Here is a 57,671-nt window from a genome sequence, read left to right as displayed (position 1 = left end):
TGTCGAGCGAGATTTGGCGCAGCCGCATGCCGCCCGGTCCCGGGTCCTTGATCATGATGTACTGCTTGACGCCTTCGTCCGGCTGCAGCCGGATCACCAACTGGTTGGCGAAGATCGGCCCAGCGCTCTCGCCGAAGATCGAATAGGGTATCGGCTTGAACTCAATGACGATTTCCGAGACGCGGGTGGCGAGCCGCTTGCCAGTCCTCAGGTAGAACGGAACTCCGGCCCAGCGCCAGTTGCCGATCTCGGCCTTGATGGCTACGAAGGTCTCGGTGTTGCTGTCCTTGCCGAGTTCCTCGACATAGCCCTTGACCGGACCGCCCGCCGAGGCGCCGGCGCGATACTGGCCGCGCACCGTGTGCTTGGGCGCTTCGTTGCCGTTGATGCGCTTCAGTGCCCTGAGCACCTTCAGCTTCTCGTCGCGGACGGCGTCGGCATCCATCGACGACGGCGTCTCCATGGCGACCAGGCAGAGCAACTGAAGCATATGGTTCTGCACCATGTCGCGCAGCGCACCTGCCTTGTCGTAGTAGGTGACGCGATCTTCGAGCCCCACTGTTTCGGCGACCGTGATCTGGACATGGTCGATCTGGGCCGAGTTCCATAACGGCTCGTAAAGCGCGTTGGCAAAGCGCAGCGCCATCAGGTTCTGCACCGTTTCCTTGCCGAGATAGTGATCGATGCGGAAGATCTGGCTTTCGTGGAAATCGTCACCCACCGCGTCATTGAGCGCCCGCGCCGAGGTGAGGTCGCGGCCGATCGGCTTCTCCAGCACGATGCGCGAGCTCGGCGTGATCAGCTTGTGCTCCTTGAGCTGGTGCGAAATGTCGCCGAACAGCGCCGGCGCCACCGCGAGGTAGAAGGCGCGGATGCGGTCGCTGTCGCCGATTGCCTTCTTGAGTTTATCGAAGCCCGTGCCGGTAGTCGCGTCCGCCGAGACATAGGAAAGCCTGGCCAGGAAGCTCTCCAACTCCTTGGCGTCGATATCGGCCGGCTTCACATGCTGCGATATCGCCTTCTTGGCGAAGGCTTGGAATTCGGCATCGGTCATTTTGGCGCGCGAGGTGCCGATGATGCGCGTCGGCTCGGAGAACTGATGGCCGCACTGGCGATAGTAGAGCGATGGCAGGAGCTTGCGTTCCGACAGGTCGCCGGTGCCGCCGAAGATGATGAAGTCGAAGGGATCGACAGGGATGATCTGGCTGGTCATGGTCAGTCCGATTTGATGCCGAGCGCCGGCAGCGTGGTTGGTATATTCTAATCGATTTAAATTTTCCAGTGCCATGGTGTCACATGCGAGGACCAATCGCTTGCACTTGCATCGGTCCACATGTTTCCCGACACTCGCGCCGCCGGCAGGCCCGTTGGGCAAGCCATGGCTTCCGGAAGCGTTCGCGGCTGCAGCATAGAACGCGAATGTGACGAAAGCTAAGGGAGATGTAGCCTGGCTCGCGGTGGGCCGGGCGGCAGGTGGACAAGTCACGTCGAGCTGCGGAATCCAATGAGCGGGAAAACCATGCGTCTGGAAAACAAGGTCGCCGTCATCACCGGTGCCGCGTCGGGCTTCGGCGAAGGCATGGCCAGGCGCTTTGCCGAAGAGGGCGCGCGCGTGGTCGTCGCCGACCTCAACGCCAGGGGCGCCCAGCGGGTGGCCGAAGAGATCGGCGAGAGCGCCATATGGACCCAGACCGACGTTTCCCTGCGCTCCGAATTCGACGAGATGATCTATGCCGCCAAGAGCGCCTTCGGTCGCATCGACATCATGGTCAACAATGCGGGCTTCACCCATCGCAACGGCGACATGCTCGGCATCGATGAGGAAACCTTCGACCTGATCACCGCGGTCAACATGAAGGCGATCTACCACGCGGCGCTTGCCGTCGTGCCGATCATGGACCGGCAGGGAGGCGGCGTCATCCTGACCACGGCCTCGACGGCCGGGCTTCGGCCGAGGCCAGGCCTGACCTGGTATAACGCCTCCAAGGGCTGGGCGATCACCGCCACCAAGTCGATGGCGGTCGAACTGGCGCCGAAGAACATCCGCGTCAACTGCCTCTGCCCGGTCGCCGGCGAGACCGGCATGCTGGAGAAGTTCATGGGCGCCGACACGCCGGAGATCCGGGAAAAATTCCGCGCCTCGATCCCTCTCGGCCGGCTTTCGACGCCGCTCGATATCGCCAACGCGGCGCTGTGGCTGGCCTCGGATGAAGCCGCCTTCATCACCGGCGTGGCGCTGGAGGTCGACGGCGGCCGCTGCATCTGAGCCGCTTCAGGTGGCGCATGGCAGCTTTATGCGCGGTCAAGCCGAGTCCCATTTGACTTCATGGTCCGTCAAAACGATAACGGATCGGCGTAGGGGAATTGGCGCGTGGTTAAGGTCAGGCTGCGTGAAATTCGCAATGATCTGGGCTGGCGATTGCGTCGCTATCGGGCAAACCGTGCGCGTGCCCAAAGCAAGGCTGTCTTCATCGGGATAACCGGCAGTTCCGGCAAATCGACGGCAACCAGCTTGCTTGGGCATATCCTGGCCGGTCACGGCACGGTCCATACGCAAGTTCTGGCCAACACGCTCAACGCACTGGTCCGCACGCTCTACAAGCGCATGAAACGCGCGGGCGAAGTCGACTACGTCGTCTTCGAAGCCGGCGCGTATGAGCCCGGTTCGATCCGAGGCATGGCGCAAATGCTGAAGCCGGACGTCGCGCTCGTGACGATGATCCGCCTGGAGCATGTCGGCAAGTTCAGGACGCTGGAAGCTGTTGCGCGGGAAAAACGGGCGCTGGTCGATGCGTTGGAGCCCGGCGGACTCGCGATCTTGAACGCCGACGACCCGCATGTGCTTGACATGGCTTCGGGCGCAAGGTGCCGCGTCGCGACTTTCGGTCAGTCCGAGGCCGCGGACTATCGTGTAACAGACATCCATGCCGCCTATCCGGACCTGCTCAGATTTTCGCTTCGACGGCACGGTGGCGACATACACATGCAGACACCATTCCCCGGCGAGCACTTCTGGCTGCCGACAGCCGCCGCCGTCGTCACGGCGCTGGAACTTGGTGTTCCACCGGAGAAAATCGCCGCAAGGACCGCATCCTTCGAACCTCTGGCCAACCGTTGTACGGTGCTGGTGACCGATCGGGGTCCACAGTTCATCGTCGATGCTGTCAAAGCGCCCTGGCATTCGCTGAACATTGCGTTCGAGATGATGGCCAAAGCGAAGGCCGTTCGTAAACGGATCGTCGTCGGACAGATTTCCGACTACACCGGTTCGTCGAGAAAGTATGGCACGGCTTATGGTATCGCCCGCGACATCGCCGACGAGGTCATCTTCACCGGCGACAATGCCCATCGCTCGCGCGCCAGCCAAGCCGACCGCGACAGCGGCCGTTTCGTCGAACTTCGCACCCCGAAGGAAGTCTCGGACCAAATCAAGCGGACGGCCGTTCCCGGAGAACTGATCCTGCTGAAGAGCTCATCCAATCTCCATCTGGAAAGGATCGCGCTGGCCTGGACGCATGACGTCAGATGCTGGATTCCGGCATGCGGCAAGAAAGAGAGTTGTCAGGCTTGCGGCCTCTACGAAGTGCCGTTCAAGGAACACAGATCCTTCCTCGCCAATCGCCGGCTTCAGCGCAGACGGCGTCGCTTTGAATGGCTGCTTGGTGGGTCAAGCCTTATGCGCCGGTCTTGATGTAGCTTTTGTAGATCCAGCCGTGCTTGCCGTTATAGACGATCTCGCACCATTGCTTGCAATTCATCACCTGCACCGATGCCTTGGCCGGCACCGTGGCGATTGCGGCGGCACCTTTCTTCGGGCCTGAGCGCATGGTCACAGCTCTCAAGACGCGCCCGTTTGCGGCCGCGTTGGCTCTTTGAGCTTTCGGCTCAGGCTGTGCCGAGCTGTCCGTCGCTGCCGGCTGCGGATCTGGAACCTGCGGCTTGGCTTCAGGAATAGCGGCGGTTTGGGCGCCGTCCATCGTGTCGCCCGGCTTCTTCGCGGCCGCTGCTGTCTCGCTGGCGGAACCGGCGACCTGCGACAGCGCGTTCGCGGCGTCGTTCTCGGCATCGGCCTCGGCAAAGGCCGTATCGGTCGATTGCGCGGGGGCCGTGTCGGCGGCCTGCTTGAATGGAGCTGGCTGGTTCTCGGCCGGGGCAGGTGGCGTCTTGGCATCGGAAGCCGTCCAGCGAGGGTTGTTTGATGCCAAGGCCGGAATGTTGGCTTCGCGGGCCGCCGTCGTGGGCGTCACCGCATCCCCCTTGCGCGCGGCCTGCGGCGCCGTCGCCACAGTGACCGCCGCTGCCGCCGGAGCGACTTTCGTGGTCTTCACCGGAATTGTCGGAACGATCTGCGCGGCATTTGCCGCAGTCACTTGCCGGTCACTGCCCGGAACGCACAGCCACAGCGCCACCGCGGCCACGCCGAGCAGCGCGGCGGTGCCGACCGCTGCAATGACCAGATGCGCGTTCGACTGTACCTTCTGCCAGAAGGATGGCCGTACGTTATAGCCGAACTGCATTGTAAAGCGCTGCCGTTCCGGCGCGCCGAAACTGAAGGGCTCGTTCACTCAAACCACCTCCAACAAGCGGGCCGACGTTCTTTCGATCATTGCCGTAAGGATCGGCATCGGTCCCTAAATCACTGCGGACAAGGTCCGCGAAGTCCCCGGATTTTCGCCCATAATTGCATCTTTTACTGCTGATTATGGCATGAGTGAGCCAATTTGCGAAATTCTGCGCGCCTGTTAAGGCTTCCACAACCTGCCGCGTGGAAGTCGCCGGCTCGAATCGGCGGCTTCGGCTGGGCCTGCGGCTTCAAATCCTGTCGCGCAGCGCGAACCAGTTGAGGGCAAGAAACAAGAGCGGCGCGCGAAATCGGCGACCGCCGGGGAAGGCGGGGATTTTCAAATCCTCGATCAGTTTCAGCCGGTCGCGATTGCCGGCAACGGTCTCGGCATAGAGCTTGCCGAAGAAGTTCGACAGCATGACGCCGTGGCCGGAATAGCCGCCTATCGAGATCACCTTCGGCATCACCTCGCGCACGAACGGCTTTCTCGGCACCGTGATGCCGACATAGCCGCCCCAGCCATGCGTGATCTCGACATCCTTCAGGTCCGGGTAGAGCTCGGCGATCTGCCTGCGGATGTGGATATGGATGTCCTTCGGGTCGTTGACGGCATAGACCTCGCGGCCGCCGAACAGGAGCCGTCCGTCTTTCGACTTGCGGAAATAGCGCACCACGAAGCGGGAATCGTCGACCGACTCGCCACCCGGCAGCACTTTGGAGGCCGCGCCGAGCGGCACGGTCGCGCCGATGAAGGAACCGATTGGCATGATGTGCGCCGCGCTCACCGGCTCCAGATTGCCGCCATAGGCGTTGACAGCGATCATGCATCTGTCGGTGGTAATCCTGCTCTTGGGCGTCGTGACCGTCACCTTGCCGCCGTTGGAAAAAATGCCGGTGGACGGTGTCTGCTCGAAGAGATGCGCGCCGGCCGCCGCGGCCACTTTCGCTGTGCCGATCACCAGCTTCAGCGGGTGGATGTGGCCCGTGCCGGTGTCGCGTGTGCCGCCGAAATAGCGCGCCGAGCCCAGCCGCTGCGCTGTCTCCGCCGCGTCCATGAAGCTGACATGCGGATAGCCGAAGCGGTTCGCCATGATCTCGGCATGGCGCTTGTAGTCGTCGACATAGCGCCGCTTGTGCGCCACCGACAATTGGCCCGGCATATAGTCGATCTCGATGGCATTGGCGGCGGCGAAGTCGAACAGATGCGCCTTGGCTTCTTCAGCCATGTCGAACAGCGCCCTGGCGCGGGAGAGGCCGTACTCGGCCTCCAGTTCCTCGGCCCAGGCGCGCTGCCCGGTGCCGAGCTGGCCGCCATTGCGCCCCGACGCGCCGTCGCCGAAACGATAGGCTTCGATCAGGACGACATTCGCGCCGGCTTTGGCGAGATGAGCCGCAGCCGAGAGGCCAGTGAAGCCGCCGCCAATAATGACGACGTCACATTGGCGATCACCATCTAGCGAAGGGTATTCGGGCCGAGGCCCGGCCGTATCCTCGTACCACGAGCGGCCCGGGGAAATGGGAGACTGATAGGGCATGATCAGTGCCCTATACGTTCAACAAGAGATACTCCCGCTCCCACGGGCTGATCACTTCCATGAAGGTCTCGAACTCGGCGCGCTTGATCGCGGTGTAGGTGGCGGCGAACGATTTGCCGAGGATGGCGCCGAGCTCCTTATCGTCCTCGAACAGGCCGACGGCCTCCAGAAGACCACGCGGCAGGTCGATTTCATCCGCATTGGCGGTCGTCAGCACCGGCGGTTCCGCCTTGATCTTGTTGCTCATGCCGACTAGCCCGCATGCAAGCGAGGCCGCCAGCGCCAGATAGGGGTTGGCGTCGGAGGACGGGATGCGGTTTTCAACGCGTCGCGCCGCCGGATCCGAGCGCGGCACGCGGAAGGCGGTGGTGCGGTTGTCATAGCCCCATTTGTTGTTGACCGGAGCCGAAGCCTGCTGCGTCAGCCGGCGGTAGGAATTGACGTAGGGCGCGAACATCACCAGCGCGTTCGGCACATGCTTCTGCATGCCGCCGATGAAGTGGAAGAACGCATCGGTCTCCGAGCCGTCCTCGGCCGAGAAGATGTTCCTGCCGGTCTTCTTGTCGACGACCGACTGGTGGATATGCATGGCCGAGCCAGGCTGCCCCTGGATTGGCTTTGCCATGAAGGTGGCGTAGATCTCGTGCTTCAGCGCCGCCTCGCGGATGGTGCGCTTGAACATGAAGACCTGGTCGGCGAGCTCGATCGGATTGCCGTGGCGCAGATTGATCTCGAGCTGGCCGGCGCCTTCCTCATGGATCAGCGTGTCGATCTCCAGGCCTTGCCGTTCCGAGAAATGGTAGATGTCGTCGATCAGTTCGTCGAATTCGTTGACGCCGGCGATCGAATAGCCGGCGCCGCCGCCGATCGGCCGTCCCGAACGCCCGACCGGCGGCGTCAGCGGATAGTCCGGATCGGGGTTCTTGCGCACCAGGTAGAATTCGATCTCGGGCGCCACCACCGGTCTCAACCCGCGCTCGTCATAGGCGGCCAGCACGCGCTTCAGCACGTTGCGGGGCGTGAATTCGACCGAGCGGCCGTCCTGGTGAACGAGATCGCAGATGACCGCTGCCGTCGGGTCCTCTTCCCAGGGCACGACGGTCAGCGTCGAAAGATCGGGCAGCAGCTTCAGGTCGCCGTCGTCCTCGGGGTAATGGAAGCCGTTGCCGTCCTCGGGATAGCCGCCGGAGATCGTCGTCATGAACACGGCCGAAGGCAGCGCCAGCGAGGTGTTGGAAGTGAATTTCTTCGACGGCATCATCTTGCCGCGGGCGACGCCCGCCTGATCGGGCGTGATGCACTCGATGTCCTCGATGCCGCGCCATTCGAGCCAGGCGCTGGCTTCCTTCCAGTTCTTCACACCGCGCTGGTTTTTCAGGAATGCAGGCGTGCGGGCGCGCCCCCCCCGGCTTGACGGACGGACTTCCTTTTTTTCAGGCGGCATCATTCACCAGATTGTGTTGCGGATTTCGAAGTATAGCCGGGCGCCATGGGGGAAGGGAAGGGGAGGCGGTTTACGCGACAGCGCTTCGCAATTGTCGAACGTCACCCGAACCGGCTTCCGGCTGCGTTTCTTCGAGCCTCCGCCGCAACGCCGACGCATAAAGTCTTCGCCAGCCTTTTTGCGGCGCGCTGAGAAACCACGATTGCCGCAAATCCCAACTGTGACGAGACAGATCACGCAGTTCTACGTTTGTTATTCCCTTTCCGGAGAGCGGGTAGACGGCGAACTCGGAGAAAAAGATCTCGCCGTTTAGCGCGTAGAGATCACATCGCATCCGATCGAACGGCGCGGAGAGCTTCTCCGCAATTTCGCACATGCGTGAAAATGTCTTCGGCAGTGGTGCCTCGACCCAGGCGGCACCGCTGTCCGACGATGGAGAGATATAGCGCCCGTCTCTCTGGTAATGCCCCTTGCGCTCCTCGCCCTGATTGTTACGGCTGGCTGCGTAAACATATTCCGTGACCTCGCCCGAGACATGAAACTTGTATTCCGTGCCAATGGGCTCGCCGCGATCCATCAGCATCTCCTCCACCAGAATGCAGCGAACGGTATCCTTGTATGCCCATTCTCCGAAGCGCTTGCCAAAGCGGCGGCGTACCCAGCGGGATGTACGCCTATGCAGTCTGGCCTTATCGACTTCTCCGTTGCGGACCATGATGTTCCATCGGCAGCCGTGATTGGCCTTGACCACGACATTACCGAGAAGGACATCGGGAGGAATGAGAGCGGCATCGCTGCCCGACCACAGCACCTTGGCCGTCTTCAATTCGGGGCAAACGGACAATGCATAGGCCTTCGAGGCGAGCTTATCGCAGGCGAGGGTGAACAGTGGATTGCGGTCGAACAGCTTTCGCCACAAGAACTTGTCGACATAGGTGACCGGCATGGCGGGATCCGGCAGAACGCGGCTATCTTTGTAGGTGTGCCAGCAAACAAAAGGATGGCGCGCAAAACACCACATCCGCGTCAGGTCTATTACCAGGCGGTCGACAGTCCGGCTTGAAACTGCCTTGCTAATCAAGATTCTCGCCCGCTGCTTTTGACCTTCGTCGCTTGAGAATGATGTCCCTGGTCATGGTTTGCGAAACGGAGGTGCGGCCGGTGACCTGGAGCCGCGGATCCAAGGCATCTTCGGCCCTGTCGGCCCAGAGCCGGCCGAGCGAACAGGGATCCCAGACGATGATCGTCACGTCTTCAGGCGCGGTATCGGCAACCCGTGCCACGACGGCGGCCTTCGGCGATACCATGTTGGCGATGTAGACCACTTGCGCATTGGCGTAGTCGTAATCGAGGCCGTTGCAAAGTTCGGCGCGGATTCGTGGGTAGCCCAGCTTTGCCGCAAGTACATTGGCCGTTTCCACGGCTTCGGGGACGATATCCAGCCCAATGATTTGCCGGATCGTGGTTTGGTCGTGGAAACGAAACATGGTGAAAGGCCGTCCGCCGCAGCCGACCATCACCACCTGCTGGCAGCCGCGAAAATCGAGGCGGTTGAAAACTTCATTCAGCCGGTTGTAAGCGTAGTTCGAGGACATGAGGCCGATATTGGTGCTTTTCGGCGCCACGGTTTGAAAGGAAACCGGTCCATCGGCATCCTGCTGCAAGAGCAAGGCGATCTCGGCGACGTCTTGCGCGTGGACCATTTTTCGGAATGCCTCGGTGAGCGCCGGCTTGTGGGCAAAGAATTCCGGATGGCTTGCGAGCAACGCATCGCCAGTCTCGTGACCCATGCCGAGCCCGAGTTCTCGAAGCGCCATGACGAGCTCGATCGGATCGCTGTCCTGGGAGCTTTCCAGGATACGCTCCAACTCGCCTTTCCATGAATTCAGCATGCACCCCCGCGCTCTACCGATCTCCAGCTAGAGCTAGCAGTACCCGGCAAACGCGTCTACACCACGCGTTCGTGAGGAGGATGACGTGACAATGTCCGCTCTTACCACAATCGGTTTCGATGCCGACGACACGCTGTGGCAGAACGAACAGTTCTTCCGCATGACCGAACAACGCTTCCTCGCCATGCTTGCCGAGCATGGCGATGCAAGCCGGATTTCGGCGAACCTGCTTGAGGCGGCAAAACGCAACCTCGGCCTCTACGGCTTCGGCATAAAGAGCTTCACGCTGTCGATGATCGAGACGGCGATCGAGGTTACCGAAGGCCGTGTTCCGGCCTCGACCATCGCGGAAATCCTGGCTGCCGGACGCGACATGCTCAGCCACCCGATCGAGCCGCTGCCCCATGCGCGCGAGACGGTCGAGAAGCTCGCCGGCAACTATCGCCTGGTGCTGATCACCAAGGGCGACCTCATGGACCAGGAGCGCAAGCTTGCACAATCGGGACTGGGCGAGTTCTTCGACGCCGTCGAGATCGTCAGCGACAAGAGCGCCGCCACCTATGCCCGTATCTTCAGCCGCCATGGCGACGGACCGCAGAGGAGCATGATAGTCGGCAACTCGCTCAGGTCGGACGTGGTCCCGGCCATCGAAGCCGGCGGCTGGGGTATTTATGTCCCGCATGAATTGACCTGGGCGGCCGAGCATGCCGAGGCGCCGGTCGCGGCGCCGCGTTTCCGCGAGATCGCCGACCTGAGCGAGTTGCCCGCGCTGATCGAAAGCATCGCCGCTGCAGGCTGACCAGATTAGGGGGCCTTAGCCGCGCCCGACCAGGCGATCGACCACCGGTTGCAGCCTCTCGGGCGTGATCGGCTTGGCAACCACCGCATCGACCACGCTCGACAGGCCGAGGCTTTCCGGCGTGCCACTCCTGGTTGAAAGCAGGATCACCGCGGGCAACGGTTTGCCCGAGGCGCGCCGCAGCGCGTCGATCGCCGACATCAGCCGGTCGCAATCCTTGTTGTCCGGGCCGCCGTCCAGGATGACGGCGCCGGGCAGTTGGCCGTTCAGCGTCTTCTCGGCGGCCTCGGGCGGTTCCGAGATCGGCTTCAGTCCCGATTTCTCGACGATTTTCGACACCACGACGCGGTTGATCGACGATTTTCCGACGACGAGCACTTTGGAAAAATCCGCCGCGGTCGCGCCAGTTCGGGCTGTCAGTTTCGGGTGTTTTTCGGAGTGGTCGTCATGGTCGGCGGGACACATCGGCGGGCTGGCACTCTGGTTCAATGCAGGGTTGAAACCTGAGGCACAATTGGGTGAGATCGCGGCCGGTGTCAAGCTGAAACGGTCGAGGTCGAAAATATAGCAAGAAATTCCGAGATTCAGAGAAAGTCGTACCCTTGACGGTGAAGGCAAACCGAAAAAAGACGATAGTCTCCCGAACGTATAGCGCGCGGGAGACTATCGCCAAGACTGTTGACGTTACGTCAAGTGTGGCTCTGCTGGGTAACGATCACCGGGATCAAAAGATCTCCCCAGTTGCCGTCGCCGCCATGGTGCCTGGCCGAGCGCACCAGTTCCACCGAGACGCCGGCCTCGACCGCCTTCATGACGGACTGGTTGAGTCGGTGCAGATCGTTGGCGAGCATGCGGATCGTCGCCTGCTGGTCGACGCTCATCGCGCTCGATTGTTCTTCTGCCCTTTCCTTGACACGGCTTATCGATGCCATTGCTCTTCTCCTCTATGTAGATGCCCTGCGGGCGTTTCCTCTGGTTGTTATCCGTTACTCGGCCGCCGGCCTGAACTGGGCGTGCTCGGTCGATTCATGCATGGCGGTGGTCGAAGACTGGCCGCCGGTGATCGCCATCGACACGGCGTCGAAATAGCCGGTGCCGACCTCGCGCTGGTGCTTGGTCGCGGTATAGCCGTTGGCCTCCGCCGCGAACTCGGCCTCCTGCAGTTCCGAATAAGCGGCCATCTGCCGGTCCTTGTAGCCGCGCGCCAGCTCGAACATACCGAAGTTCAACTGGTGGAAGCCGGCCAGCGTGATGAACTGGAACTTGTAGCCCATCGCCCCGAGCTCCCTCTGGAACTTCGCGATCGTCGCGTCGTCGAGGTTCTTCTTCCAGTTGAAGGACGGCGAACAATTGTAGGCGAGCAGCTTGCCCGGATGGTGCTTGTGCACACCCTCGGCGAATTTCCTGGCCTGCGCCAGATCAGGCTTCGACGTCTCGCACCAGATCAGGTCGGCATGCGGCGCATAGGCCACGGCGCGCGCGATGCAAGGCTCGATGCCGTTCCGCACATTGTAGAAGCCCTCGACCGTGCGGCCGGCGTCGTAGTCGACGAAGGGCCGGTCGCGCTCGTCGATATCGGAGGTCAAAAGCTTCGCCGCCTCGGCGTCCGTGCGCGCCACGACCAGCGTCGGCGTGCCCATGACGTCGGCCGCAAGGCGTGCCGCGTTGAGGTTGCGGATATGCGCCGCCGTCGGGATCAGCACCTTGCCGCCGAGATGGCCGCATTTCTTTTCCGACGCCAACTGGTCCTCATAGTGGACGCCTGCGGCGCCGGCTTCGATGAAGGCCTTCATGATCTCGAAGGCGTTGAGCGGCCCGCCGAAGCCGGCTTCGGCATCGGCCACGATCGGCGCGAACCAGGTCTCGACCGATAGCCCGCTGCCTTCGGACGTCTCGATCTGGTCGGCGCGCTGCAAGGTGCGATTGATGCGCTTGACGAGTTCCGGCGCCGCATTGGCCGGGTAAAGCGACTGGTCCGGATACATCGCCGAGGCGGTGTTGGCGTCGGCGGCCACCTGCCAGCCCGAGAGATAGATCGCCTTCAGCCCGGCCCGAACCTGCTGCATGGCCTGGTTGCCCGACATGGCGCCCAGCGCGTTGACGAAGTCCTCCTCGTGGATGAGCTTCCAGAGCCGGTTCGCGCCCATCTCGGCCAACGTCTGGCGAACCTGCACGGAGCCGCGCAACCGCTTCGCATCCTCTGGCGAATAGGGACGCTCGATGCCGTCGAACCGGCCTTCCGGCGCGGAGGGGACGAGGTTGTAAAAATCGGTCATTGGTCACTCCGGATCGTTTGGAAACTGCTTCAGCGCTACATCGCAAGCATGTAGCCTTGCGAGGTCTGCGTGTGACATCATTTACATTGCAGCGCGAAAACGCCCAGAAAAACCACCTTTCGGCCCTGAAAATAAAGGAAAAGCTGTGTTGTCATTGACAAGCTATCTCTGTAAATTTGTCACGATTGTAAAAATGGCGTAGTGGACGCCGGACTCGATATCCATGTAAATTCTTGTCAAGGATGGCACGGATGGCCGACCAGAAGATCTTCGCCGGTCCGCGGCTGCGCCGGCTGCGCAACGCCAGAGGCCTGACCCAGACGGCGATGGCCGAGGGGCTTGGCATCTCGCCCTCCTACCTCAACCTGATCGAGCGCAACCAGCGCCCGCTGACGGTGCAGCTCATTCTCAAGCTGGCCTCCGTCTACAAGGTCGATCCGCATGAATTGCAAGGAGAGACGAAAGGCTCGATCGCGGCACTGCGCGAGGCGTTCAGCGATCCGCTTCTTGCCGGCGAACTCCCTGGCGATCAGGAACTGGTCGATCTCGCCGAGACCGCGCCGAACGCCTCGGCGGCGATGGTGAAACTGTTTCGCGCCTACCGCGAACAGGCTGAGCGCCTGTCGGACCTCAACCAGCTTCTGGCCAGGGAGGGCAGGGCAACCGCGCTGACCGGCACGCGCCTGCCTGCCGATGAAGTCCACGAAGTGTTCGAGCGCCGCCCGAACCACTTCGCTTCGCTGGAGGAGGAGGCGGATGCTTTCACATCGGTGCTCGAACCCGGCGACGACCTGTCCGGCGCGCTCAAGGCCTGGCTGAGGCGCGAGCACGGCATCGTCGTCAAGGTGCTGCCGGTCGCCACCATGCCCAACTGGCGCCGCCGTTACGACCGCCATTCGCAGCGCCTGTTCCTCTCCGAGCGGCTGTCGCCTTTCGACCAACTGCGCGAAGTCGCCATGGAGGCGAGCCTGATGCGGATGTCGGTGGCCATCGCGGGCGAGCTCCAGGCGCTGAAGCTCGGCACCGACGAGGCCCGGCGGCTCGCCCGCTTCGAGCTCGGCCGCTATGCCGCGCATGCGCTGATGATGCCCTATCAGGCTTTCCATGCGGCGGCCGTTCGCGCCCGCTACGACATCGACGTCTTGCGTTCCCGCTTCGGCGTCTCTTTCGAACAGGCGGCCAATCGACTGACCATGCTGCAGCGGCAGGGCGCATCGGGTGTGCCGTTCTTCATGCTGGAAGTCGACAATGCCGGGAACCGCTTCCGCAAGGCCGGCAGCCAGGGCTACCCGCAGAGCCGCTTCGGCGGCGGCTGCCCTAAGCTTCCGGTCCATGCGGCCTTCTCGCAACCGGGCCAGATCCTGGTCGAGGCGCTGGAAATGCCCGATGGCGCCGAGTTCCTGTGCATCACCCGCACGCTGGAAGGTCCGCAAGGCGCCTTCTCCGAACGGCCGCGGCGCACCGCGCTCTTGCTCGGCTGCGATATCGGCTTCCGCGACGAGATCGTCTATGGCGCGGCGCTGCCGGCCGGAGCCGCCAGCAAGTCCGGGCAAGGCTTCGCCACGCCGGTAGGCCCCGCCTGCCGGCTTTGCGAGCGCGTAGGCTGCCTTGCGCGCGCCGAGCCGCCGGTGACGCGCCCGCTCGGCCTCGACGAGATGGTGACGGGCCTCAGCGCCTTCGATTTTCAGGGATGATACGTCGCCCGAGCCTGCGCATCGGTTCTGGGGACTGACTGTATCAAAGTAAACCGCGGAGAGGTTGTCCTACATTTGAGCGAATGCTGGATCACGCATGGCTTTCCACTTTGCGCTACGCGATTGAGACAAAGTCCCGTCGTTTGAGACACAGCATCCCTGTTGTCCTTGGTGCATCGTGTCGAACGCAACTCGCTGACAAGTCATGTCCATGACCGATACCGCCCCGTCGCCTGTCGCCCCGTCGCCTGTCGCTTTGCCAGCCGTCTCGCCGCGCGAGGAGCGGATCGGCATGCTCCTGGTCTTCCTTTCGGCGCTTATGTGGAGCTTCGGCGGCACCATCGCCCGTTTCATCCATGTCGGCGACAGCTGGACGGTTGTGTTCTGGCGTTCGCTGTGGGCCGTGGCCTTTCTCATCGCCTTCATGCTGTGGCGCGACGGTTGGCGCGGTACCCTGAAACTCTTCCGGCATATGGGCCTGCCCGGCCTCGGCGTCGCCTTCTGCTTCGCCACCGCCTCGACCAGCTTCGTGGTGGCGCTTGCCTACACGACCGTCGCCAACATCCTCTTGATGCAGGCCGGCGTGCCGCTGCTGGCGGCGCTTCTTGCCTGGCTCCTGTTTCGCGAACGGGTCAGCCCGGCGACCTGGATCGCGATTGCCGCCGTCATCGCCGGCGTCGCCATCATGGTCTCGGAATCCCTGGGCGGCGCCGTCTCGCCGATCGGCGACGGCCTGGCGCTGCTGATCGCGGTCATGTTCTCGGTGGCAACCGTGATCACCCGGCGCTTTGCCCATGTGCGCATGGTGCCGGCCAATTGTCTCGCGGCGCTGCTCGCGGGCGCTTTCGCCGCTTCCCAGGCATCGGAGTTCGCGGTCTCCGGGCGCGACATGGGCTTCCTCTTCGCCTTCGGCGTCATCAATCTCGGCATCGGCCTCGCCTTTTTTGCCATGGGCGCGCGGCTGGTGCCGGCGGCGATTGCGGCGCTGCTCGGCACCTTCGAGCCGATCCTTGGGCCGATCTGGGTCTGGCTCGTCCATTCCGAAGTGCCGTCGGTGCGCACCATCATCGGCGGCGCGGTCGTGGTCACGGCGCTGCTCGTCCATATCGGCCTGGAGTTCAAGCGCCAGACGCGGCCGGCGCGTCCCGGCGTCACCGGCCTGCCGTCGCCCAATTGACGATAGGCAGCCTTCCCCATTGACAACCCAGTTGCCGGGCGGGCAGGCTGCGATTACGGCAACAACAAGACAGGCGTATCTTGCCAAGTGTCTCCGCCGGCCTGCTCGGGACCGGACAGCATCGTCATAGCTCTGCATACGCCGCGGTGAATGCCGTTGACGCCGCCCGGGTGCCTCGCCGGGAAGGCTGGAATGTCTCGAACCCTGATGCCGTGATCGAGCCTGGCGTGGACAGTTCACGCTTGTCGCTCTCAGGAAAGCTCAATAGTCTTAAACCAACGCCGCCCCGCCATATCGCGACGAGCCGGCGAGGGAACACTCACCAAAGGAGAACACCATGATCCGCAAAGCGCTCTGGCTTTCGGCGACGTCGGCATTTCTGACGCTTTTCACCTTAAGCGGCCATGCAGAAGACCGCGTCGTCAATGTCTATAACTGGTCGGACTATATCGACAGCTCGATCATCGAAGACTTCACCAAGAAGACCGGCATCAAGGTCGTCTACGACACCTTCGATTCCAATGAGATCCTGGAGACGAAACTGCTTGCCGGCGGCAGCGGTTATGACGTCGTCGTGCCGAGCGCCAACTTCCTGGCGCGCCAGATCCAGGCGGGCGTGTTCCAGAAGCTCGACAAGTCGAAACTGCCCAACATTTCCAACATGTGGGACGTCATTTCCGAGCGCACCGCCAAATACGATCCGGGCAACGAATATTCCGTCAACTACATGTGGGGCACGGTCGGCCTCGGCTATAACGTCAAGAAGGTGCAGACCGCGCTCGGCACCGACAAGATCGACAGCTGGGACGTCTTCTTCAATCCGGACAAGCTGGCCAAGCTGAAGGATTGCGGCGTGTACGTGCTGGACTCTCCGGCCGACATCATTCCCGCGGCGCTGAAATATCTCGGCCTCGATCCCAACAGCACCTCGCAGGACGATATTTCCAAGGCCGAGGAAGCGTTGCTGAAGGTCCGGCCCTATATCCGCAAGTTCCACTCGTCCGAATACATCAACGCTTTGGCCAATGGCGATATCTGCATGGCGATCGGCTGGTCGGGCGACGTCTTCCAGGCGCGCAACCGCGCCGAGGAAGCCAAACAGGGCGTCGAGATCGGCTATTCGGTGCCGAAGGAGGGCGCCCAGATGTGGTTCGACCAGATGGCGATCCCCGCTGACGCGCCGCATGTCGCCGAAGCGCTCGAGTTCATCAACTACATGATGACGCCCGAAGTCATCGCCAAGTCGTCGAACTACGTGCTCTACGCCAACGGCAACAAGGCCTCGCAGCAATTCATCGACAAGGCGATCCTGGAAGATCCTTCGGTCTATCCGGACGAAGAGACGACGAAGAAGCTGTACACGGTTGCGCCGTACGATCCCAAGACACAGCGCGTCATCACGCGCAGCTGGACCAAGATCGTCACAGGCCAGTAAGCATTGAGACACGACCCCGGCAGCCAACTGCCGGGGTCGCTTTCCTTTGGGGAATTTTTAAGAAAGTAACGGAGTGGGGACCATGAAATCGCTTGGCAGCATCCGCAGGGATTTCGCGCCATGGAACGACCCGAACGCCAAGCCGTATATCCAGTTCGATAAGGTCACCAAGAAGTTCGGCGACTTCACCGCCGTCAACAATCTGTCGCTGACCATCTTCGAGCGCGAATTCTTCGCCCTTCTGGGCGCTTCCGGCTGCGGCAAGTCGACCCTGCTCAGGATGCTCGCCGGCTTCGAGGAACCGTCGGCTGGCCGCATCCTGCTCGACGGCCAGGACCTGCGCGGCATCCCGCCCTACAAGCGGCCGGTCAACATGATGTTCCAGTCCTACGCGCTGTTCCCGCATATGACGGTGGAAAAGAACATCGCCTTCGGCCTCCAGCAGGAAGGCATGCCCGGAGCCGATGTCGAAAAGCGCGTCGCCGAGATGCTGAAGCTCGTCAAGCTCGAGCAGTTCGCCAAGCGCAAGCCGCACCAGCTCTCGGGCGGCCAGCGCCAGCGCGTGGCGCTTGCCCGCTCGGTCGCCAAGCGCCCGAAGGTTCTGCTGCTCGACGAGCCGCTCGGCGCGCTCGACAAGAAGCTTCGCGAGGAAACGCAGTTCGAGCTGATGGACCTGCAGCAGGAGCTCGGCCTCACCTTCGTCGTCGTCACGCATGACCAGGAAGAGGCTATGACCATGGCCGACCGCATCGCCATCATGGACAAGGGCGAGGTGATGCAGGTCGCGACGCCCGCCGAGATCTACGAGGCGCCGGCCTCGCGCTTCGTGGCGCATTTCGTCGGCAATGTGAACATGTTCGAAGGCAAGGTTGCCGAACGCACGGCAAGCACCACGCGCATCACCGGCGCGACCGGCGCTGAGATCGTCGTCGACAATGGCAGCAACGCCGCTGCCGGCTCCGACATCGTCTTCGCAATCCGGCCGGAGAAGATCAGGGTTTCCTCCAAAAAGCCGGCCGATGCCGTCAACGCGCTCGAAGGCGAGGTCTACGACGTCGCCTATCTCGGCGACATGACCGTCTACCACATCAGGCTGGACGACGGTCAGATCGTGCGGGCAAGCGCGTTGAACGCCTCGCGCGTCACCGAGGATCCGCTCACTTGGAACGACCGTGCCTGGGTCTCCTTCCGGCCCGATGCCGGCGTCGTGCTGGCCAGGTAGGAGGCTGAGATGACGGATATCGCAGCGACTGCCGCTCCATCGACTGAAACCGCAACACTGCCGGCGAGGCTGGCGAAAGGCTTCGTCAACCGCCTCGTCATCATCATCCCCTATCTCTGGCTGCTGTTCTTCTTCCTCGTTCCCTTCATCATCGTCTTCAAGATTTCGCTGTCGCAGACGGCGATCTCGATGCCTCCCTATACGCCGGTGCTCGGCTTCAAGGACGGCGTTTCGGGATTTTTCGCCGGCGTCCGCGAGCTCAACTTCGACAACTACACCTGGCTCACCCAGGACGCGCTCTATTTCAACGCCTATGTGACGAGCCTGATCATTGCGGGTATCTCGACGGTACTCACCCTGATCGTCGGCTATCCGATCGCCTACGGCATGGCGCGGGCGCCGGCCACGATCCGCCCGACCCTGCTGATGCTGGTGATCCTGCCCTTCTGGACGTCGTTCCTGATCCGCGTCTATGCCTGGATCGGTATCCTGAAGCCCGAGGGCCTGCTCAACCAGGTCCTGCTGGCCACGGGCCTGATCAGCCAGCCGCTGGTGATCCTCAACACCTACACGGCGATCTTCATCGGCATCGTCTATTCCTACCTGCCTTTCATGGTGCTGCCGCTCTATTCCTCGCTGGAGAAGATGGATTATTCGCTGATCGAGGCCGCGCAGGACCTTGGCTGTCCTCCGACCGGCGCCTTCTGGAAGATCACCTTCCCGCTGTCGCTGCCCGGCGTCGTCGCCGGCTGCCTGCTGGTGTTCATCCCGGCGGTCGGCGAGTTCGTCATTCCCGACCTCCTCGGCGGCTCGCAGACGCTGATGATCGGTAAGACGCTGTGGAATGAATTCTTCTCCAACCGCGACTGGCCGGTCTCATCGGCGGTGGCCGTCATCCTGCTTCTGGTGCTGACCATCCCGATCATGTTCTTCCAGCAGGCGCAGGCCAAGGCACAGGAGCAGGGCAGATGAACTCGACCTGGAGCCGTTTCAACATCACCTCGATCGTGCTGGGCTTTGCCTTCCTCTATCTGCCGATCGTGCTTTTGATCGTCTTTTCCTTCAACGAATCGAAGCTCGTCACCGTCTGGGGTGGCTTCTCGACCAAATGGTACGTGTCGCTGTTCCACAACCAGGGCCTGATGGACGCCACCTGGGTGACGGCGCGCGTCGGCGTCATCTCGGCAACGGTGGCGACCGTGCTCGGCACACTGGCCGCGCTGACCTTGACGCGCTTCACGCGCTTCCGCGGCAGGGTGTTGTTTTCCGGCATGGTGTTTGCGCCGCTGGTCATGCCGGAAGTCATCACCGGGCTGTCGCTCCTGCTGCTCTTCGTCGCTGTCGGCCTTGACCGTGGCTTCCTCACCGTCACGCTCGCCCACATCACGCTCACAATGTGCTTCGTCGCCGTCGTCGTGCAGTCGCGGCTGGTCTCCTTCGACCGCTCGCTGGAGGAGGCGGCGATGGATCTCGGCGCGCCGCCGGTGAAGACCTTCTTCCAGATCACCTTGCCGGTCATCCTGCCGGCGATCATCTCCGGCTGGATGCTGGCGTTCACGCTCTCGCTGGACGATCTGGTCATCGCGAGCTTCACCTCGGGTCCCGGCGCCACCACGCTGCCGATGAAGATCTACAGCCAGGTGCGCCTCGGCGTGACGCCGGAAATCAACGCCGCCTGCACCATCCTGATCGCGGTGGTGGCGGTAGGCGTCATCATCGCCTCGATCGCCAACAAGCGCCGCGAGATCCAGCGCCAGCTCGACGAGCAGGCCGCGCAACGCGGTTGAGTGATAGGAGCAAGGGCGCTTTGCGCCCCCGCATCTACTGGCCCGAAACGCCGGGAGCGATCGGCGATATGAACGGCGCGCTCCAGTTGCCGCCGACGAAGAACAGCGACTGGCTCGGCGGCGCGGGAGCCGGACTGGTCGCTTGGCCGTTGGCCTGGGGCTGCTGTACCGGCTGCCCGTTGGGCACCACTCCGCCCGACAGCGCCAGCCCGCGTCCGACATAGGAGGCGATGCCGGATAGCCAGATCTTGTATTTTTGCGAATTGATCTCGGCCTTGTCGAGACGCGCCACTCCCTTAGAAATGCTCGCCTTGATCTCGGCGCCGTCGATCGGCAGCGAGCCATTGGCGACGTCGTCGAGCGCGAAGAAGCCGCCTTGCTGGTTGCGCTTGAGGAAGGCCGGCAGGTCGAGCCCGTTGAGCGTGCCCGGTCCAAAAGTCGCCGAAAACGATCCGTCGGCATTCTCGAAGATGGAGTTCCAGGCCTTGCCCGGTCCCTTGAGGATGATCGACACCGTCCCGGTGCCAGCCGGCATCAGTCGCGTCATTCCTGCCGCCGTGGCAAAGGCTCCCGTATCCACATCCGATGCCAGGAGCCGCATCTCGACCTGCGTGCCTTCCGGCTTGCGGTCGAAGCGCAGGCTGCTCTGGATGTTGCCGTTGAAGGCCGACGCGTCGGATATGTCGAAGACGGCAAGGCCGTTCTTGACCTGCGCGGTGGCCGCGACGTCGGCAAGCTGGACTGGTCCCACCGTGGCATGCGCCGCCGAAAGCCTGAGGTCGAGGTTGATGCGGTCGGCGAAGCTGGTGTCGATGTCGCCGGGGCCGTCCTCGCCGGTGGGCGCGACAGGCGTGAAAGCCGACAGGAAGGATCTCAGGTCCAGCGTGTCGAAGGCGAGCGTGCCGGCTATCACCGGACTGCCCTCGGCGAAGGAGAAATCCAGCGCTCCCATGCCCGGATTGTTGTTGAGCGTGACGGTGGTGTTCTCGAATTTCCCGCGCCCCGCCGAGGCGTTCACCTTGCTGGCGATCGAGACCGCGCCGATCGCAGCACTGGGCGCGATGCCTGCCTGCGACCACTCCAGCACGCGCCGCAGCGACGGCGCGGCAAATTTCGCCTGGCCGTCCAGATAGCCATTGTCCGACATCGAGGCCGTTCCGTCGAAGGAGAACGTCGCAGGTGCCGCCTTGAAGGAAAGAGTGACGGGCGCGGCTCCCCCGGCAAAAAGCACCAGCGGTTTCGTCGAGGAGAAATCGAGCTGCACGCTTTCGCCGCGCCAGATACCGGTCGCGGTCATCGATGCTTCGCTGTTCATCGCTTCCCAGTTCACCTGGCCGTTCAGGCTGCTCAGGATTTCGGCGTCCTTGCCGTCAACCGAAGTCACCACGCGACCATCGCGGAACTCGACGGTGCCGAACGGATCGGACGGCAATTTGCCGAGATCCGGCTTCTGCGGGTTGGCGGTGACCACGCCGCGCGCGGTGTCGATCGAACGCGTGATGCGCCCCCCGGTCGGAAGCGGCGGCAGATAGAAGCCGCTCGCCATGCGCTGGACCCTGATCGTCGGGCGCACCAGCCTCGCGGTCGAGAAAGCGACGTTGCCCCGCAAGGCTGCCATGGCGGAGAGATCGACCTCCACGCGATCGGCCTCGACGACCGAGGGCGCGTCGGTCTCGGTCCATTGCGACAGCGTCACGTCGCTGAGGATGGCGCGGAACTTCGGCCACACCTCGATGCGCGGCGAGCCGTCGATCGTCACCCTGAAGCCGCTCCAGGCGCTCAATTCCCAGGCGATGCGGTCGCGCACGATGCGGGTCGAGGCAATCAGCGGCAGCGCCGCGACCGCGAGCGCGATGATGAGCACGGCAACGCCGATCCCCCACACCCCGCGCCGGATCAGAGATGATGGCATTTTGCCCCGTATGCTTTCATTGCCGACAAATCGCCCGACGGGTGTAACCGAGCGCCGACGCTTTTCAAGTCTTTATGGCCTTGCGATGGCATTTGCGCAGCCGCAGCCATGAGTCCCCCGAACAAAATCTTGCTCCGCTGCGCTGCAATATGCATAAGCGGTCCGCACGATCCCGATCCGCAAGCGCGCCGTTTCCGGGACGATGGCATAGGCGGCGTTGGGCTTGACGGGCTCGAACGCGACGCGCTTTGGGAGGAGTGATCATGGCCGCCGACACACCTTTGTGGACCCCGACGCAGGAACTGATCGACGCAGCGCCCTTAACCGCGTTCATGAAGGCCGCGGAGGCGAAGGCCGGGTTGTCGTTCTCCGGCTATGCCGAACTCCATCGCTGGTCGATCGACGACCGCGAAGCGTTCTGGAGCCTAGTCTGGGATTTCTGCGGGCTTGTCGGCGACAAGGGCGAGCGGCGCCTCGTCGACGGCGAGAAGATGCCCGGCGCCAGCTTCTTTCCCGACGCCAGGCTCAATTTCGCCGAGAACCTTTTGCAGAACACCGGCGCCGGCCCGGCCATCGTCTTCCGCGGCGAGGATCAGGTCGAGCGCAGGCTTTCCTGGAACGAGCTCCACGCGCTGACCTCGCGCCTGCAGCAGCTCTTCCTGTCGCTCGGCGTCAAGGCCGGCGACCGCATCGCCGCGATGATGCCGAACATGCCCGAGGCCATTGCGGCGATGCTGGCGGCAAGCTCGATCGGCGCGGTGTGGTCGTCATGCTCTCCCGATTTCGGCGAGCAGGGCGTTCTCGACCGCTTCGGCCAGATCGAGCCGGTCGTCTTTCTCGCGCCGGACGGCTATTGGTACAACGGCAAGGCGATCGAGGTGGCCGACAAGGTGCGCGCCGTGACCATGAAACTTGCGAGCGTTCGCAAGGTGCTCATCGTCGACTATCTCGGTACCTCGAGCGATGTGGCCGCCACCGTCGACAAGGCAGCCGCGCTCGAAGACGCGCTCTCGCCCTTTGCCGCCAGGACTGTCAGCTTCGAGCGGCTGCCCTTTGCGCATCCGCTCTACATCCTGTTCTCCTCGGGCACGACCGGCATCCCGAAATGCATCGTGCATTCGGCCGGCGGCACGCTGATCCAGCACGTCAAGGAGCACCGGCTGCATGCCGGCCTGCTCGACGGCGACCGGCTGTTCTATTTCACCACTTGCGGCTGGATGATGTGGAACTGGCTGGTCTCGGGGCTGGCCTCGGGTGCTACGCTTTTGCTCTATGACGGCTCGCCCTTCTACCCCGACGGCAATGTGCTGTTCGATTTCGCCGATGCCGAGAAGATGACCTATTTCGGCACCTCGGCCAAATTCATCGATTCGGTCCGCAAGGCCGGTCTGAAGCCGATCGCCAGCCACGATCTGTCAAGCGTGCGCACCATCTCCTCCACCGGGTCGCCGCTGTCGCCGGAGGACTTCCGCTTTGTCTATGACGGCATCAAGAAGGACGTGCATCTGGCCTCGATCTCGGGCGGCACCGACATCGTGTCCTGCTTCGTGCTCGGCGTGCCCACCGAGCCCGTCTGGACCGGCGAGATCCAGGGTCCAGGCCTTGGCCTGGCGGTCGACGTGTGGGACGACGACGGCAAGCCGATCCGGCAGGAGAAGGGCGAGCTCGTCTGCACCAAGACCTTCCCGTCGATGCCGATCGGTTTCTGGAACGACCCCGAAGGCAAGAAGTATCACGCGGCCTATTTCGAGCGTTTCGACAATGTCTGGTGCCATGGCGACTTCGCCGAATGGACGGCTCATGGCGGCATGATCATCCACGGCCGGTCCGACGCCACGCTCAATCCGGGCGGGGTCAGGATCGGTACGGCCGAGATCTACAACCAGGTCGAGCAGATGCCGGAAATCCTCGAGGCGCTCTGCATCGGCCAGGATTTCGACAACGACGTGCGCGTCGTGCTGTTTGTGCGGCTGGCCGCCGGCGTGACCCTCAACGAGGATCTGGAAAAGCGCATTCGCGCCAGGATCCGCACCGGCGCCAGCCCGCGTCACGTACCGGCCAGGATCGTCGCCGTCACAGACATCCCGCGCACCAAGTCGGGCAAGATCACCGAACTCGCGGTGCGCGACGTGGTCCACGGCCGCACCGTGAAGAACAAGGAAGCGCTCGCCAATCCGGAAGCGCTGGAACTGTTCCGCGACCTGCCGCAGCTTGCGAGCTGATGGCATGTCGTGGTTAACGAAATCTGTCCGGCGAATTTACCTAGATTTCACGGGTGGTACACATTCGTAAATTTTTTTGGCACCCGGTAAGGACTTGTTAAGGGACGACCCCGATAGTCGCGTGTAACTTGAGGGAGAAATCCCGATCCTCGTCCCTGAGGTTCAGCTCAAGCCCCCGTTGTGACAGCATCCCATTTCTCAAGGCGTCCTCCAGGACGCCTTTTTCTTTGGCGCGGCTCGTCGGCAGGTTACTCCGCGAGCACGCGGGTCGATGGGAAGGCGACCTCGACCAGGGTTCCTTCGCCAGGCGTCGAGGTGATGGCGAAACGGGCGCGGTTCGCCTCCACCATGGCCTTGGTGAGGGGCAGGCCGAGCCCGGTGCCGTCGCCGCGTCCGCGCTTCAACGCATTGATCTGCTTGAACGGTTTCAGCGCCTGCTCGATCTCGGCCTGGGTCATGCCGATACCGGTGTCGCGCACGCGCATGACGACATCGCCCGAGGCTTCGTAAGCGGTCGAGACGATCACTTGGCCGCCGGCCTGGGTGTAGCGGATGGCGTTGGACAGGACGTTCAGGGCGATCTGGCGCACGCTTCTCAGGTCCGCCACCACTTCCGGCAGTCGCGAGGCGAAGCTGGAGCGGATGATGACGCGTTCGCGATTGGCCTGCGGCTGCATCATCGCCACCGTCTCGGCCAGCGTGTCGTTGAGCGACACCGCCTCGTAATCCATCTCCTGCTGACCGGCCTCGATCTTCGAGATGTCGAGCAGGTCATTGACGAGGTCGAGCACATGGTTGCCCGAGCGGTTGATGTCGCGCAGGTAGTCGCGATAGCGGTCGTTGGTGATCGGGCCGAATTTCTCGTCCACCATCAGCTCGGAAAAGCCAATGATGGCGTTGAGCGGGGTACGGATCTCATGGCTGATGCGGGCCAGGAAATCCGTCTTCTGCGAGGAGGCGCGCTCGGCCACGGCGCGCGCTTGCGTCAGGTCTTCCTCGGCACGCTTCCATTGCGTGATGTCGCGCACCACGGCGCAGAAGCCGCTGTCGTTGGGCAGCCGGCCGATGGTCATGAACAGCGGAATGAAACGTCCCTGCGCCTCGCGGCCGATGACCTCGCGACCGTCATTCAAGACGCTCGCCACCCCCGGCTCCGAAAGGCCGGCGAGATAGTCGCGCGCCGCGCGCTGGCTCTCGATGGCGAACAGCGAGGCAAAGGGCTTGCCGGCGACCTCGTCGCTGTCGAAACCGAACAGCGCCTCCGCCGGCCGGCTGATCGAGCGGATGTCGCCGTCGCGGCCGATCAGCACGACGCCGTCCGTGGCGGTGTCGATGATGGTGCGCATTTCGGCGATGCGCGACTTCAGTTCCGGCACGTCCGGCTGCAGCGCCGGTTCGTCATTGGCGGCGGTGAAATGCGCCGCGTCGTCCTCGCCGGAACGCCGCACCACCAGCATCAGCGCCTTGCCGCCGCGCCACGGGACTGAGCGCAGCAGCGCATCGATCGGAAATTCCTGGCCGTTGCGGGTCTTGAGCTTCAGCGAGTGGTCGCTTTCGTCCGCCGCGGTGTCCTCGGCATATGGATCGGCGAAGAGCGCGCCCAGGCCGCCCGCATCCGCGAGGTCGTCCAGCGCATCGTAGCCGGTGAGTTCGAGGAAGGCTTCGTTGGCATAATGCAGCACGTCGCCCGAATGGATGAGCAGCGGCACCGGCAGCCTGGCGAGGATGGATGCACCGGGCGCCTTGGCTTCTTCTCCGGTCGAAAAAGCGGACGGCACGAAACCCGACAGTTTGAGCGGCGGCACGTCGAGGCGCGGCCGCGCCGGCGCTGCCCCTTCTTCCGGCTGTTCTTCCGCCGCGGCGGCGGCATCCGCGTCGGAGCCTGCCCAATCCTCATTGTCCTGCGCATCGCGGAAATCGTCGGCGGTCATGCTGTCGTCGTTGGCCGTCGCATCAGGGCCGGACTGCCCGGCCGCGACAGGCTTTGCCGCAGGCTGTTCGATCGGCTGCCGCGGTTCCGTGGAAGCAGATTCGTCGGCCTGACGGGCGCCCTCGGCCTGCTCGGGCCGGGAAACCGGCGCACCCCCAATTTCCTCGGCGGATTTCTCCTCATCGGCAAAGTTGAGCAGCGAGCCGGAAACCGCCGAGGTCTCGGCCTGGCCGGTGTCGTCTGCCTCGGCGGCGCCATCGATGCCATCGAGCCGCGCCAGATCTTCCTGGTCTTCCGCTTCGGTCTCCGCTTCCGCGGTCTCCGCATCGGCTTTCGCGTCGTCAGCTTCCGGGGTTTGCGCTGCGGATGCTAAGCTCGCTTCCCGCTCGGAACCGTCGTGCTCCGCTGTGTCGGGCGCAAGCGGCTGGTTTGCGTCGGTCTTCGTTTCGTTGGCCGGTTCCTTCACCGTCGCCGCGCCCTCGCCGCCCGCATCGGGCTGCTTGTCGGCTTCGGCGGCGCGTTCCTCGACAGGCGCGGAACTGTCCTTGCGCAGCCGCTCGCCGATCTCGCGGAAGGCGCTGCGCTCTAGGATCGACAGGCTCCTCTGATTTGCCGGCGTGTCGCTTCCCGGCTGCTTGTCGTTGGCCGGCTGACGATGCTCGGCCAGCCTTATCACCTTGTCGGCAAAGCGCCGCTCCGGCTTCGGCACGATGGTCAATGCCGGCACTTCGCCCTGGAAGGGGTCTTCAGGCTTCGACTGTTCGGTCTGTTTCGTGCCTGGCTGCTCGGCCGGCGGCTCGGCTCCGGCTGGTGCGGCATTCGGCACCAGGGCCATGCCAAGCGCTTCCGGATCGGCCACGGCGTCGGCGCCGCGCGCGACGCCGAAGCCGCGAAAACCCTCGAAGGCGCGGCTGCGGCCATAGACGGGCAGTGCTGCCAGATCGACCGGGATCTTCAGGCCGGTTCCGGCCACCGGCCACAGCACCGAGCGGCCGGACCAGGTATCGCGCCGGTCGAGCAGGCCGGCGATCTCGCCCGAGGCGTCGAGGCCGAAAGTTGCCGCAACATCCTTGAAGCGGCGGCCGATCACATCGGCGGCAGGCTGGCCGACGATGTCGGCGAATTCGGGCGACAGCGCGCTGAACCTGCCTTCGGCGTCAGTGCGCCAGACGAAGCGCAATGGTGGCGCGGAGCGGTCGATGTAGCGGGGCGGGGTCGGCTGGGCCAATGTGGCGGCTTCGCCGCCATCCCGCCCTTGACCTTCGGCCGTTGCGGCCCCCTCCGGTGCGTTCTTCGCCGGCGCTGTCGGCTGAGCATGCCCAGCGTCCTCGTTGCCGGCATTGAAGTACCAATGATCGTGCTGGCCGGCGCCGGCATCGGCGGCCTGCCGGCCGGGGTCGGCGGCGGCCTGATGGTCGGTCCGGGTAGACCGCTGGCCCGCCAGGGTCCGGCTCTCCGCGTCCGGCCGTGCGTCGCCGTCGGGAGCCTCCGGGGCTGGCTCGGTCTCTTCGCCAGCCGCCACGGTAGGCACTCGGTTGTCCTGGAAGGGCTGAGGCTCGGGCTCGATTGCCGGGCTTTCACCTGGCGGCGGGGCGCTAACCGCCTCGGGCGCCGCAACTTGTTGATCGCCCTGGTCGGCGACCGGCTGATCGTCTTGGTCACCATCGGAGTCGTCGAGTTGGTCCTCGTCGATCACCACCAGCAGATGGCGCGTATCGGTAAGCCGCGCAAACCCGGCCGGATAGGAGGTGTTGGTGCCCGGCACGAGGCGTTTGACGACGCGGTCGCCGCTGCTTGCCACATCCGCAACCAGCGCAGCCAGCGTCCGCGGCTCGATGCCGAGCGCCGCAAAGCCGTCCGAGGCTGCTTCGACATCGCCTTGCGCGTCGACGAAGGCAATGAAATGCCCGGCCTCGGTAAAGCCGCCGATTGCACGGCTGGCGATTTCGCCGGCGCTGCGCGAACTGACCTGCGCCGCCGGCACCGCCAGCATGATTGCCGTCTCGCCGTCCGGCATCGCCACTGCGCTGGCCAGGAAGCCTGCGGCGCGACTTACCATGCCGGTGGCCAGCCTTACCGTGATGGCGCGATCGCTGCCGATGTTGGGAAAGCCGCTGGTCGCCATGATCTGCCGGCGCGCGACCAGCGGCAGCCGCGCCGAGGCGCCGATGATGGCCTCGATATCCGGATAACCGAACACCGACGCCCCCGGACCGTTCGCCCAGATCACCTGTTCGAGGTCGACCGACAAAATGGCCAAGGCATCGCCCGCGGCAAAGCGCTGGCGCACCGCGTCGAGCACGGCAACGTCGAGGAAGGAGTAGTTTTCAGGCGGCATGCGCTGGCCAACCCTCCGGAGCGGGCATTTTTTCAGTTAACGCTTTGTTAATAAAAGCCCGCGGCCCGGAGGTCCACAAGCCTGGGCTTGTATCGGTCGAAATCTCTGGGCTCTTGGTTAACGGCTCTTATGGCTAACGTAGGGGAAGATTTTATGGTGCGGTGCAACAAACATGTTGCAATGCACAAAAAATCCTTTATATTGCCATCATACATGAACGAGACGGCTTTCTGTCAAAGCCGCTGCCCCGAAAGGTTGGAAAATGTCCAAGACCACCGCCAAGACCGCAGAGACCATCGAGAACGTTGAATTCCCGAGCTTCGATGCTTCCAAAGCCACCGACCAGATCCGCGCTTTCGCCGAGAAGGGCGTCGAGCAGTCGAAGGAAGCCTATGCCAAGCTGAAGACCGGCGCCGAGGAGACCCAGAAGGTTCTGGAGTCGACCTACGAGACCGCCAAGACCATTTCCAGCGACGTTTCGCTGAAGGCCATCGCCGCGATGCGCGCCAATGCCGAGGCCAGCTTCTCGCACTTCGAAGCCTTGGTCGGTGCCAAGACCCTTTCGGAAGTCGTCGAGCTGCAGACCTCCTTCCTGCGCAAGCGCGTCGAAATGGCTGTCGAGCAGGCCAAGGAGTTCCAGGCCGTTACCACCAAGGCGGTCGAGGACGTCTCCAAGCCGGTAAAGAGCGCCTTCGAGAAGGCGATGAAGGACGCCAAGGCTGCCTGATTTTCGCGCACAACCCTGCGATGCATCAAAACGTCGCATTTCGTCAGACAAATAGTCGTGCGATAGGGTTGAACAACCAGATACCCGGAAATGGAACCTCCTCCCTCCGTTTCCGGGGTGACCAGCCAGCACCTCCTCCCGCTGGCTCGTAACAGGAAAAGGCCGGCACCTCCTCCCGCCGGCCTTTTCTTTTGCCTTGACGAAGGCGGATGAGGAAACCCGTCCTTTACCTTATCAAGGCCCTTGAATTAGAATCCGATAGCCCGTATTTGACGCATCGCCGAACGACAGAGCGGATCGCGGGGAAAGAAGCTTCCTCGATCCGGCTCAGGCAGGCGTGCCGTTGTAGCTCAGCTGGTTAGAGCGCCGGATTGTGGATCCGGAGGTCGCTGGTTCGATCCCAGCCAACGGTACCATCGGGCTTTTCGCTAAATATCGGGAATACTGCCGAATTCGCGATTCGGACCGTCGCGGTCGCGCCGAGCCTATGCGGCGCGTTGCGGCACGAGCTTCAAGGTCAGCACCGCCGCGACTTCGGCGGCCTTGTCGGTATGGACGAGCGGCACGTAATCGCCCGCGGCCCATAGCGGCGCCATGTCGCCGCAATGCTGCGACCGCGGATAGCTCAACTGGCCCGTAGTGTTGATGCAGACGCTGTTGTCCCAGTCGCCGACATCGACGACGATCCGGAACGAGGCGCCGATGGTGAGCCGGAAGTCGGTGGCTCGGTAGGAGCCATTCATCGGTGTGCTGTCGCTGCCACTGAAAGCGAAGGAGCCGACATTCCATTGACCCTTGGCATCGGCGACCGCTCCAGCCGGGTGCTCGAAAGGCGCCTCGTGCAGGCGGCCCCATGCCCATTCATCCGTATCGGGGCCGAGCATCTGCAGGCACGTGTCGTAGGCTTTCGCCAGACTGCCAAGCGCCAGCGCGGCGAACTCTCCCGGAGCCTCGGCCGCCATGGCTTCGAGCCGATCGAGATGCCGGCGGTGTAGGGCACCGTGCCGGGATCGGTCCAGACGGTTCGGATCGCCACCGCCAGACGCCGGTTGGGATATTCGGCGATCACAGGCCCGTGCCGAGTGAAACGCAGGGCGAGCGCTGCCTCGCCGCAACCCTTGACCGCGGTGGTCTCGCCGATGTCGCGGAAGGGCTCCTAGCCGTCTCCGTAACGGTAGAGCCGGGATCCTCCGGATGCGTCTCGTTACCCCTGATATTTTGCTTTGTTGGATTGCGGGTCGGTCGGTTCAGGCGCCGCCGCACGTGTCGATGATGGCCGCGGCGATGACCTTCGTGGTCTCGATCAGGCTTTCGATCTCCACGCATTCATTGTCGCCGTGGAAGCCGTCGCCGGCCGGTCCGTAGATCACCGGCACCACGCCGGCGCCGGCGTAATGCGCCGCATCGGTGACGGCTTCGAAACCCTTGATCGCGGGCGCCTTGGCCTGCACCTCCGTGGCGCGTTGATTGAGCGATTGCACGAGCGGTGCGTCGACCGGGGTGTTCATCGGCGGAAAGTTGAGGCCGAAGAGATCCCATTCTATCGATGGCGGATGATCCCGCATCCAGGCGTCGGAGGCGGCGAAGTGGTGGACGAAGTTTTCGAACTCCGCCTTCACGTCCTCGAACTTCTCCTGCGGCATGAATTTGTAATCGAGGTCGATGGTGACGATATCGGGGATGATGGCCGCGTTGGTCATGATCGCCGGCGTGCCGTCGGGACCCATGCCCGCGCCGCCGCGGATGACGCCCGGATTGATCGTGGCGAGGCCCGCGGGCACGAGCGGGTGCCAATTGTCCCGGCAGCGCGAGGTCTCGAAATCGCGCAGCGCCATCAGGAAGCGCGTGGCGAGTTCGATCGCATTGACGCCGGGTGTGAGACGGCCCTCGACATGCGGCTGCGGCCAGATCGAGTTGAAGCGCCAGCCGGCATGCGCCTGCTTGCCGAAAATCGTCACGCGCACCCAGGTGAGCCCACCTTCGGCCGGCACGATGTTGCCCCAGGTCGGCTCGGCGATAATAGCGCTTTTCGCCAGGCGCGAACGCTTGACGAGATCCATCGCGCCAAAGCCGCCGGCCTCCTCGTCGACCACGGTGTGGATGGCGAGCCGGCCGTCGAGCTTGACGCCCGCCTTGCGGACCGCGCGGGCCGCCGCCACGCAGGCGGCGACGCCAGCCTTCATGTCGATCGCGCCCCGGCCCCAGATGCGGCCGTCCTTGATGTCGCCGCCGAACGGATCGCAGCTCCATTTCGACTGATCGCCGACCGGCACGACGTCGACATGGCCGCAAAGAATAAGGCTTTTCTCGTCGCTGCCTGCCCACTCGCCCGTGAGGTTCGGCCGGTCCGGAAACACGTCCCAGCGGTCGATGCCGAAGCCGAGCGCCTCCAGTTCGCCTGCGAGATGGGTCTGTACGTCGGCCTCGCGGTTGATGGCGGGGTCGGTCTGAAATTTCGGATTGACCGATGGTATCCGCACGATGTCCCGGGTCAGTCCGACGACATAGTCCCGGTCCTCTTCGACGGCCTTCCAGACGGCGGAAATCATGTCGCTCATTTCGCTGGCCCCTGCAATTCGTCGAGAAGCTGGTCGGTGGTCACCTGGCGGCAATAGCCCTTGATGGTGCGGAGCGAATTGTCGTGGCGTTCCTGCGAATAGGTCGCGCAGGCATCGGTCACCTGCGTGACGAGATATCCAAGGTCGCAGGCGTCGCGGACCGCGCTTTCCACGCACTGGTCGGTCAGGAGCCCGGATATCACGAGCTGGCGCACGCCGAGATTGCGCAGGATGTAGTCGATATGCGTGGAGACGAAGACCGAGGAGGACGTCTTGGGAAGGCAGATCTCGTCGTCCGCGGGCGCCAGTTCGTCGATGACCTTGCCGTCCCAGGATCCCTTCGGCACATGGAAGCCGGTGATCTTGTAATCCAGGCTGCGATCGCGGCCATCCTTGGTCAGGCTTTCGATCGTCGTGTGCATGACCTCGATCCCTTCGGCTCGGAAGGCATCCAGCAGGCGCTTCATGTTCGGGATGGTTTCGCCCTTGATGCGCTTGAAGAACCAGCCGTACTTTTCCTCGAATTCGGCTTTGCCGAGGTCCTTGAACTCGCCGCCGTCCGGATGCGCCGAGAAATTCTGCACATCGATGAACAGGATGCAGGACTGTTCCGGCATCAGCGGAACGTTGCGTGTCAGTTCCATTCCTTAGTCGCCTCTCTTCATGAAATCGCCGATCGCGCCCGCAAGAAGGTCCGCGAAACGCGCCACGCCTTCAGGGTGCGAAATGTGGTCGTTTCGTACCTCGATCAGGCTGTGGGCAATGCCGTTGCGCTCGCCATGCACAGGTACGAACCAATCGGATTGATCGCTGATCGCGTAAGGCTCCTGCATGCCGATCGAAAGATCCGGCGCGACTGCTAGGAGATATTGTTTGAGCGCCGGGGAGGTCCGCTCGTCCTTCCTGTAGAGGAAGCCGATGTCCCACGGCCTCGACACGCCCCGCAGCACCGGATTGAAGCTGTGGATCGCGAAGATGGCCTTCGGCCGGCGATCCCGGATCGCCTGCGCCAGCGCGCGGTCGAACGGCTCGAAAATCTCCGTGGCACGCTGCGCCCGTTCCCGTTCCTCCAGGTTCCTGTTGGCCGGGATTTCCGTTCCATCGCTGACCGGCGGTATGGAGTCGTCGGCATCCGTCGGCCTGTTGCAATCGATGACCAGCCGGCTGTATCGCTGCGCGATGAGGCGCGCATCGAGGCGCTCGGAGAGTGTTAAGGCAAGATCGCGCGCGCCGATGTCGTAGGCGATGTGCCTATCCATCTCGCTCGCCGCGATGCCGAGATCTCCCAGGGAGGATGGGATATCGCGGCCGGCATGTTCGCAGACAAGGAGCACATCGCCGTTGCCGGCGGGATTGACGATCTCCACGGGGAGGGGATCGGCGTCGCCGAGAAGCTTCGGTGGTTGATCGGAAATATTCATGATGCTTTCTCTCTCCGGGCAAGGATGATGAAAGTTTTTCATCAATGTCAAATCTAAAATGACAATTGACTAAATTTTTTCTGCGTGGGAGGAAGGCGGGAATGGAACTCAGGGCACAGATCGAAGAGCTTGAGAGCGCATTGACGCCGGCCGAGCGCAAGCTGGCCTCGACGCTGCTGGCGGACTATCCGTTTGCCGGGCTGCAGACGATCCAGACGCTCGCCGACAAGACCGGCGTGTCGGCGCCTTCGATCACGCGCTTCGTCGCCAAGCTGGGCTGCCAGGGCTACCAGGATTTCCAGCACAAGCTGATCGGCGAGCTCAAGGAGTGGCATCGCTCGCCGGTGGAGCTGCACAGCAAAAGCTCGCACGGCGCGAATTTCCTCGAAGCCTATGTCGAACGCGCGAGCCAGATTGTGCGCGCGGTTCCCGCCGCGCTGACGCAAGTGCAGTTCGAGCGTATCTGCGGCATGGTGGCGGACGAAAGGCGGGCGATCTATCTGATCGGCGGCCGCATCAGCGATCCCATCGCGCAGCATTTCTCGCGCCATCTGCGCCAGATCCGGCGCGACGTCTTCCACATCCCGCCCGATCCGGAAGTCTGGCCGGAATATATCTTGCGGATGAAGGCACGCGACGTCTTCGTGGTGTTCGATTTTCGTCGCTATCAGCCGCGCCTCGAGCAACTCGTGCGCACCGCCAAGCAGGCGAGCGGCATCGAAGTCCTGATCTTCACCGACAAATGGATGTCGCCGGTCTCCAGCGAGGCGACCGAGGTCATCGCGCTCTCGATCGACAACGGAACGGCATGGGACACCTACATCGCCGCCATGGTCACGGTTGACGCGATGATCACCCACATTTCCGAACGGGACTGGAATTCCACAAGCAGCCGCATCCGCGCCTGGGACGCCCTGCGGCTGGACAAGGAAAGGAAGTCGACAAAATGATAAGGGAACCCCTGCTCTTCGTCGCCACATGCGATGTTTCGGGGCGTGTTCGGGGCAAGGCATTTCCTCTCGATCTCCTCGAAAAAAGGGCAGGGCGCGGCGTGGGATGGACGCCCACCAACGTGCAGATCACCTGCTTCGACGCGATTGCCGAAAGCCCGTATGGTTCGCTTGGCGACCTCTTGCTGGTGCCCGACCGGGACAGCCGCGTGACGGTGGATTTCGAGGATGGCGGCCCGGCCGAGGACTTCATGCTCGGCGACATCCTGACCCTCGACGGCACTCCCTGGGAGTGCTGCACGCGCTCCATCCTGAAATCGGCGCTGAAAAAGCTGGAGGACGTCGCGGGTGTCCGGTTGGTCGGTGCCTTCGAACACGAGTTCCACCTCAAGGCCGGCGATGGCGGCGGCGCCTATTCGATGGAGGGCTACCGCAACCGGGCGGCATTCGCCGAAACGCTGATGGCGGCGATCAAGGCGGCCGGCCTGAAGCCGGACACGGTGATGAAAGAATACGGCGTCGGTCAATACGAGGTGACGATCAGCCCGGAGCGCGGCGTGCGCGTGGCCGATGCCGGTCTTGTCCTGCGCGAGATGGTCCGCGCCACGGCCCGGCGCTTCGACGACGAGGCAAGCTTCACCCCGATCCGCCATCCCGACGGCGTCGGCAACGGGGTCCATATCCATCTCAGCTTCGAGGATTCCAGCGGCCGTCCCGCGACCTATGACGAGAATGGTCCGCACGGCATGTCCGCGATCACGCAAGCGTTCGTCGCGGGAGTGCTGAAATATCTCGACGGCATCGTCGCCTTCACGGCGCCGTCGTCGGTTTCCTATCTCAGGCTGACGCCACATCGCTGGAGCGCGGCCTTCAACAATCTCGGTGTCCGCGACCGGGAGGCGTCGGTGCGGATATGCCCGACCACAGAGCGCGATCCGGAGGGCGTGGCCAGGCAGTACAACATCGAATTCCGCGCGGCCGACGCCGCGGCATCGCCGCATCTGGCGCTCGCGGCTATCGTTCATGCCGGGGTGCAGGGCATCATGGAAAAGCTCGAGGCGCCACGGGCGACGCAGGAAGATCTTTCGCTGCTCGATCCGGCGACGCTGGCCGCCCGCGGCTTCACCCGGCTGCCGCAATCGCTCGGCGAGGCAATCGAGCGGATGATGGCCAACGAGACCGTGCGCGGCTGGTTCCCCGCCGGCTTCTGCGAAGTCTACCGCGACCACAAGCTCGGCGAGCTGAAGTTCCTCGGCGATCGCAGCATGCTCGATCAATGCAAAGCCTATGAGGCAGTCTATTAGACTATGCCGCCGAATGGAAATCGGAGAACTCGCTCGAGAAGTGAAATCGGAAACCCTGATGCGCACCGGCGTCAATAGCTTTTCATCGCTCCTGACAAGCGCACGAGCGACCCGATCGGTGGCTACGGCAACAAAACGAGCGCACCGCTGGTCCTGCGGGCTTCCAGGTCCTGGTGGGCGTCCGCGGCTTTGGCCAGGCCGTAAGCCACGGGCTGCGCGATCCTGACGGCGCGTTGGCGAAATGCCGTAAAGAAGCGGTCGACATGCGGCGCGAGCTTTTCGGGCGTGTCGGTGTAGTGAGCATAATTGGGCCGCGAAACGGTGATCGACTTCGAGGCCAGGCGGTCGATGTCCCAGGCGCCGACCGGCCCCGATGCCTGGCCGAAGCTGACGAGATGACCGCGCACAGCAAGGGCCGCGAGCGAGCCGGCGAAAGTATCGACACCGACGGCATCGTAAATGACGTTGGCGCCTGCGCCGGCGGTCAGCCGCATCACCGCCTCGCTGAAATCCTCCCGGGAGTAGACGATGACATGGTGCGCGCCGAGACGCTCGACGATGCGCGCCTTGTCATCGCTCGACACGGTTGCGATCACGATGGCGCCGAGATGGCGTGCCCATTGCACCAGCAATTGGCCGATGCCGCCTGCACCGGCGTGGATGAGCACGACCTCGCCTGGCCGAACGGCATGGATGTCATGCAACAGGAAGCTGGCCGTCACGCCCTTGAGCAGGCTGGCGGCGGCGGCTTCGTCCGATATGTCGTCGGACAGCCGCACCAACAGGTCGGCCGTCATGTTGCGGCGCTCGGCATAGGCGCCGACCGGCGGGCAGGCATAGGCCACCCGATCGCCGACCGAAAGGCCGGATATTGCCGCGCCGACAGCCTCGATGACACCTGCCGCTTCCATGCCGGGAACGCCAGGCAGCCGCAAGAGATCGAAGAAGCCGGTGCGGCAATAGACGTCGATGAAGTTGACGCCGATCGCCGTGTGGCGGATCCGCACCTCGTCGGGCGCCAGCGGCGGCAATGCGATTTCCTTCAGCTGCAGAACCTCCGGTCCGCCATAGCGCTCGACAAGGATCGCGCGCGTCGTTTCTTGTGTGTCCCAGGGCGGTGCTGGGACCGACGGCGCGGGGATCGAACGGGATGCCACGCCTGTTGGCCTCGACGGCATGATTGCCGGCGACGGCCTTGCCTCGGCCGGCATGGCGGCGTTGCGGCGCCCGAGGAGATTGCGGATCGCGGCAAAGCCGGCACGATAGATATCTTCGGCGACCAGCTTCACCAGTTCGTCACGGCGATGCGCCGGCGGGTGGAATTCGGAGCGCCATTCCCAGAAGGTGGCGTTGCCGTCGGTGACCGGCTTCAGCCGTATCGACGCGACATAGCCCATCAACGGCAGCGGTGCCTCGAGCAGGCAGTAGCTCAGCCGGCGCTCCTTGTCGGACAGCGCCAGAAGCTGCTCGCGCAGTTCGCCGCCGTCGGCCAGACGGAAATGGCGCACGGCGCCGACCGCGTCGGCCGGCTCGCCGCCATCGATCTCGCTCGACGCGATGGCCGGGTGCCAGCGGTCGTGGCCGTTGAAATCGCGCAGGATGGCCCAGACCTCCTCGATCGGGGCATCGATGATCGTGCTCTGGCGGACCTGGACCATTCGCGGCGGGTCAGCGTCCGAAGCGCTGCTTCAGCGCGGTGAGCGCGGCCTGGAACACGCCGCTGCCTATCTGCTGCGTCAGCGCCGCCTCGCGCCCGGGGGCGCAATCGAACTCGGCCTGCCATTCGGCCAACGTCAAATTGCCGTCGGTTATCGGCGTCAGCGACAAGGTGGCGACATAGTTCTCCACCTGCATCGGGCTCTCCAGGATAGCGTAACTGCAGGAGAGGTCGTAGTCCGACAGCGCCAGCAGTCGCTCGCGGATCCGTCCGCCGTCCCTGAGCGTGAAACTGCGGATGCAGCCGATCCGGTCGGCATGCGCGTTCTGCTCGATGCGGCTCTCGGCCACGAAAGGCGCCCAGTCCGGCAAGCCGTTGAAGTCGCGCACGACCTTCCAGACGTCCGCGGCCGGGGCCGGGATGACCGAGGAGACATAGACCTTGGTCATGCTTGAGAGCCGGCTGTGGGCATGGCGGTCCGAGCATCTATTGTCTCGCGCCGCGCCGGGTCGACCTCCACTCCGTCGAGCTTCGCTCGACACCTCTCCCCCGATCGACGGGGGAGAGGAAAGGCGCGAGGCGATTCCAACTGGCTCCTTTCCTCTCCCTCCGGAGGGGGGAAAGGTGGCGCTGCGAAGCAGCGACGGAGTGGGGGAACCACTTGGCAAGGAAACACCGCCCTCACCTCAATGGTCGCGGTCGTCATCGTCGTCCTTGGCGGTCTTACCCTTGCCCTTGCCTTGCCCTTCTTGTCGCTTGTCGCGGGCGAGGTTCGAAATGTCCTTGGCATCGCGCAGCACGTCGGTCATCCGTCCGAGCGAGCCGCCTTCGATGCCGATCTCCTTCATCAGATTGTCGATCATCGGCGCCTGCACCCGGTAACGCAGCGCCGAATCGATCACCTCGTCGGTGACGTTGCGGTTGCCGCCCGACCCGCCGTTGATGCCGTCGACATGCAGGATCTTGATGCCGTCGATCTTCTCCATCGGCTTGACGCTCTCGCGGATGATGCCTTCCATGTGATCCAGCAATTTGCCGCGCAGGCGCCCGGCGCGCGCCTCGCTGGAGAGAAGGTTTTCCGCTTCGTTGATCTGCCGATGGCCGGTCGCGTCGACCTCGTAGCGCTGGGCGGCGGCAAGGGCGTGGATCTTTTCCGATTCCGCGGCGGCGACGGCCGCGATCTTCCGTGCCTCCGCCAGGCTCTTCGCGGCCTTCATCTCGGCGTCGGCGGCGGCGGTGACGCGAAGGGCCTCGCGCTCGGCCTCGCGTTGGGCGGCGATCAGGTCGGTCAGCTTGCGGCGCTCGGCGATCTCGCGCTCGCGGGCGGTCAGGGCCTGTTCCTCGGCCTGGATGGCTTTGGCGCGAACGGCTTCCGACGCGGCGATCGCCGAGGAACGTTCCTGCGTCTTCTTGGCGATGTCGATAGCCTTCTGGATCTCGGCGATCTCGATCTTCTGGTCGCGGTCGACGCTGAGCTGACGAAGATCGCGCTCCTTGATAAGGCGCGCCTCCTCGATGCCGCGCTCGGTGGTGATGCGGGCTCGCTCGACCTCTTCTCCAGCCGAGATCTCGGCTTCCTCGAAGGCCTGGCGCTTGGCGATCTGCAGGGCTTCGAGATGGCGCTCCCTGGCGATCCGCACCTCGTCGACGGCACGCTCCTGCACGATGCGCGCAGTCTCGGTCGCCTGGCTCTCGACGATCTCCGCGCGACGCTTCTCCGCCTCCGCCCTGGTCACTTCGAGCGCCTTTTCCGCCAGCGCGATCTGGCGTTCGAGCTCGGCTATTTCGAGCGCCTTCTTGCGTTCGATCTCGAGCCCGCTCTGCGCGCCTTCGCGCTCGATGCGAGCCTTCTCCAACGCCAGGCCGAGAGCGATCTGCTCGCGCTCGGTCAATTCGCGCATCTTCATCTCGGCCTCGTCGAGCGCGCGGCGGCGCGCGATCTCGCGGCGCTGCGTGTCCTCCTCGCTGCGGATGCGTTCCTCGGTGATGCTGCGCTCCTGGGCGAGGCGCGATTTCTCCACCGCCTCGCGCGCGGAAAGTTGCGCCTGTTCGGCTTCCTGGTCGCGCACGGCCCGTTCCCTGGCGAGCTCGGAGCGCTGCGCCGCGCGCCTTATCTCCACTTCGCGCTCCTGTTCGAGGCGGGCATATTCGGTGTCGCGCTCGATCTCCAGCACCTTGCGCTGCGTGTCGAGATTCTGGTTGCGGATGTCGACCAAGGTGCGCTGTTCGATCTCGTTGCGCATGCGGCGCCTGGTCTCGATGGACTCCGTCAGCTGCGTCAGGCCTTCGGCATCGAAGGCGTTGGACGGGTCGAAATATTCGAGGCTGGTCTGGTCGAGATCGACGATGGCGACGCTCTCCAGCTCGAGCCCGTTGGCGGCCAGCGACTCCTCGGCCAGCCTGCGCACCTTGGCGGCATAGTCGCCGCGCAGTTCGTGCATCTCCTCCAGCGTCATCTGGGCGGCGACGGTGCGCATGGCGCCGGCGAACTTGCCCTCCAGCAATTCGCGCAGGCTCTCGGGCTGCAGCGTGCGGCGGCCAAGCGTCTGCGCCGCGGCGGTCACGAATTCGCGGCTCGCGCCGACGCGAACGAAGAACTCCGCGATCAGGTCGACGCGCATGCGGTTCCTGGTGATCAGCGCCAGCGCGTCCTCGCGGCGAACCTCGATGCGCAGCACCCCCATGTTGACCGGGGTGATCTCGTGCAGCACCGGAATAACGAAGGCGCCGCCATTGACCACCACCTTCTCGCCCAGGAAGCCGGTCCGCACGAACGCCGTCTCCTTCGTCGAGCGGCGATAGAGCCATCGCAAGATGTAGACGACGATCACCACGACGACCGCGGCAACGATCAGCCACAACAGGAAAGCGCCAAAGCTCTGCGCGTCCATCACCTATCCTCCCAGCACGATCCGGTCGGCGCGAGGCGACCGGCACCAATTTCAAACATCCACCTGCGGTGGCGCGAAGTCCATTGCTTCATGCCCGCCTCTGCAGCTTCGGGGTGATCGCGTGGAACGCGTTGATCACCGCATCGACAAAGGGGGCGTCGTTGATGTTCGCGCGCACGCGCTCGACATGGCGTTGCGGCGTCCGGCGAACGGTCTTTTCCATCGCTTCGAACAGAGCGTTGTCGGCTTCCGGATCGTGAAAGGGCTGGCCGGGCGCATCGAGCAGCGACACGCCGCCCTCGGGCAGCAGGAAGCGCACCGGTCCGTCCATGGCGTTGAGCCGCCCGCCGATCCATTCGCCGAAGGCCCGGTTCTCGTCGCGGGTCGTGCGCATCAGCGTGACGTTCGGATTGTGGATGACGAATTTGCGGCCGCGGAACTTCTCCGGCACGGTCTCGCGCGGCCCGAAATTGACCATGTCGAGCGCGCCGGCCGAGCCGACATAGGGCAGCCTTGTGCGGATCGCCGCCCCGAAACGATCCTCGGTCGCCGGGAAGACGCCGCCGACGATCATGTCGGCCACTTCGGTCGTGGTGAGATCGAGGAAAGCCGACAGCAGGCGGGAGTCGGCGAGATTCTCCATGGCGCGCCCGCCGATGCCGGTGGCGTGGAAGACCAGGCAGTCATAGTCGGCTTCGAGCCGTTTCGTCACCGCCTGCACCGCCGGCGTGGTGACGCCGAACATGGTGATGCCGAGGGCAGGGCGCGCCAGCTTGCGCCTGGCGTCCCACGCTTCTGCATTGGGCAGTTGCGCGACCATGCCGGCCATGGCGTGGGCGGCGTTGGACAGCACCTGCTCGGTGATGGAGTTCAACCCCTGAACATCGGCGACCGAATGGAACATCATGATGTCGGCGCCGCCGACATATTTGGCGACGTCGCCGGCAGCGACCGTCGAGACCATCAGCTTGGGGATGCCGACCGGCAAGACCCGCATGCCGGACGTCGCCAGCGTGGTGCCGCCGGAGCCGCCCGCCGAGATGACGCCGCCGATGCGCGGTTCCCGCTCGATCCAGCGCGCGAAAGCCTCCGTCATGGCGCTGACCGAGCCGCCGCGATCGTCGGTGAAGACGGTCGAGGATCCGCGCGGGTGCATGCCGGCCACCTGCATGGCGGGCACGTCCGCGCTCGACGGCTTTCCCGACGTCGACAGGTCGACGGTGCGCACAGGCAGTCCGAGCGACTTCAGCCTGTCGGCGACGAAGCGCAATTCCTTGCCCTTGGTGTCGAAGGTGCCGACGACCAGCACGGTTTTGCCGATGCGCTCGGCAAAGGGGATGGCGAAGACCTTCCTCGGGTCGTCCCGCGGCGCCGCCTTGTCGACGGCCGCCTGCCTCAGTTCGGCGACCGGCACGTTCCAGCGGTTGGGCAATTGGGTGACGGGCCGATAGCCGCCGTCGCCCCCCGCCGGCTCGACCGATCCGGCGGCCGCGCGGTCGACACGATAGACGGCCGCCAGCTGCTCCTTTGCCTGCGCCGCTTCCGTCGGCGTGACAGGCGCTTCCTCGGCGTGGCGTCCGACGCCGAGCAGCCGCTGCTGCAGGCCGCGGTCGACGGCGAGCGCGGCCGCGTCCATCAGCCGGTTGATCCGGCCATTGACCATGATCGCGACCTGGCTGGAGACGGCGGTGGCGACGCCGATGTTCTGCTCGATCACGAGCACCGCCATCTCGCCTTCGGCGGCAAGATCGACCAGCATCTTTTCGACCTGGTCGACGATGATCGGCGCCAGCCCCTCGGTCGGCTCGTCCATCACCAGAAGCTTCGGGTCGCCGAGGAGCGCGCGCGAGATGGCGAGCATCTGCTGCTCTCCCCCCGACAGCTGCGATCCGCCATTGTGGCGGCGCTCCGCCAGGCGCGGAAAGGTCTGGTAGACGCGCTCGACCGTCCAGTTCGCGTCGCGCCGGTTGCCGCCGGCAAGGCGCAGATGCTCGTCGACCGTCAGGCTCGGCCAGACGCGCCGCCCTTGCGGCACGTAGCCGACGCCGAGGCGGTGGATCTCGTGCGGTTCGAGCGCGGTGATCTCACGGCCGTCGAAGCGGATCGAGCCGGAGCGCGCGCGCTTCAATCCGACGATGGTATTGCACAGCGTCGATTTGCCCATTCCGTTGCGGCCGACGACGGAAAGCACGCCGCTCTCCAACGTCAACGAGATCCCCTGCAAGGCATGGCTCTCGCCGTAGAAGACCTGCAGGTCTTCTATCTTCAGCACCGCCCTGGGGCTTTTGCCGGCAGAGCGTTCAGCCATGCTTGCCTCCTAGATAGATCTGCTGAACCTCCGGATCGGCCTCGATTTCCTGCGGCGTGCCTTGCTTGAACAGGTGCCCATTGTGCATCATCGACACGTAGTCCGCCACGCGCAGCGCGACGTCGAGATCGTGCTCGATGATGATGAAACCGATATGCTTGGGCAGCGCGTTGAGGATGGCGACGAGGTCGCGCCGCTCGGTCGGCGAAAGACCCGCCGCCGGTTCGTCGAACAGGATGAAGCGTGGCGCGCCGGCGAGCGCCAGCGCGATTTCCAACTGGCGTTGCTGGCCGTGGCTGAGCGTCGCCACCAGTGCGTCGCGATGGGCTTCGAGATGAACCGCCTCGAGGATCGATCGCGCCTGCACCATGTTGACGTCGTCGGCGGCGGGCCTCAGCAGCGAAAACCGCCGGCGCGAGACGCCTCGGCAAGCGAGAAAGATGGAATCGAGAACCGACAGCCCCTTGAACAGCTGCGAGATCTGATAGGTGCGGCGCAGGCCGCGGCGGATGCGCTCGTGCGGCGGCAGGTCGGTGATGTCCTCGCCGAAGAAGCGGATGCGTCCGGCCGTCGGCAGGAAGTCGCCGGTCACGGCGTTGAAGAGGGTGGTCTTGCCGGCGCCGTTGGAACCGAGGACCGCGCGCCGCTCGCCGGCCGCGATCCTCATGTCGATGCCCGAGAGCGCCACCAGCGCTCCGAAATGCCGCGCCACGCCATCGAGCTCCAGCGCGTAGGCACTGGTGCTCTGCAGACGGTTCGCGGCCAGGTTTTCGGTCACTGACGATGCTCTTGGCGCGTGCCGTTACGGGCAGCTCGGATTGTCGCGGTTGACCGCCCCAAGCTTCATGAACTCGTCCTCAGGAATGCCGAGCGTCTGGTTGACCTGCGGCACGACCTTGACCAGCTTGTTCAGGAGATTGCCATTCGAACCTTCGGTGACCTCGGTCAGGAAGATGTCGGCGATGGCGTTGCGGTTCTTGTCGAGCGACACCTTGCCGGTCGGCGTGTCGAAGGACAGCTTCGACAACGCCTCGCGCAAGTTCTTGCCTCCATCGGAAACGTCGCCGCCGACCTGGTCCAGCGCCAGCAGCGTCGCCTTCATGTTCACATAGTAGCCATGGGCGAAGAGCGAGGGCGAGGGGAAGGCGCCCGGCTGCTTCTTGTAGGCGTCGACGAACGCCTTCCAGGCCGGCGCGTCATTGGTGTCGGCGGTCGGGCCGGCAGACGGCGTGCCCTTCAGCACATCCTTCAGCTTGCCCTTCGAGGTCAGCACCGTCTGGTCGACGGTGATCGAGCCGCCGATGAGCGGAGCCGAGCCGCCGGCCTGCTGGTACTGGGTCAGGAAGTTGACGGCGTCGGCGCCGCCGAGCGCCACATAGATCGCGTCGACATCCTCGGGGATCGCCGCGATGACGGAGGAGAAATCCTTGTTGCCGATCGGCACCCAGGACTTCGACGGCACATGACCGCCGGCCTTGCAGAACTCGGCCATGAAGCCGAACACCTGCGTGTAGGGGAAGGAGTAATCCTCGGCGACGGTGGCGACCTTCTTGTAGCCCTTGTCGTTGAAGGCATAGGTGCCGAGGCCGGCCATCCACTGCGCCCCGTCGGTGGAAAAGCGGAAGAAGTTCTCGGCCGGATTGCGCAGCGTCGTGTCCTGCGCTGCCGAGGTGCCGTTGATGAACGTCACGTCCGGCTTGGTCTTGGCATAGTCCTTGACGGCGAGGCCTTCATCGCCCGAAAGCGGGCCGACCAGCACCTTCACGCCGTCCTGCTCGACAAGCTTGCGCGCGGCGCGCACGGCGCTGTCGGGCGAGGCGTCGGACGAGCCCTTGACGATCTCGATCTTCTTTCCGGCGACGGTGCCGTTGGTCTCGGCGACCGCCGTCATGGCACCGCGTTCGCCGTCCTCGCCGAGCACCGTGAACGGCCCCTCGAAAGTGGCGAGCAGGCCGATCTTGATCGTGTCGTCGGCGGCGAGCGCCATCGAAGGCGCGGTCAGCCCGGTGAACAGCGCCAGGGCCAGCAGTGTACGTCTGTGCATTTTCGGTTCCTCCCGTTTGATTGGTCAGCAGTGCTTCATCCGCGCCGGCCGCTAGGGGCCGGCGCGCAAGGATCCCTGGGCAAGATGTGGCTTGATCCTCCCCCACAACCCAAGAATTCCATCCGGCGAGACGAAGACGATCGCCAGGAACACCAGGCCGATCAGCGTGTTGAAACGCTCAGCACCGACGATGTCGATGGCGAAGGTCTGCATCAGTATGACGACGATCGCGCCGACGAACGGCCCGATCGGGTGGCGCAGGCCGCCGATGACGGCGATGATCAGGATGTCGATCGCCACGTCGACGCCGATAGTGCCGGGCGAGACACGCCCGTTGAACCACACCAGAAGCACGCCCGCCAGCCCGGCGAGGATGCCTGCCAGGAGCCAGGCGAAGACCTTGTGCGCGGTGACATGATAGCCCAGCGCCCGCATCCTTCGCGGATTGTCGCGGATCGCCTGCAGGGTCATGCCGAAGGTGGAGCGGGAGCCGTAGAGCACCGCCGCGTAGGACAGCGCCGCAAGACCGAGACAGAGGTAATAGAAGGGTTTCGGGTCACGCCAGTCGATGCCCCAGAAGACCGGCGCGTGGATGCCGGCGTAGCCGGAATGGCCGTTGAAGATCGCGTAGTTCTGCTGGGCGAAGTAGAAGGTTGCCGTCGCGATCGCCAGCGTGATCATGAGCGTGTAGATGCCTTCCGTGCGCACCGAGATCCAGCCGATCAGCGCCGACGACACCGCCGCCGCGGCAACCGCGAAGGGGACGACGATCCACCAGGGCCAGCCGAAGCCCAGCACGTTGGAATTGTTGCTGCCGAGGATGGCGACGGCGTAGGCGGCGATCCCGGCGACCGTGATCTGCGCCAGGCTGAGCATTCCGCCATAGCCGGCCAGCAGCATCAGCGACAGCGCCAGCACGCCGAAGATCATCGAGTAGCCGGCGATCTGCGTCAGGAAGAAATCCGATGCCACCAGCGGATAGAGAACGAGCGCGACGGCAAGGATGACGTGACCCGCGCCGATCTTGTCCAGCCAGTTCTGTTGCGGCACCGCGCCGTCTGCGACCGTGGTCAGGCTCATCTCGCCTTCCCCATGATGCCTTGCGGCCGCACCGCCAGCGTCACCACCATGATGACGAAGGTGAGCACCACGCCATAGGTCGGGAAATAGACCAGGCCGATCTGCTCGGCCAGCCCGATGAGCAGCGCTCCGATCGCCGCGCCGGTGATGGAGCCCATGCCGCCGACGATCACCACGACCAGCGAGGCAAGCAAATAGCGCACGTCCTCGCCGGGTGCGACCGAGAGGGCCGATCCGCCGACCACGCCGGCGAAACCGGCAAGCCCGGCGCCGACCGCAAAGACGATGGCGAACACCGCATGCACGTTGACGCCCGAGGCCGACAGCATGGCGCGGTCGTCGACGCCGGCGCGGATCATCATGCCAACGCGGGTCCTGTTGAGCATCAGCCAGAGCCCGACTCCGATGACGATCGCCGCCGCCAGCACAACCACGCGGTAGAGCGGATAGGTGAGGAAGACCGAGGCGCCGTTCGAGCGCATTGCTGTGATGATTGGCAGGGTCAAGGCGCCGTCGAGCCATTCCGGCGTGGCGATCTGGTAGGTGCCGCCGGCCCACACCGCCAGCATCAGGTCTGCGGCGACGATCGAGATGCCGATGGTGACGAGGGTCTGTCGGAGGTCGTCGCCCTCCAGGCGGCGGAAGACGAAAACCTGCATGACGACGCCGATGATGGCCAGCACGGCAAAGCCGGCGGCGACGCCGAGCAGCCAGTAGCCGGTGCGGCTGGTGACCTCGTAGCCGATATAGGCGCCGAGCAGGTAAAGCGAGCCGTGCGCGAGGTTGATGTTGCGCATCAGGCCGAAGATCAGGGTGAACCCGCTGGCGACCAGGAAATAGAGGCCGGCGAGCGTCAGGCCATTGAGGATGGCGCTGACGAAGGCCTTCTTGGAAATAAGGATCGCATTCAACCAGGCGGGCCAGACGGCGAAGACCAGCCAGGCGACGATCGCCGCTGCCAGCAGGCCGACCAGGCCCCAGGCCTGGTTGCGTGTCATGCCGCCGCCCGACAGCGGCGAGGACGATGGCTGGTCGAGTATGCTCATGCGGTCAGCCGCCGGCGCTGCTCGTTCATGCGCGGCGCCTTGTGGAACTTGCCGTCCTTCATGATGGCGAGGATGCGGTTCTTGTCCTGCAGGATGCGCACGTCCGAGATCGGGTCGCCGTCGATCAAAAGGATGTCGGCGAGATAGCCTTCCTTGATCAGGCCGAGCTCGTCGCCCATGCCCATGATCTGGCCGCCATATTTGGTGCCGGCCTGGATCGCCTCCATCGGCGAGAAGCCGAGCATCTCGACGAAGGTCTGGATGTCCTTGGCGTTGGTGCCTTGCGGCGTCCAGGCAAAGCCGTAGTCGCCGCCGATGCACACGCGAATGCCGCGCCGGTGCATCTTCTTCATCGTGTCGATGCACATTTCAAGCTCGCGCTCATATTCGAGCGACAGCGGCGAACCGGGCTTGATGCCCCATTGCTCGGCGTACCGCGCGGTGTTGATCAGCCATGCGATGCCCGGCGCCACGAAATGCTTGTCCTTGACCGCCTCGAGCATGTCGAGCGCTTCCTCGTCGGCGAAGGAGGCATGGTAGATGTTCTGGATGCCGTGGCGCACGCACTGCTTGACCGAGCCGGAAGAGCGTGCGTGCGCCGACAGGACCTTGTTGCGGCAGCGCGCCTCGGAGGCGGCCATGGCGACCTCCTCTTCCGACATCGGCGTCTCCTCGGCGCCCATGCCGGTGATGCTCTCGCCGGATAGGTTGAGCTTGATCGAATCGACGCCGTATTTGATCAGCTGGCGCACCGTGCGGCGGATTTCCTCCGGACCGGAGACGACGATGCCGAGATTGAGGCCCTCGTGCGGAATATGCGAGGGCGCGGAATCGCCAAGGCCGCCGACCGTTGTGATCTCCGGTCCCGCCGCGAGGTAACGCGGTCCGGGAAACCGACCCTGGTTGATGAACTTCTTGGCGACGACGTCGAGCCGCGGCTTGGCGGCGGCCGCGCCCCGGCCGGCGGTGAAGCCGGCATCGAGCACCAGCTTGGCCATCTCCATGGTGACCAGCATGTGCTCCTCGATCTCCATCATCTGGATGGGATCGATGCCGGGCGCGTTGTTCCAGGACAGATGCAGATGCGCGTCGATCATGCCGGGCATCAGCGTCGCGCCCATGCCGTCGATTACTGTGACGCCCCCTGGCGCGCCGCCATTGTAGGAAGACGACGCGGAGGAGCCGAAGCGGGACGAGCCCTTGGTGATCTGCTTGATGCGGTTGCCCTGCACCAGCACCTCGCCGGTGTAGGGATATTCACCTGATGCGTCGAGCACGCGCACATTGGTGAAGAGCGTGCTTCCCGACCCGTTTCCGGCCCAGCTTTCGTCTGCCATAACAAGCCTCCCAACTTGCCGAGCGCGTAAGTCTACGCCCGATCCGAAATCCTCACCTATCAACCCGTCTCAAAAAATCGGCGAGCTTCAAGCTGCTCTCGCGCGGGCTTTCCACCGTGGCCCAGTGTCCGCACCGATCCAATGACGAGAATACGGCTCCCTTGATCTTGTCGGCAAGCGCCTGGGCGACGCCCGGCGGATTGACCGTGTCGGCATCGCCGGTGACGAGCAGGGTCGGCGCCGAGATCCGGCGCGCATCGACAGCTGTCGCCTTGGCCAGGGCCTCACAGGTGCGGGCATAGGATTCGGGGTCCTGGCGGGTGATCGATTCCCGCACGAAGGCCGCTGCCGCGGGCGATGTCTCCCTGGTGTGGGCCGAGATCGCGTTGGCGACGATCTGATCGGCGATGTCGGCGATGCCGCCCGAGCGCGCCAGACGGGCTCGGTTGGCCAAGCCTTGCCGTGTCGCTTCGGCCGGTTCGGCCAAGGCGCCGAACAGCACGAGCGAAGCTACCAAGGAGGGCTGTGTCGCCGCGATCTGCTGGCAGATGATGGTGCCCATCGAATGGCCGACGAAGTGCGCCGAGGTAACGCCCATGCCGGCCATGGCGCGGATCACGGCTTCGCTCATCCCTTCGGTGGTAAGCGGTTCGATCGGGCGAGGCGAACGGCCCGAGCCCGGCAGGTCGAGCCGGACGACGCGGTAGCCCGACAGCGCCCCCATCTGCGGCTGGAACATGTTCGAGGTGCCGCCGAGGCCGTGGATCATCACCACGGCCGCGCCTTCGCCTATAACTTCCCCGACGACCTGGCCGACAGTCACGGTCGTCATTGCGGCCTCTCCACGAAGCGGTTCTCCAGCGTGCCGATGCCGTCGATCTCGATGCGCACGACATCGCCGGGCTTGAGATATCTGGGCGGATCGAAGCCGATGCCGACGCCGACGGGTGTACCGGTGGCGATGATGTCGCCGGGCTTGAGCGTGATACCTTGCGACAGCGTGGCGATGATGGTCGGGATATCGAAGATGAGCAGCGATATCCTGGAGTCCTGGCGCAGGTCCTCGTTGACGAAACAGCGGATGCCGGCGCTGGCGAGATCGAATTCGTCCCTGGTGACGGCCCATGGACCCATCGGACAGAACGTGTCCTGCGATTTGCCGATCAGCCACTGGCTGTATTTGCCTTGCAGGTCGCGCGCCGTGACGTCGTTGACGATCGTATAGCCCCAGACGTGGTCGAGGGCTTCCTCTTTCGAGATGCCGCGCCCGCCCTTGCCGATGATGACGGCGAGCTCCGCCTCATAGTCGATCGCCGTCGACACGGAGGAGTCGATCAACACGCTGGCGTGGTTGGGGACGACCGATTCCGGCACTTTGGAGAAGATGATCGGGTGTTTCGGCACCGCGCCGGCGCCGGCGCTGGAATCGAAGCCTGAGCGGGCGAATTCGTGCGCATGCTCGTGATAGTTCTTGCCGACGCAGAAGATGTTGCGGCGCGGTTGTGGAATCGGAGCCTCGATCTCTACGCCCGCCAGCGGGACCGGCGAGAGGGTGCGCGGCAGACCGGCTCCGTTGCGTTCGATCAGCGCCAGCAATCCGGTCTCGGCGCGCTCGACGGGGAAATCGAAGGGGGCGACGGTCTGGGCGGCAAGATCGACCAGGCCGACCCGCCTTTCGCCGGCGAGCGAGAATGTCGCGACCCGCATGAAGTTCCTCCCGTGAACCAATTTTGCGCCAATTTTCCGCTCTTTTGAAACACGCTAGCGCCAGTTGGCTTAGGCCGCAAGCCGGATTCGGTTTGGCTGCGTGAAATAATTCCAATGCTCGCGGCCGTGCAAATGCGGGCCTGTTTGAAGGCCTGCATGATGGACGGCCGCGCGAAAAGCTGCTAATGAATGGTGCATTATTGGATCAGATAAACGCTGCCAAACATGCCGAAGCTGGTTGCCAACGACATCGCCATCGCCTTGAAGAAACGAATTTCGCTGGGCGAATGGATGGAAAACGGCCGTATGCCGCCCGAGCGTGACCTAGCGAGCGAGTTCGGTGTGGCGCGCAACACGGTACGCCGCGCCGTCGGCCTGCTCGAGGATGACGGCACGGTCGTACGGCATGTGGGTCGCGGAACTTTTTTGACGGCAGCCAATCCCGATTCCATGGCCGCGACCGTCGCGCGGATGGAAGGGACCAGCCCGGCCGACATGATGGAGATCAGGCAGTTGCTGGAGCCGGCGGCGGCATCCTTCGCCGCGACCAATGCAAGCGCGGGCGAATTGAACGCCGTGCGCGAGGCGCACAAGATCGCCTGCGCATCTCAGGACATGCCGACGTTCGAGCACTGGGACGCGGAATTTCATCACCGTATATTTGCATGCTCGCGCAACGACTTCCTCAAGGAGATCCACAATCTCATGCGCGTCCTGCGCAATCAGCGGCCGTGGTTCGAGATGAAGAAGCGTTCCTTCTCGGAGGAACGTCGCGCCACCTATTGCAGCGAGCACCAGCTCGTCCTGGATGCCTTGCTGGCGCGCGACTCCGAAGGCGCCAGCAACGCGATGCTGACGCATCTGAGGACCGTCGAGCGCAATCTTCTGGGGAGGTAGTCGCCTCGATGAAGGGCCCCGAGTCGACATCGCATGAGGATGCCACTATATAGCCCCTGCTCCAGCTGAGGCCGGGGCAGCGTTGACCGGAAAGCTGTGACATAGCCTGTGCTACCCATCGTGATACAAATGCGCTGTCGAACATAGAAAAAGACAGCAAAAACAACAACGGCGGCCTTCTGTCGGTCCCGGCCAGCAATCCCATCATTCTCAACGATCTGAACGTGCACCTTCAACCCTTCCATTCCTTCCGTTTCGCGAACCACGGGCAAGATGTCTTGCCGTTGGAGGCCGACTCGGCTCGAATGGAGGGGGCGGACGTTCATGGCTACCAACCGGCTTAGCCGCTAGGGAAGAAGCAGTATGAGTGAACATGCGATCGAGTTCTTGCGCGGATGGATTGGCGAGAAAGTCCAATGCCAGCATTCGCCGATCAAGATCGAGCAGGCCGAGACCCTTGCCAAGGAGTGCTGCGCCAAGGCTGCCGAGGCGGGCATTCTCCTGGAGGACATCCAGGAAGAGGTCGGCGACATCCAGGAACTGATCGCGTCGCGCCTCGAGGAGGCCGCCGAAGAGGGCACCAGCGAAGCGAAGCCCGACAAGCCGGCGGAATAAACAGCCGCCTGCCACAGGCCGGCTCTTAGAGCAATTCCAGGAAAAGCGTGTAACGGTTTTCTGTCCGGAATTGCGTAAAAACAAAAAGATAGAGCGTTTCCGTGAAACGCTCTATCCGAATTTTTCCTTCAGCCATGCCTTCGGCAGCGCAGGCACGAAATTGCCGTCGCGCCCCGTCATATCCTCGTTCGCCACCAATGCGTTGAGGATCGCTTCCTCGACACCTTGCACGACCGCGTCGAAGAACGGGTCGATGTCGACGTCCGGGACGAACTCAGCGCGGGCGATGCGGCCGGAAGCCGCCTGGGCGGCCTCCGGATTGGCGGTCGAGAAGGCGAGAAAAATATCGCCCGAACTGTGGTAGCCATAGCCGCCGGTCATGGCGATGCCCAGCGGCACCCGTCGGGCGAGCCGCTTCATCTGATGCGGCAGGAACGGCGCGTCGGTGGCGACGACAGCGATGATCGAACCCTTTTCGGCGCGCGCCGTCGCCTCGCGGACCGCCGGGTCGACAAGCTCCGGCCCGATGCGCCGGCCACGAATGGTGAAATTGCGCCGTTGGCCGAAATTCGACTGCACGAAGACACCCAGCGTATAGCGCCTGTCCTGCCATTCGACGATGCGCGAAGCGGTGCCGGATCCGGCCTTGAAGCCGAAGGTGATCATACCGGTGCCGCCGCCGACGCTGCCTTCCTCGATGGCCCCGCCGCTAGCGCCGTCGAGCGCGGCGGCGACATGCTCGAAGCCGACGTGATGGCCGTTGATGTCGTTGAGGAAGCCGTCATAGGTCTCTGCCGCCACCGGCAGGCCCCAGCCTGTATCGAGCGCGGCTGGCAGCACCTTGTGCATCCAGCGCAAGGTGGCGTCGCGGGTGACGCCGCAGGAATGCGTGTTGGTGATGGTGACCGGGAAATTGAAGGCGCCGGTTTCCTCGATGATGTGGGTCCCGGTCAGCTCGCCATTGCCGTTCTGGCTGAACACGCCGGCGAAGACCGGCGTCGCGAGATCGGCGACCGGCCGTGGCAGGATCGCGGTGACGCCGGTGCGCACCGGGCCGATGCCGACCTGCAGCGGACCGTCGCCTGAAATCAGCGTCGTGTAGCCCACCGACACCCCCGGTACGTCGGTGATGGCGTTGAAACGGCCGGGCGTGCCGTCGAGCGCGATACTGAAGGAGCGCAGGCGCGGCTTGCCCGATGGCGTGCGAAGATGCGGGTCGTGGTTGCTCATGGAAACCTCAGAACAACGAGCCCTGATTGCCCGGCTCCTTGGCTTTCGCGGGCGATTTGGCGGCCAGCTTCGGCCGTGCGCCGCCGCTGGTGGCGATGGCGTCGGCATTGCCGTCGGCGAATTCCAGCTGCAGCGCCACGCCGGGCGCCAGCTCCGCGACCCGCTTGATCACGGCGCCGTCAGCGTCCTTGACCAACGCGAAGCCACGCGCCAGCACGGCTTTGTGCGACAATGTCGAAAGCAGCCGGTCCGCCTGGGTGAGAGCCGCGCGCAGCCGGTCGAGCCGCCGCGCCGTCGCCTGGTCCTGCCTGCGCGACAGTCCGGCCAATGCGTCGGCCTGCAGCTTCTGCCGTCGGACGATCGGCGCCGGCGACAGCCGCGTAGAATTGCGCTGAAAGCGTGCGCGGCGCTCACGCACGATGGCGAAGAACGCGGCTCGCGCCCGGGCAATGTCGCGGCCGGTCAGCGTGCGCGCTTCGTTGAGGCGCCGCGACAGGGTCGCCGGCGTCAGCCTTTGCCGCTCCAGCGTTGCTCGCTTGCGCTCGATATTCACTGTCAACCCCCGGCCAAGTCGGCTGGTCGCATCGTCGAAACGGCGGCGTGGCAGCGCCAGCAACTGGTCGGGCGAGGGGAGTGCCCGCGCCGCCGCGCGCACCGCCTGGCGCTTGCGCTCCAGATGCCGCGAGGCGCAGGCGTTGAGCCGCGCGCCGAGGCTGGCGAGCGTCGCCACCAGATCCGCCCTGACCGGTACGGCGATCTCGGCCGCACCCGTCGGCGTCGGCGCGCGCATGTCGGCGACGAAGTCGATCAGCGTCCAGTCGGTCTCGTGCCCGACAGCGGAGATCACCGGGATGCCGGACGCCGCAACGGCCCGCGCCAGCCCTTCGTCGTTGAAACCCCAGAGGTCTTCGAGGCTGCCGCCGCCGCGCGCCACGATCAACAGATCGGGCTGACGGATGGGTCCCTCCCATGTCAACGCGTTGAAGCCGTTGACCGCAGCCGTGACCTCCCGGGCCGTCGTCTCGCCCTGGACCCTCACCGGCCAGACCAGCACATGGAGTGGAAACCGGTCCTTGATGCGATGGATGATGTCGCGGATCACCGAGCCGGTCGGCGAGGTGACGACGCCGATGACGCGCGGCATGAACGGCAGCCGGCGCTTGCGGCCGGCATCGAACAGGCCTTCGGCCTGCAGCCGTCGTTTCCGCTCTTCGAGCAGCGCCATCAGCGCGCCGGCGCCCGCCGGCTCCAGATTGTCGATGACGATCTGGTAGTTGGATTTGCCGGGATAGGTTGTCAGCTTGCCGCTGGCGATCACCTCCATGCCTTCCTCGGGGCGGAACTTCAGCCGCGCCATGGTGGTCTTCCAGACCACGGCATCGATCCGCGCTCGGTCGTCCTTCAACGCGAAATAGGCGTGGCCGGACGAATGCGGGCCGCGATAGCCGGAAATCTCGCCACGCACCCGCACATTGCCGAAGGCGTCCTCGACAGTGCGCTTCAGCGCGCCCGAAATCTCGCTCACCGTGTATTCGGTGGCATTGCTGCGTGATTCGGTTGCTGCTTCACTCATCTGGCGATTGGGGAACGCTTATCGGCGCGCGTCAAGCCGGGAGAAACCTCGCTAATATTATAACGCGATTTTAAGCCCGATTTGCTTTGACTGGCGCGCCAGGAGAGCCGGCCGGGGACGTGATGAGCGCACGCCACAACAGCAGTCCGTTGACGCGTCAGGTCACGCTGATCGTGCTGACGTTCGCCGCCTTCGCTTTGGCCATTGTCGTCGGCTTCGGCTTCTACGCAGCCGGCCAGGCCGATAATGCCTCGCTCGAACGGCAGAAGATGTTCATCGCCAACGGTCTGCAGGACCAGATCGCGGCCGTGCGGCGGGAGCAGGAAAGCGTTTCGGTCTGGGATGACGCGATCATCAATGTGAGGGCAGGGAACCAGACCTGGATCGAAGAGAATCTCAGTGTCTGGATGTACACCTATTACGGTCACAACCGGGTCTATATTCTCGACGCCGCCAATCATTCGATCCACGCCATGCGCGAGGGCAAGGTGGTCGACGCTTCCGCCTATGGCGAGGACCAGCCCACGCTTCTTCCCGTCATCGAAAAACTGCGCCGCATGCTGGCTGGGCCGCCGCAGACCGATGCGTACGGCCAGCCTGCGAAGATGGTGGCCGGGGATTTGGTGTCGCTCGACGGCAAGCCGGCGATCTTGAGTGTGATGCCGCTGGTGCCGAGCTCGGACAGGGTCACCCAGGCGCCGGGTACGGAATACCTGCATGTGTCCGTCGAATTCATCAACGACGCGGTGATCGGCAAGCTCGCCGGCAAATACCTGCTCGAGGGCGCGCGCCTGGTGCCGCTGTCCGAGCAGGTTGGCCCGGCCGCCGTGCCGCTGGTCGATTCGCGCGGCGTCATCCTCGGCTATATCGGCTGGGACCAACTGCGGCCCGGCCTTGCCTTGGTGCGCAAGATCGCTCCTGCCCTGGCGGTCGCGCTGCTGTTGGCGGGCGGTGTGCTGGTGTTCCTTTTGCGCAGGTTGCGCCGCGCCTCGGCTGCGTTGCAGACAAGTCAGGACCAGGCGCAGTATCTTGCCTTCCACGACACGCTCACCGGCCTGCCCAACCGGGCGCTATTCGAGGACCGCTTGCGGCGCACGCTGCTGTTCGCCAGCCAGGACAGGACGCGCGTGGCGCTGCTTTATCTCGACCTCGATCGCTTCAAGCATATCAACGACACGCTCGGCCATCCGGCCGGCGACGAGCTCGTGCGTCAGACGGCGGCGCGGCTCAAGCACACGATCCGCGAAGTCGATACCGTCGCGCGACTCGGCGGCGACGAATTCGCCGTCATCCTGCTTGACGTTCCCGACGCCGGAAGTGCGGAGGACATCGCCGAAAGGCTGCTCTTGAAGCTGCGCGAGCCGTTCCGGCTGATCGACGACCAGGTCTTCGTCAGCGCCAGCGTCGGCATCGCGCTGTCGTCCGGATCGGACACCGACGCGGACGACCTGTTGCGCAAGGCCGACATCGCGCTTTACGAGGCCAAGAAGAACGGTCGTGGCCGCTACGAGCTGTTTGCCGGCGACATGGACGATCTCCTGTTGCGCAAGCGCAAGGTCGAATCCGAACTCCGCAAGGCGCTCGACGGCGAAGGTGGCATCAGGCTCGCTTATCAGCCGGTTTTCGGGGCAGACGGCCACGGCATACTGGGTGCCGAAGCGCTAATCCGCTGGGGGCATGAAGTGCATGGTACCTTGCCGGCGGCGCAATTCATCGCGATTGCCGAAGAGCGCGGCCTCATCGGCGAGCTCGGCAAATGGGCGCTGAGCGAAGCCTGCCGCTTTGCCGTCACGACCGAATTGCCGTGGATCGCGGTCAACATCTCGCCGATGCAACTGCGTGACGCCGGCTTTGCCGAAGAGGTCGCCGGGATTCTGAGACAAACCGGGCTCGACCCGTCCCGCCTGCAGCTTGAGACCACCGAAAGCGTTCTGCTCGAGCACAATGACACGATCGGCAGGATGATTGCCGCGCTGCGCCAGTCCGGCGTGCGCATCGTGCTCGACGATTTCGGCACCGGCTATTCCTCGCTCAGCTATCTGCGCCGTCAGGCGATCGACAAGTTGAAGATCGACCGCTCTTTTGTGCGTCTGCTCGACGAGGACCAAAGCGCCCGCGCAATCGTCAAGACGCTGATCGAGCTGGCGCTGGCACTCAAGGTGGAGGTGACCGCTGAAGGCGTCGAGACTGACGCGCAAAAGACCTTGCTGGTCGGCATGGGCTGCCACCAGTTGCAGGGCTATCTGCTGTCGCCGCCGCTGGAGCCCGGCCAATTGCTTGCGCTGCCGGGTGTTTCGTCCGCCGACCGGGAACTTTCGGCAGCTCGCGCCTGACTTTACCAGCCAGGCATGATCTGGTTCGCCTTGACCCGCTTCATCTTGGCGAAGGCGAGCGCGGCGAAGTCGAAGCTTCCCGCCTCCTCGCTGACCGGCACGGAAATGTTGTCGAGGCTCTCGGCGATGTGGCGGGCCAAGGCGTCGACGATCTCCGGCTGAGACGTCTGGCCGCGCATGATGCCGATGCGGCAGTCCGGCAACTGGCCGAAGCCGTCGGCCTCGCCGAGCACGCGCATGCCTGGCCGGAGCGCGCATTCCGGCAGCACCGAGACCGCCAGGCCGGAAAGCACGGCCGCGGTGATCACCGTGGCCGAGAAGCTGGAGAACAGCACGCGGTACTCGCGGCTCTGCCTGTCGAGCACGTCGACCGCGGCGCGCCGCCAGATGCAGTTCGGCCGCCCGAACGCCATCGGCAGGGTTTCCTGCTCATGCGTGGCGTGGTTAGCCGAGGTGACCCACAACAGCGGCTCGCGCCGCACCACCTCCGACTGGCCGCGCGTGTCGTTGTGCGTCACCAGCGCCAGGTCGAGATTGCCGCGCTTGATGTGCTCGACCAGCCCTGGCGTCGGCTCGCAGACGACCGTCAGCTCGACGCGCGGGTTGGAGCGCGAGAAGCGCGCCATGATCTCGGGCAGGAAGCGGTCGGCGTAGTCGTCGGGTGTGCCGATGCGGATCGTGCCTTCCAGCCGCTGGTCGTCGAAGGCGGCTAGAGTCTCGCGGTTGAGGTGGATCAGCCGCCGCGCATAGGAAAGCAGCCGGTCGCCTTCCTCGGTCAGCTTGTTGGTGCGGCCGTCCTTTTCGAACAGCGGCTTGCCGATCCGCTCCTCCAGCCGCCGCATCTGCATAGACACCGCCGACTGCGTGCGGTGGACCTCCTCGGCCGCGCGGGTGAAGCTTCCCGTGTCGGCGATCGAGATGAAGGTCTGCAACTGATCGAGGTCGAGCGGCGCTTTCATCGGTCCAACCTATCATTGATGTTGATGCTACAGATTAAAAACATTCGTTGGATTAATCAATCGCGAGATGGCAAATTGGCATCGTCCACATGAAAGCAGTGCATGTCGCCCAAAAGTGGCCCCCGGGTTTGGCGGCAACGACATGCATCACGTCAATGAATGGAAACCGGAACGGCGCTTCTCCCAAGGCGCCGCTTGCCTGGTTTCGTCCGCTCGACTCCTGGAAGGAGAGACTGACATGACCACGATTGAATTCGCTTCCGAGACCCCGCGCATCACCACGCGTCCGGCCGTTGCGACGCGTGCGCTCAATGCTCTCGCCAACGCCTATGTCGCCTGGAAAAATCGCCGCGCATTCTATCGCCTGGGTGAGATGTCGGACGCCGAGCTTGCCGATATCGGCCTGACCCGCGCCGACCTCCACGTCGCCGTCGCCGTGCCCTTCGGCCGCGACCCGACGGTGAAGCTGCGCGCCATCGCCAGCGAGCGCGCCGACACGATCGAAGATCTCGCTCGTCAGGTAGCCTGAACGGCCGCGTTGCCTGGAGTCCCGGCCGCGTTGAACCTTTTCACGGCTCGGCGCGACCAAGTCTCATGCAGGCTCCCACACTCCCTGCCGGTTCCCCGCCGGCCAGCCTGCACATTGCCCGGTTCCTCCTCCAGGACCGGGCATTTTTCTTTAGTTCGTCATTCTAGGGCGGAGCAAGGAGCGAAGCGACGCGCGTAGACCCTAGAGCGGTTCCTGCTTTGACGGAATCGAGGGGGATTCCGTATCCACGGTTTTTGTGATTCAAAATGCTGGCTGGA

At 64.1% G+C, this 57,671-nt stretch carries 46 protein-coding genes and 1 tRNA gene (1 of these 47 running past the window's edge); 18 read left to right on the top strand and 29 right to left on the bottom strand.

Annotated features, from left to right (window positions below; genetic code table 11):
• Window positions 1-1,213, bottom strand: partial view of a glucose-6-phosphate dehydrogenase gene (zwf, locus tag FJW10_RS25360; RefSeq protein WP_140782724.1) — the 5' portion only. 257 nt of this gene lie to the left of the window's left edge; the window shows 1,213 of its 1,470 coding nt (coding positions 1-1,213); its start codon is at window positions 1,211-1,213; the stop codon falls past the left edge of the window.
• A gap of 306 nt (window positions 1,214-1,519) precedes the next feature.
• On the opposite strand from zwf, the gene FJW10_RS25355 reads away from it, so the two are divergent.
• On the top strand, window positions 1,520-2,266 hold the full coding sequence (locus FJW10_RS25355; RefSeq protein ID WP_140902104.1) for an SDR family oxidoreductase: 747 nt from the start codon (window positions 1,520-1,522) through the stop codon (window positions 2,264-2,266).
• A gap of 105 nt (window positions 2,267-2,371) precedes the next feature.
• A complete protein-coding gene (locus tag FJW10_RS25350) occupies window positions 2,372-3,691 on the top strand; it encodes a Mur ligase family protein (RefSeq protein WP_140902102.1) in 1,320 nt (439 codons plus the stop codon).
• Here the strand turns inward: FJW10_RS25350 and FJW10_RS25345 are convergent.
• The 5 genes from FJW10_RS25345 to FJW10_RS25325 form a co-directional block, all read right to left on the bottom strand.
• Window positions 3,675-4,565, bottom strand: coding sequence for an SH3 domain-containing protein (locus tag FJW10_RS25345; RefSeq protein ID WP_140902100.1), 891 nt, complete (start codon window positions 4,563-4,565; stop codon window positions 3,675-3,677). The genes FJW10_RS25350 and FJW10_RS25345 overlap by 17 nt on opposite strands.
• Window positions 4,566-4,812: 247 nt before the next feature.
• Window positions 4,813-6,099, bottom strand: coding sequence for an FAD-binding oxidoreductase (locus tag FJW10_RS25340; RefSeq protein ID WP_140902099.1), 1,287 nt, complete (start codon window positions 6,097-6,099; stop codon window positions 4,813-4,815).
• 10 nt (window positions 6,100-6,109) lie between these two features.
• Window positions 6,110-7,543, bottom strand: a complete 1,434-nt coding sequence (locus FJW10_RS25335) for a glutamine synthetase family protein (RefSeq protein ID WP_140647700.1) — start codon at window positions 7,541-7,543, stop codon at window positions 6,110-6,112.
• 70 nt (window positions 7,544-7,613) lie between these two features.
• Window positions 7,614-8,624 (bottom strand): ATP-grasp fold amidoligase family protein, encoded by a 1,011-nt coding sequence (locus FJW10_RS25330; RefSeq protein ID WP_140902098.1) that lies wholly within the window; start codon window positions 8,622-8,624, stop codon window positions 7,614-7,616.
• Window positions 8,617-9,411, bottom strand: a complete 795-nt coding sequence (locus tag FJW10_RS25325; protein ID WP_140902096.1) for a class I SAM-dependent methyltransferase — start codon at window positions 9,409-9,411, stop codon at window positions 8,617-8,619. The genes FJW10_RS25330 and FJW10_RS25325 overlap by 8 nt, the downstream gene beginning before the upstream one ends.
• A gap of 115 nt (window positions 9,412-9,526) precedes the next feature.
• On the opposite strand from FJW10_RS25325, the gene FJW10_RS25320 reads away from it, so the two are divergent.
• Window positions 9,527-10,234: an HAD family hydrolase gene (locus FJW10_RS25320; protein ID WP_140902095.1), complete on the top strand. Its 708-nt coding sequence runs from the start codon at window positions 9,527-9,529 to the stop codon at window positions 10,232-10,234.
• A gap of 15 nt (window positions 10,235-10,249) precedes the next feature.
• On the opposite strand, the gene FJW10_RS25315 is transcribed toward FJW10_RS25320, so the two are convergent.
• The 3 genes from FJW10_RS25315 to aceA form a co-directional block, all read right to left on the bottom strand.
• Window positions 10,250-10,699, bottom strand: a complete 450-nt coding sequence (locus tag FJW10_RS25315; RefSeq protein WP_140902126.1) for a response regulator — start codon at window positions 10,697-10,699, stop codon at window positions 10,250-10,252.
• Window positions 10,700-10,923: 224 nt separating this feature from the next.
• Entirely contained in the window at window positions 10,924-11,166 is a 243-nt protein-coding gene (locus tag FJW10_RS25310; protein ID WP_027168360.1) for a hypothetical protein, read from the bottom strand.
• 54 nt (window positions 11,167-11,220) lie between these two features.
• Entirely contained in the window at window positions 11,221-12,510 is a 1,290-nt protein-coding gene (gene aceA / locus FJW10_RS25305) for an isocitrate lyase (RefSeq protein WP_140902093.1), read from the bottom strand.
• Between the two features lie 251 nt (window positions 12,511-12,761).
• Here aceA and FJW10_RS25300 point away from each other — a divergent pair, with 251 nt between their 5' ends.
• From FJW10_RS25300 to FJW10_RS25275, 6 genes are all read left to right on the top strand, one after another.
• Complete coding sequence (locus FJW10_RS25300) at window positions 12,762-14,204, top strand: XRE family transcriptional regulator (protein WP_140902092.1); 1,443 nt, start codon at window positions 12,762-12,764, stop codon at window positions 14,202-14,204.
• 211 nt (window positions 14,205-14,415) lie between these two features.
• A complete protein-coding gene (locus FJW10_RS25295) occupies window positions 14,416-15,381 on the top strand; it encodes a DMT family transporter (protein ID WP_140902091.1) in 966 nt (321 codons plus the stop codon).
• A gap of 337 nt (window positions 15,382-15,718) precedes the next feature.
• A complete protein-coding gene (locus tag FJW10_RS25290; protein WP_140833604.1) occupies window positions 15,719-16,816 on the top strand; it encodes a polyamine ABC transporter substrate-binding protein in 1,098 nt (365 codons plus the stop codon).
• An 82-nt stretch (window positions 16,817-16,898) separates the two neighbouring features.
• Window positions 16,899-18,038 carry an ABC transporter ATP-binding protein gene (locus FJW10_RS25285; protein ID WP_140902089.1) on the top strand — a complete coding sequence of 380 codons (1,140 nt, stop codon included), beginning with the start codon at window positions 16,899-16,901 and terminating at the stop codon, window positions 18,036-18,038.
• A gap of 9 nt (window positions 18,039-18,047) precedes the next feature.
• Complete coding sequence (locus tag FJW10_RS25280; protein WP_140902087.1) at window positions 18,048-19,010, top strand: ABC transporter permease subunit; 963 nt, start codon at window positions 18,048-18,050, stop codon at window positions 19,008-19,010.
• Complete coding sequence (locus FJW10_RS25275; RefSeq protein WP_140679326.1) at window positions 19,007-19,825, top strand: ABC transporter permease subunit; 819 nt, start codon at window positions 19,007-19,009, stop codon at window positions 19,823-19,825. The genes FJW10_RS25280 and FJW10_RS25275 overlap by 4 nt, the downstream gene beginning before the upstream one ends.
• Window positions 19,826-19,859: 34 nt before the next feature.
• Here FJW10_RS25275 and FJW10_RS25270 read toward each other — a convergent pair whose 3' ends face one another.
• Window positions 19,860-21,737 carry an AsmA family protein gene (locus tag FJW10_RS25270; RefSeq protein WP_140902086.1) on the bottom strand — a complete coding sequence of 626 codons (1,878 nt, stop codon included), beginning with the start codon at window positions 21,735-21,737 and terminating at the stop codon, window positions 19,860-19,862.
• 263 nt (window positions 21,738-22,000) lie between these two features.
• On the opposite strand from FJW10_RS25270, the gene FJW10_RS25265 reads away from it, so the two are divergent.
• Entirely contained in the window at window positions 22,001-23,959 is a 1,959-nt protein-coding gene (locus tag FJW10_RS25265) for an acetoacetate--CoA ligase (RefSeq protein ID WP_140902085.1), read from the top strand.
• 248 nt (window positions 23,960-24,207) lie between these two features.
• Here the strand turns inward: FJW10_RS25265 and FJW10_RS25260 are convergent, their stop codons facing one another.
• On the bottom strand, window positions 24,208-28,227 hold the full coding sequence (locus FJW10_RS25260) for a PAS domain S-box protein (protein WP_140902084.1): 4,020 nt from the start codon (window positions 28,225-28,227) through the stop codon (window positions 24,208-24,210).
• Window positions 28,228-28,489: 262 nt separating this feature from the next.
• Between FJW10_RS25260 and FJW10_RS25255 the strand changes: the two genes are divergently transcribed.
• Both FJW10_RS25255 and FJW10_RS25250 read left to right on the top strand, forming a co-directional pair.
• Window positions 28,490-28,954, top strand: a complete 465-nt coding sequence (locus FJW10_RS25255) for a phasin (RefSeq protein ID WP_140833585.1) — start codon at window positions 28,490-28,492, stop codon at window positions 28,952-28,954.
• A 339-nt stretch (window positions 28,955-29,293) separates the two neighbouring features.
• Window positions 29,294-29,370: transfer RNA gene (locus tag FJW10_RS25250), tRNA-His, on the top strand.
• Window positions 29,371-29,439: 69 nt separating this feature from the next.
• On the opposite strand, the gene FJW10_RS25245 is transcribed toward FJW10_RS25250, so the two are convergent.
• The 4 genes from FJW10_RS25245 to FJW10_RS25230 form a co-directional block, all read right to left on the bottom strand.
• The gene (locus FJW10_RS25245) at window positions 29,440-29,916 is read right to left on the bottom strand and encodes a penicillin acylase family protein (protein ID WP_140902083.1); all 477 of its coding nucleotides are present in this window, start codon (window positions 29,914-29,916) and stop codon (window positions 29,440-29,442) included.
• Between the two features lie 285 nt (window positions 29,917-30,201).
• The gene (locus tag FJW10_RS25240; protein ID WP_140902082.1) at window positions 30,202-31,512 is read right to left on the bottom strand and encodes an ArgE/DapE family deacylase; all 1,311 of its coding nucleotides are present in this window, start codon (window positions 31,510-31,512) and stop codon (window positions 30,202-30,204) included.
• Entirely contained in the window at window positions 31,509-32,156 is a 648-nt protein-coding gene (locus tag FJW10_RS25235) for an isochorismatase family cysteine hydrolase (protein WP_140902081.1), read from the bottom strand. The genes FJW10_RS25240 and FJW10_RS25235 overlap by 4 nt, the downstream gene beginning before the upstream one ends.
• Before the next feature lie 3 nt (window positions 32,157-32,159).
• The gene (locus FJW10_RS25230; protein WP_140902080.1) at window positions 32,160-32,933 is read right to left on the bottom strand and encodes an N-formylglutamate amidohydrolase; all 774 of its coding nucleotides are present in this window, start codon (window positions 32,931-32,933) and stop codon (window positions 32,160-32,162) included.
• A 101-nt stretch (window positions 32,934-33,034) separates the two neighbouring features.
• On the opposite strand from FJW10_RS25230, the gene FJW10_RS25225 reads away from it, so the two are divergent.
• Window positions 33,035-33,883 carry a MurR/RpiR family transcriptional regulator gene (locus FJW10_RS25225; RefSeq protein ID WP_140902079.1) on the top strand — a complete coding sequence of 283 codons (849 nt, stop codon included), beginning with the start codon at window positions 33,035-33,037 and terminating at the stop codon, window positions 33,881-33,883.
• Window positions 33,880-35,187, top strand: a complete 1,308-nt coding sequence (locus FJW10_RS25220; RefSeq protein WP_140902078.1) for a glutamine synthetase family protein — start codon at window positions 33,880-33,882, stop codon at window positions 35,185-35,187. Before FJW10_RS25225 ends, FJW10_RS25220 begins: the two co-directional genes overlap by 4 nt.
• 122 nt (window positions 35,188-35,309) lie before the next feature.
• Here FJW10_RS25220 and FJW10_RS25215 read toward each other — a convergent pair whose 3' ends face one another.
• The 11 genes from FJW10_RS25215 to FJW10_RS25165 form a co-directional block, all read right to left on the bottom strand.
• On the bottom strand, window positions 35,310-36,845 hold the full coding sequence (locus FJW10_RS25215) for an SRPBCC family protein (protein WP_140902077.1): 1,536 nt from the start codon (window positions 36,843-36,845) through the stop codon (window positions 35,310-35,312).
• A gap of 10 nt (window positions 36,846-36,855) precedes the next feature.
• Window positions 36,856-37,293, bottom strand: a complete 438-nt coding sequence (locus FJW10_RS25210) for an SRPBCC family protein (RefSeq protein WP_140679313.1) — start codon at window positions 37,291-37,293, stop codon at window positions 36,856-36,858.
• A 237-nt stretch (window positions 37,294-37,530) separates the two neighbouring features.
• Entirely contained in the window at window positions 37,531-39,735 is a 2,205-nt protein-coding gene (locus tag FJW10_RS25205; RefSeq protein ID WP_140902076.1) for a flotillin family protein, read from the bottom strand.
• Window positions 39,736-39,823: 88 nt separating this feature from the next.
• Window positions 39,824-42,043, bottom strand: coding sequence for an ABC transporter permease (locus tag FJW10_RS25200; protein WP_140902075.1), 2,220 nt, complete (start codon window positions 42,041-42,043; stop codon window positions 39,824-39,826).
• Window positions 42,036-42,821 carry an ABC transporter ATP-binding protein gene (locus FJW10_RS25195; RefSeq protein ID WP_140902074.1) on the bottom strand — a complete coding sequence of 262 codons (786 nt, stop codon included), beginning with the start codon at window positions 42,819-42,821 and terminating at the stop codon, window positions 42,036-42,038. Before FJW10_RS25195 ends, FJW10_RS25200 begins: the two co-directional genes overlap by 8 nt.
• A gap of 24 nt (window positions 42,822-42,845) precedes the next feature.
• Window positions 42,846-44,087 (bottom strand): ABC transporter substrate-binding protein, encoded by a 1,242-nt coding sequence (locus tag FJW10_RS25190; RefSeq protein WP_140902073.1) that lies wholly within the window; start codon window positions 44,085-44,087, stop codon window positions 42,846-42,848.
• A gap of 51 nt (window positions 44,088-44,138) precedes the next feature.
• Complete coding sequence (locus tag FJW10_RS25185) at window positions 44,139-45,167, bottom strand: branched-chain amino acid ABC transporter permease (RefSeq protein ID WP_140902072.1); 1,029 nt, start codon at window positions 45,165-45,167, stop codon at window positions 44,139-44,141.
• Window positions 45,164-46,165: a branched-chain amino acid ABC transporter permease gene (locus tag FJW10_RS25180; protein WP_181177663.1), complete on the bottom strand. Its 1,002-nt coding sequence runs from the start codon at window positions 46,163-46,165 to the stop codon at window positions 45,164-45,166. Before FJW10_RS25180 ends, FJW10_RS25185 begins: the two co-directional genes overlap by 4 nt.
• Window positions 46,166-46,209: 44 nt before the next feature.
• Window positions 46,210-47,550, bottom strand: coding sequence for an amidohydrolase family protein (locus FJW10_RS25175; RefSeq protein WP_140902070.1), 1,341 nt, complete (start codon window positions 47,548-47,550; stop codon window positions 46,210-46,212).
• 52 nt (window positions 47,551-47,602) lie between these two features.
• Window positions 47,603-48,382: an alpha/beta fold hydrolase gene (locus FJW10_RS25170; protein WP_140902069.1), complete on the bottom strand. Its 780-nt coding sequence runs from the start codon at window positions 48,380-48,382 to the stop codon at window positions 47,603-47,605.
• A complete protein-coding gene (locus FJW10_RS25165; RefSeq protein WP_140833546.1) occupies window positions 48,379-49,257 on the bottom strand; it encodes a fumarylacetoacetate hydrolase family protein in 879 nt (292 codons plus the stop codon). Before FJW10_RS25165 ends, FJW10_RS25170 begins: the two co-directional genes overlap by 4 nt.
• 225 nt (window positions 49,258-49,482) lie before the next feature.
• Here FJW10_RS25165 and FJW10_RS25160 point away from each other — a divergent pair, with 225 nt between their 5' ends.
• Window positions 49,483-50,154: an FCD domain-containing protein gene (locus tag FJW10_RS25160; RefSeq protein WP_140709083.1), complete on the top strand. Its 672-nt coding sequence runs from the start codon at window positions 49,483-49,485 to the stop codon at window positions 50,152-50,154.
• A gap of 363 nt (window positions 50,155-50,517) precedes the next feature.
• A complete protein-coding gene (locus tag FJW10_RS25155) occupies window positions 50,518-50,769 on the top strand; it encodes a DUF768 domain-containing protein (protein WP_140643874.1) in 252 nt (83 codons plus the stop codon).
• 111 nt (window positions 50,770-50,880) lie between these two features.
• On the opposite strand, the gene FJW10_RS25150 is transcribed toward FJW10_RS25155, so the two are convergent.
• Both FJW10_RS25150 and xseA read right to left on the bottom strand, forming a co-directional pair.
• Complete coding sequence (locus FJW10_RS25150) at window positions 50,881-51,999, bottom strand: P1 family peptidase (RefSeq protein WP_140902068.1); 1,119 nt, start codon at window positions 51,997-51,999, stop codon at window positions 50,881-50,883.
• 7 nt (window positions 52,000-52,006) lie between these two features.
• Window positions 52,007-53,572 carry an exodeoxyribonuclease VII large subunit gene (gene xseA, locus FJW10_RS25145; protein WP_140902067.1) on the bottom strand — a complete coding sequence of 522 codons (1,566 nt, stop codon included), beginning with the start codon at window positions 53,570-53,572 and terminating at the stop codon, window positions 52,007-52,009.
• 122 nt (window positions 53,573-53,694) lie between these two features.
• Here xseA and FJW10_RS25140 point away from each other — a divergent pair, with 122 nt between their 5' ends.
• Window positions 53,695-55,905, top strand: coding sequence for an EAL domain-containing protein (locus FJW10_RS25140; protein WP_140902066.1), 2,211 nt, complete (start codon window positions 53,695-53,697; stop codon window positions 55,903-55,905).
• A 2-nt stretch (window positions 55,906-55,907) separates the two neighbouring features.
• Here the strand turns inward: FJW10_RS25140 and FJW10_RS25135 are convergent, their stop codons facing one another.
• Complete coding sequence (locus FJW10_RS25135; RefSeq protein WP_140643877.1) at window positions 55,908-56,864, bottom strand: LysR substrate-binding domain-containing protein; 957 nt, start codon at window positions 56,862-56,864, stop codon at window positions 55,908-55,910.
• Window positions 56,865-57,102: 238 nt separating this feature from the next.
• On the opposite strand from FJW10_RS25135, the gene FJW10_RS25130 reads away from it, so the two are divergent.
• Complete coding sequence (locus FJW10_RS25130; RefSeq protein WP_140643878.1) at window positions 57,103-57,393, top strand: DUF1127 domain-containing protein; 291 nt, start codon at window positions 57,103-57,105, stop codon at window positions 57,391-57,393.
• Window positions 57,394-57,671: the final 278 nt, after the last annotated feature.

Source organism: Mesorhizobium sp. B4-1-1, assembly GCF_006439375.1.
Classification (GTDB): Bacteria; Pseudomonadota; Alphaproteobacteria; order Rhizobiales; family Rhizobiaceae; genus Mesorhizobium.
This window is presented reverse-complemented; position numbering and strand designations above follow the sequence as displayed.

What these genes read in the sequence shown, in the direction of transcription:
- FJW10_RS25255 (WP_140833585.1), top strand. Translation starts at nt 28,490, where the DNA reads ATGTCCAAGACCACCGCCAAGACCGCAGAGACCATCGAGAACGTTGAA.
- FJW10_RS25290 (WP_140833604.1), top strand. Translation starts at nt 15,719, where the DNA reads ATGATCCGCAAAGCGCTCTGGCTTTCGGCGACGTCGGCATTTCTGACG.
- xseA (WP_140902067.1), bottom strand. Translation starts at nt 53,572, where the DNA reads ATGAGTGAAGCAGCAACCGAATCACGCAGCAATGCCACCGAATACACG.
- FJW10_RS25280 (WP_140902087.1), top strand. Translation starts at nt 18,048, where the DNA reads ATGACGGATATCGCAGCGACTGCCGCTCCATCGACTGAAACCGCAACA.
- FJW10_RS25225 (WP_140902079.1), top strand. Translation starts at nt 33,035, where the DNA reads ATGGAACTCAGGGCACAGATCGAAGAGCTTGAGAGCGCATTGACGCCG.
- FJW10_RS25310 (WP_027168360.1), bottom strand. Translation starts at nt 11,166, where the DNA reads ATGGCATCGATAAGCCGTGTCAAGGAAAGGGCAGAAGAACAATCGAGC.
- FJW10_RS25210 (WP_140679313.1), bottom strand. Translation starts at nt 37,293, where the DNA reads ATGACCAAGGTCTATGTCTCCTCGGTCATCCCGGCCCCGGCCGCGGAC.
- FJW10_RS25200 (WP_140902075.1), bottom strand. Translation starts at nt 42,043, where the DNA reads ATGGCTGAACGCTCTGCCGGCAAAAGCCCCAGGGCGGTGCTGAAGATA.
- FJW10_RS25235 (WP_140902081.1), bottom strand. Translation starts at nt 32,156, where the DNA reads ATGGAACTGACACGCAACGTTCCGCTGATGCCGGAACAGTCCTGCATC.
- FJW10_RS25355 (WP_140902104.1), top strand. Translation starts at nt 1,520, where the DNA reads ATGCGTCTGGAAAACAAGGTCGCCGTCATCACCGGTGCCGCGTCGGGC.
- FJW10_RS25315 (WP_140902126.1), bottom strand. Translation starts at nt 10,699, where the DNA reads ATGTGTCCCGCCGACCATGACGACCACTCCGAAAAACACCCGAAACTG.
- FJW10_RS25150 (WP_140902068.1), bottom strand. Translation starts at nt 51,999, where the DNA reads ATGAGCAACCACGACCCGCATCTTCGCACGCCATCGGGCAAGCCGCGC.
- FJW10_RS25130 (WP_140643878.1), top strand. Translation starts at nt 57,103, where the DNA reads ATGACCACGATTGAATTCGCTTCCGAGACCCCGCGCATCACCACGCGT.
- FJW10_RS25165 (WP_140833546.1), bottom strand. Translation starts at nt 49,257, where the DNA reads ATGCGGGTCGCGACATTCTCGCTCGCCGGCGAAAGGCGGGTCGGCCTG.
- FJW10_RS25170 (WP_140902069.1), bottom strand. Translation starts at nt 48,382, where the DNA reads ATGACGACCGTGACTGTCGGCCAGGTCGTCGGGGAAGTTATAGGCGAA.
- FJW10_RS25215 (WP_140902077.1), bottom strand. Translation starts at nt 36,845, where the DNA reads ATGGTCCAGGTCCGCCAGAGCACGATCATCGATGCCCCGATCGAGGAG.
- FJW10_RS25285 (WP_140902089.1), top strand. Translation starts at nt 16,899, where the DNA reads ATGAAATCGCTTGGCAGCATCCGCAGGGATTTCGCGCCATGGAACGAC.
- FJW10_RS25175 (WP_140902070.1), bottom strand. Translation starts at nt 47,550, where the DNA reads ATGGCAGACGAAAGCTGGGCCGGAAACGGGTCGGGAAGCACGCTCTTC.
- FJW10_RS25320 (WP_140902095.1), top strand. Translation starts at nt 9,527, where the DNA reads ATGTCCGCTCTTACCACAATCGGTTTCGATGCCGACGACACGCTGTGG.
- FJW10_RS25240 (WP_140902082.1), bottom strand. Translation starts at nt 31,512, where the DNA reads ATGAGCGACATGATTTCCGCCGTCTGGAAGGCCGTCGAAGAGGACCGG.
- FJW10_RS25220 (WP_140902078.1), top strand. Translation starts at nt 33,880, where the DNA reads ATGATAAGGGAACCCCTGCTCTTCGTCGCCACATGCGATGTTTCGGGG.
- FJW10_RS25190 (WP_140902073.1), bottom strand. Translation starts at nt 44,087, where the DNA reads ATGCACAGACGTACACTGCTGGCCCTGGCGCTGTTCACCGGGCTGACC.
- FJW10_RS25245 (WP_140902083.1), bottom strand. Translation starts at nt 29,916, where the DNA reads ATGGCGGCCGAGGCTCCGGGAGAGTTCGCCGCGCTGGCGCTTGGCAGT.
- FJW10_RS25340 (WP_140902099.1), bottom strand. Translation starts at nt 6,099, where the DNA reads ATGCCCTATCAGTCTCCCATTTCCCCGGGCCGCTCGTGGTACGAGGAT.
- FJW10_RS25155 (WP_140643874.1), top strand. Translation starts at nt 50,518, where the DNA reads ATGAGTGAACATGCGATCGAGTTCTTGCGCGGATGGATTGGCGAGAAA.
- aceA (WP_140902093.1), bottom strand. Translation starts at nt 12,510, where the DNA reads ATGACCGATTTTTACAACCTCGTCCCCTCCGCGCCGGAAGGCCGGTTC.
- FJW10_RS25300 (WP_140902092.1), top strand. Translation starts at nt 12,762, where the DNA reads ATGGCCGACCAGAAGATCTTCGCCGGTCCGCGGCTGCGCCGGCTGCGC.
- FJW10_RS25140 (WP_140902066.1), top strand. Translation starts at nt 53,695, where the DNA reads ATGAGCGCACGCCACAACAGCAGTCCGTTGACGCGTCAGGTCACGCTG.
- FJW10_RS25265 (WP_140902085.1), top strand. Translation starts at nt 22,001, where the DNA reads ATGGCCGCCGACACACCTTTGTGGACCCCGACGCAGGAACTGATCGAC.
- FJW10_RS25180 (WP_181177663.1), bottom strand. Translation starts at nt 46,165, where the DNA reads ATGACACGCAACCAGGCCTGGGGCCTGGTCGGCCTGCTGGCAGCGGCG.
- FJW10_RS25275 (WP_140679326.1), top strand. Translation starts at nt 19,007, where the DNA reads ATGAACTCGACCTGGAGCCGTTTCAACATCACCTCGATCGTGCTGGGC.
- FJW10_RS25295 (WP_140902091.1), top strand. Translation starts at nt 14,416, where the DNA reads ATGACCGATACCGCCCCGTCGCCTGTCGCCCCGTCGCCTGTCGCTTTG.
- FJW10_RS25205 (WP_140902076.1), bottom strand. Translation starts at nt 39,735, where the DNA reads ATGGACGCGCAGAGCTTTGGCGCTTTCCTGTTGTGGCTGATCGTTGCC.
- FJW10_RS25185 (WP_140902072.1), bottom strand. Translation starts at nt 45,167, where the DNA reads ATGAGCCTGACCACGGTCGCAGACGGCGCGGTGCCGCAACAGAACTGG.
- FJW10_RS25160 (WP_140709083.1), top strand. Translation starts at nt 49,483, where the DNA reads ATGCCGAAGCTGGTTGCCAACGACATCGCCATCGCCTTGAAGAAACGA.
- FJW10_RS25260 (WP_140902084.1), bottom strand. Translation starts at nt 28,227, where the DNA reads ATGCCGCCTGAAAACTACTCCTTCCTCGACGTTGCCGTGCTCGACGCG.
- FJW10_RS25270 (WP_140902086.1), bottom strand. Translation starts at nt 21,737, where the DNA reads ATGCCATCATCTCTGATCCGGCGCGGGGTGTGGGGGATCGGCGTTGCC.
- FJW10_RS25335 (WP_140647700.1), bottom strand. Translation starts at nt 7,543, where the DNA reads ATGCCGCCTGAAAAAAAGGAAGTCCGTCCGTCAAGCCGGGGGGGGCGC.
- FJW10_RS25135 (WP_140643877.1), bottom strand. Translation starts at nt 56,864, where the DNA reads ATGAAAGCGCCGCTCGACCTCGATCAGTTGCAGACCTTCATCTCGATC.
- FJW10_RS25230 (WP_140902080.1), bottom strand. Translation starts at nt 32,933, where the DNA reads ATGAATATTTCCGATCAACCACCGAAGCTTCTCGGCGACGCCGATCCC.